53 protein-coding genes and 4 tRNA genes (2 of these 57 cut by a window edge) are annotated in these 56,609 nt (G+C 61.9%); 28 read left to right on the forward strand and 29 right to left on the reverse strand.

Annotated elements, in window-relative coordinates; all coding sequences use genetic code 11:
• Positions 1-158, reverse strand: partial view of a phosphomannomutase/phosphoglucomutase gene (locus tag AC097R_RS16645; protein ID WP_479599305.1) — the start only. 1,219 nt of this gene lie to the left of the window's left edge; the window shows 158 of its 1,377 coding nt (coding positions 1-158); the start codon lies at positions 156-158; the stop codon falls past the left edge of the window.
• A 115-nt stretch (positions 159-273) separates the two neighbouring features.
• Between AC097R_RS16645 and AC097R_RS16650 the strand changes: the two genes are divergently transcribed.
• Genes AC097R_RS16650 through AC097R_RS16660 form a run of 3 tightly spaced genes read left to right on the forward strand, consistent with a single transcriptional unit; the run spans position 274 to position 3,300 of the window.
• Positions 274-1,839, forward strand: a complete 1,566-nt coding sequence (locus AC097R_RS16650) for an Ada metal-binding domain-containing protein (protein ID WP_479599306.1) — start codon at positions 274-276, stop codon at positions 1,837-1,839.
• Between the two features lie 49 nt (positions 1,840-1,888).
• Positions 1,889-2,383, forward strand: coding sequence for a methylated-DNA--[protein]-cysteine S-methyltransferase (locus tag AC097R_RS16655; RefSeq protein ID WP_479599307.1), 495 nt, complete (start codon positions 1,889-1,891; stop codon positions 2,381-2,383).
• The gene (locus tag AC097R_RS16660) at positions 2,380-3,300 is read left to right on the forward strand and encodes a DMT family transporter (RefSeq protein WP_479599308.1); all 921 of its coding nucleotides are present in this window, start codon (positions 2,380-2,382) and stop codon (positions 3,298-3,300) included. Before AC097R_RS16655 ends, AC097R_RS16660 begins: the two co-directional genes overlap by 4 nt.
• Here the strand turns inward: AC097R_RS16660 and AC097R_RS16665 are convergent.
• On the reverse strand, positions 3,272-3,931 hold the full coding sequence (locus tag AC097R_RS16665; RefSeq protein ID WP_479599309.1) for a DUF1345 domain-containing protein: 660 nt from the start codon (positions 3,929-3,931) through the stop codon (positions 3,272-3,274). The genes AC097R_RS16660 and AC097R_RS16665 overlap by 29 nt on opposite strands.
• Before the next feature lie 148 nt (positions 3,932-4,079).
• Here AC097R_RS16665 and AC097R_RS16670 point away from each other — a divergent pair, with 148 nt between their 5' ends.
• The 7 genes from AC097R_RS16670 to AC097R_RS16700 all read left to right on the forward strand — a co-directional run bounded on the left by AC097R_RS16670 (position 4,080) and on the right by AC097R_RS16700 (position 15,870).
• A complete protein-coding gene (locus tag AC097R_RS16670) occupies positions 4,080-4,751 on the forward strand; it encodes a glycine zipper 2TM domain-containing protein (RefSeq protein WP_479599310.1) in 672 nt (223 codons plus the stop codon).
• A gap of 207 nt (positions 4,752-4,958) precedes the next feature.
• The gene (locus AC097R_RS16675; RefSeq protein WP_479599311.1) at positions 4,959-5,558 is read left to right on the forward strand and encodes a tyrosine-type recombinase/integrase; all 600 of its coding nucleotides are present in this window, start codon (positions 4,959-4,961) and stop codon (positions 5,556-5,558) included.
• Between the two features lie 574 nt (positions 5,559-6,132).
• Positions 6,133-7,821, forward strand: a complete 1,689-nt coding sequence (locus tag AC097R_RS16680; protein WP_479599312.1) for a ShlB/FhaC/HecB family hemolysin secretion/activation protein — start codon at positions 6,133-6,135, stop codon at positions 7,819-7,821.
• Positions 7,818-8,507 (forward strand): outer membrane beta-barrel protein, encoded by a 690-nt coding sequence (locus AC097R_RS16685; protein ID WP_479599313.1) that lies wholly within the window; start codon positions 7,818-7,820, stop codon positions 8,505-8,507. The genes AC097R_RS16680 and AC097R_RS16685 overlap by 4 nt, the downstream gene beginning before the upstream one ends.
• A gap of 63 nt (positions 8,508-8,570) precedes the next feature.
• A complete protein-coding gene (locus AC097R_RS16690) occupies positions 8,571-14,648 on the forward strand; it encodes a two-partner secretion domain-containing protein (protein WP_479599314.1) in 6,078 nt (2,025 codons plus the stop codon).
• Between the two features lie 4 nt (positions 14,649-14,652).
• Entirely contained in the window at positions 14,653-15,282 is a 630-nt protein-coding gene (locus AC097R_RS16695; RefSeq protein ID WP_479599315.1) for a hypothetical protein, read from the forward strand.
• Between the two features lie 252 nt (positions 15,283-15,534).
• Positions 15,535-15,870: a hypothetical protein gene (locus AC097R_RS16700; protein WP_479599316.1), complete on the forward strand. Its 336-nt coding sequence runs from the start codon at positions 15,535-15,537 to the stop codon at positions 15,868-15,870.
• A 433-nt stretch (positions 15,871-16,303) separates the two neighbouring features.
• Here the strand turns inward: AC097R_RS16700 and AC097R_RS16705 are convergent, their stop codons facing one another.
• From AC097R_RS16705 to folC, 11 genes are all read right to left on the reverse strand, one after another.
• Positions 16,304-17,152: a hypothetical protein gene (locus AC097R_RS16705; protein WP_479599317.1), complete on the reverse strand. Its 849-nt coding sequence runs from the start codon at positions 17,150-17,152 to the stop codon at positions 16,304-16,306.
• Between the two features lie 75 nt (positions 17,153-17,227).
• A complete protein-coding gene (locus AC097R_RS16710) occupies positions 17,228-17,602 on the reverse strand; it encodes a helix-turn-helix transcriptional regulator (RefSeq protein ID WP_479599318.1) in 375 nt (124 codons plus the stop codon).
• 560 nt (positions 17,603-18,162) lie between these two features.
• Positions 18,163-18,239: transfer RNA gene (locus AC097R_RS16715), tRNA-Asp, on the reverse strand.
• Between the two features lie 107 nt (positions 18,240-18,346).
• A tRNA-Glu gene (locus tag AC097R_RS16720) sits at positions 18,347-18,422 on the reverse strand.
• A gap of 32 nt (positions 18,423-18,454) precedes the next feature.
• A tRNA-Ala gene (locus tag AC097R_RS16725) sits at positions 18,455-18,530 on the reverse strand.
• Positions 18,531-18,595: 65 nt separating this feature from the next.
• Positions 18,596-19,996, reverse strand: coding sequence for a glutamate--tRNA ligase (gene gltX / locus AC097R_RS16730; RefSeq protein WP_479599319.1), 1,401 nt, complete (start codon positions 19,994-19,996; stop codon positions 18,596-18,598).
• A 2-nt stretch (positions 19,997-19,998) separates the two neighbouring features.
• On the reverse strand, positions 19,999-21,210 hold the full coding sequence (locus AC097R_RS16735) for an O-succinylhomoserine sulfhydrylase (protein WP_479599320.1): 1,212 nt from the start codon (positions 21,208-21,210) through the stop codon (positions 19,999-20,001).
• Positions 21,211-21,213: 3 nt separating this feature from the next.
• Positions 21,214-22,716, reverse strand: coding sequence for an amidophosphoribosyltransferase (gene purF / locus AC097R_RS16740; protein ID WP_479599321.1), 1,503 nt, complete (start codon positions 22,714-22,716; stop codon positions 21,214-21,216).
• Between the two features lie 14 nt (positions 22,717-22,730).
• Positions 22,731-23,216 carry a CvpA family protein gene (locus tag AC097R_RS16745; protein WP_479599322.1) on the reverse strand — a complete coding sequence of 162 codons (486 nt, stop codon included), beginning with the start codon at positions 23,214-23,216 and terminating at the stop codon, positions 22,731-22,733.
• Positions 23,217-23,229: 13 nt separating this feature from the next.
• Positions 23,230-24,045, reverse strand: a complete 816-nt coding sequence (locus AC097R_RS16750; RefSeq protein WP_479599323.1) for an SPOR domain-containing protein — start codon at positions 24,043-24,045, stop codon at positions 23,230-23,232.
• A gap of 15 nt (positions 24,046-24,060) precedes the next feature.
• Entirely contained in the window at positions 24,061-25,392 is a 1,332-nt protein-coding gene (gene folC / locus AC097R_RS16755) for a bifunctional tetrahydrofolate synthase/dihydrofolate synthase (protein WP_479599324.1), read from the reverse strand.
• Positions 25,393-25,699: 307 nt separating this feature from the next.
• Here folC and AC097R_RS16760 point away from each other — a divergent pair, with 307 nt between their 5' ends.
• The 3 genes from AC097R_RS16760 to argG all read left to right on the forward strand — a co-directional run bounded on the left by AC097R_RS16760 (position 25,700) and on the right by argG (position 27,860).
• Positions 25,700-26,050 carry an ArsC family reductase gene (locus tag AC097R_RS16760; protein ID WP_479599325.1) on the forward strand — a complete coding sequence of 117 codons (351 nt, stop codon included), beginning with the start codon at positions 25,700-25,702 and terminating at the stop codon, positions 26,048-26,050.
• A 64-nt stretch (positions 26,051-26,114) separates the two neighbouring features.
• On the forward strand, positions 26,115-26,441 hold the full coding sequence (gene ppnP / locus AC097R_RS16765; protein ID WP_479599326.1) for a pyrimidine/purine nucleoside phosphorylase: 327 nt from the start codon (positions 26,115-26,117) through the stop codon (positions 26,439-26,441).
• A gap of 87 nt (positions 26,442-26,528) precedes the next feature.
• Positions 26,529-27,860: an argininosuccinate synthase gene (argG, locus tag AC097R_RS16770; protein ID WP_479599327.1), complete on the forward strand. Its 1,332-nt coding sequence runs from the start codon at positions 26,529-26,531 to the stop codon at positions 27,858-27,860.
• Between the two features lie 53 nt (positions 27,861-27,913).
• On the opposite strand, the gene AC097R_RS16775 is transcribed toward argG, so the two are convergent.
• Complete coding sequence (locus AC097R_RS16775) at positions 27,914-28,150, reverse strand: hypothetical protein (protein ID WP_479599328.1); 237 nt, start codon at positions 28,148-28,150, stop codon at positions 27,914-27,916.
• 90 nt (positions 28,151-28,240) lie between these two features.
• Complete coding sequence (gene murB / locus AC097R_RS16780; RefSeq protein WP_479599329.1) at positions 28,241-29,311, reverse strand: UDP-N-acetylmuramate dehydrogenase; 1,071 nt, start codon at positions 29,309-29,311, stop codon at positions 28,241-28,243.
• Positions 29,312-29,345: 34 nt separating this feature from the next.
• Between murB and AC097R_RS16785 the strand changes: the two genes are divergently transcribed.
• The 3 genes from AC097R_RS16785 to AC097R_RS16795 are packed head-to-tail and all read left to right on the forward strand — an operon-like array spanning position 29,346 to position 31,452.
• Complete coding sequence (locus tag AC097R_RS16785; protein WP_479599330.1) at positions 29,346-29,831, forward strand: YajQ family cyclic di-GMP-binding protein; 486 nt, start codon at positions 29,346-29,348, stop codon at positions 29,829-29,831.
• Positions 29,831-30,490 carry a retropepsin-like aspartic protease family protein gene (locus tag AC097R_RS16790; protein WP_479599331.1) on the forward strand — a complete coding sequence of 220 codons (660 nt, stop codon included), beginning with the start codon at positions 29,831-29,833 and terminating at the stop codon, positions 30,488-30,490. The genes AC097R_RS16785 and AC097R_RS16790 overlap by 1 nt, the downstream gene beginning before the upstream one ends.
• Positions 30,491-30,498: 8 nt before the next feature.
• Positions 30,499-31,452, forward strand: coding sequence for an HD-GYP domain-containing protein (locus AC097R_RS16795; RefSeq protein WP_479599332.1), 954 nt, complete (start codon positions 30,499-30,501; stop codon positions 31,450-31,452).
• Between the two features lie 22 nt (positions 31,453-31,474).
• On the opposite strand, the gene plsY is transcribed toward AC097R_RS16795, so the two are convergent.
• The 6 genes from plsY to AC097R_RS16825 form a co-directional block, all read right to left on the reverse strand.
• Positions 31,475-32,116, reverse strand: coding sequence for a glycerol-3-phosphate 1-O-acyltransferase PlsY (gene plsY / locus AC097R_RS16800; RefSeq protein WP_479599333.1), 642 nt, complete (start codon positions 32,114-32,116; stop codon positions 31,475-31,477).
• Positions 32,117-32,147: 31 nt separating this feature from the next.
• Positions 32,148-32,639 carry a Cys-tRNA(Pro) deacylase gene (gene ybaK / locus AC097R_RS16805; RefSeq protein WP_479599334.1) on the reverse strand — a complete coding sequence of 164 codons (492 nt, stop codon included), beginning with the start codon at positions 32,637-32,639 and terminating at the stop codon, positions 32,148-32,150.
• Positions 32,640-32,671: 32 nt separating this feature from the next.
• Positions 32,672-33,712: a serine hydrolase domain-containing protein gene (locus AC097R_RS16810; protein ID WP_479599335.1), complete on the reverse strand. Its 1,041-nt coding sequence runs from the start codon at positions 33,710-33,712 to the stop codon at positions 32,672-32,674.
• A gap of 80 nt (positions 33,713-33,792) precedes the next feature.
• Positions 33,793-34,860, reverse strand: a complete 1,068-nt coding sequence (locus AC097R_RS16815) for an aldo/keto reductase (protein ID WP_479599336.1) — start codon at positions 34,858-34,860, stop codon at positions 33,793-33,795.
• 69 nt (positions 34,861-34,929) lie between these two features.
• Complete coding sequence (locus tag AC097R_RS16820; protein ID WP_479599337.1) at positions 34,930-35,769, reverse strand: glycine-rich domain-containing protein; 840 nt, start codon at positions 35,767-35,769, stop codon at positions 34,930-34,932.
• Complete coding sequence (locus tag AC097R_RS16825) at positions 35,750-37,540, reverse strand: acetate--CoA ligase (RefSeq protein ID WP_479599338.1); 1,791 nt, start codon at positions 37,538-37,540, stop codon at positions 35,750-35,752. The genes AC097R_RS16820 and AC097R_RS16825 overlap by 20 nt, the downstream gene beginning before the upstream one ends.
• 25 nt (positions 37,541-37,565) lie before the next feature.
• Here AC097R_RS16825 and AC097R_RS16830 point away from each other — a divergent pair, with 25 nt between their 5' ends.
• From AC097R_RS16830 to AC097R_RS16865, 8 genes are all read left to right on the forward strand, one after another.
• The gene (locus AC097R_RS16830) at positions 37,566-38,468 is read left to right on the forward strand and encodes an alpha/beta fold hydrolase (protein WP_479599339.1); all 903 of its coding nucleotides are present in this window, start codon (positions 37,566-37,568) and stop codon (positions 38,466-38,468) included.
• 46 nt (positions 38,469-38,514) lie between these two features.
• Positions 38,515-39,801: a hypothetical protein gene (locus AC097R_RS16835; protein WP_479599340.1), complete on the forward strand. Its 1,287-nt coding sequence runs from the start codon at positions 38,515-38,517 to the stop codon at positions 39,799-39,801.
• 74 nt (positions 39,802-39,875) lie between these two features.
• A protein-coding gene (gene prfB / locus AC097R_RS16840) for a peptide chain release factor 2 (protein ID WP_479599566.1) occupies positions 39,876-40,980 on the forward strand; the annotation gives its coding sequence in 2 pieces (ribosomal slippage) (positions 39,876-39,956 and positions 39,958-40,980; 1,104 coding nt in all).
• 3 nt (positions 40,981-40,983) lie between these two features.
• On the forward strand, positions 40,984-41,658 hold the full coding sequence (locus AC097R_RS16845) for an HAD family hydrolase (RefSeq protein WP_479599341.1): 675 nt from the start codon (positions 40,984-40,986) through the stop codon (positions 41,656-41,658).
• Entirely contained in the window at positions 41,642-44,320 is a 2,679-nt protein-coding gene (gene pepN, locus AC097R_RS16850; RefSeq protein ID WP_479599342.1) for an aminopeptidase N, read from the forward strand. Before AC097R_RS16845 ends, pepN begins: the two co-directional genes overlap by 17 nt.
• 16 nt (positions 44,321-44,336) lie before the next feature.
• Positions 44,337-45,185, forward strand: coding sequence for a tetratricopeptide repeat protein (locus AC097R_RS16855; protein WP_479599343.1), 849 nt, complete (start codon positions 44,337-44,339; stop codon positions 45,183-45,185).
• Between the two features lie 21 nt (positions 45,186-45,206).
• Positions 45,207-46,238 (forward strand): class 1 fructose-bisphosphatase, encoded by a 1,032-nt coding sequence (locus AC097R_RS16860; RefSeq protein ID WP_479599344.1) that lies wholly within the window; start codon positions 45,207-45,209, stop codon positions 46,236-46,238.
• A 37-nt stretch (positions 46,239-46,275) separates the two neighbouring features.
• Positions 46,276-46,351 (forward strand) — tRNA-Thr (locus AC097R_RS16865).
• A gap of 168 nt (positions 46,352-46,519) precedes the next feature.
• Here the strand turns inward: AC097R_RS16865 and AC097R_RS16870 are convergent.
• A complete protein-coding gene (locus tag AC097R_RS16870; RefSeq protein WP_479599345.1) occupies positions 46,520-47,203 on the reverse strand; it encodes a hypothetical protein in 684 nt (227 codons plus the stop codon).
• A 128-nt stretch (positions 47,204-47,331) separates the two neighbouring features.
• Between AC097R_RS16870 and AC097R_RS16875 the strand changes: the two genes are divergently transcribed.
• Complete coding sequence (locus AC097R_RS16875) at positions 47,332-47,649, forward strand: YodC family protein (protein ID WP_479599346.1); 318 nt, start codon at positions 47,332-47,334, stop codon at positions 47,647-47,649.
• A 55-nt stretch (positions 47,650-47,704) separates the two neighbouring features.
• On the opposite strand, the gene AC097R_RS16880 is transcribed toward AC097R_RS16875, so the two are convergent.
• Together AC097R_RS16880 and AC097R_RS16885 are read right to left on the reverse strand one after the other, a co-directional pair.
• Positions 47,705-48,157, reverse strand: a complete 453-nt coding sequence (locus AC097R_RS16880; protein WP_479599347.1) for a globin family protein — start codon at positions 48,155-48,157, stop codon at positions 47,705-47,707.
• 216 nt (positions 48,158-48,373) lie between these two features.
• A complete protein-coding gene (locus tag AC097R_RS16885; RefSeq protein ID WP_479599348.1) occupies positions 48,374-49,720 on the reverse strand; it encodes a sigma 54-interacting transcriptional regulator in 1,347 nt (448 codons plus the stop codon).
• Between the two features lie 91 nt (positions 49,721-49,811).
• On the opposite strand from AC097R_RS16885, the gene AC097R_RS16890 reads away from it, so the two are divergent.
• Together AC097R_RS16890 and AC097R_RS16895 are read left to right on the forward strand one after the other, a co-directional pair.
• Positions 49,812-50,027, forward strand: a complete 216-nt coding sequence (locus tag AC097R_RS16890) for a hypothetical protein (protein ID WP_479599349.1) — start codon at positions 49,812-49,814, stop codon at positions 50,025-50,027.
• A 52-nt stretch (positions 50,028-50,079) separates the two neighbouring features.
• Positions 50,080-50,820 carry a YdcF family protein gene (locus tag AC097R_RS16895; protein ID WP_479599350.1) on the forward strand — a complete coding sequence of 247 codons (741 nt, stop codon included), beginning with the start codon at positions 50,080-50,082 and terminating at the stop codon, positions 50,818-50,820.
• A gap of 1 nt (position 50,821) precedes the next feature.
• On the opposite strand, the gene AC097R_RS16900 is transcribed toward AC097R_RS16895, so the two are convergent.
• Positions 50,822-52,126 (reverse strand): hemolysin family protein, encoded by a 1,305-nt coding sequence (locus AC097R_RS16900; protein ID WP_479599351.1) that lies wholly within the window; start codon positions 52,124-52,126, stop codon positions 50,822-50,824.
• Positions 52,127-52,150: 24 nt separating this feature from the next.
• Here AC097R_RS16900 and AC097R_RS16905 point away from each other — a divergent pair, with 24 nt between their 5' ends.
• Positions 52,151-53,011: a symmetrical bis(5'-nucleosyl)-tetraphosphatase gene (locus AC097R_RS16905; protein ID WP_479599352.1), complete on the forward strand. Its 861-nt coding sequence runs from the start codon at positions 52,151-52,153 to the stop codon at positions 53,009-53,011.
• A gap of 62 nt (positions 53,012-53,073) precedes the next feature.
• On the opposite strand, the gene AC097R_RS16910 is transcribed toward AC097R_RS16905, so the two are convergent.
• From AC097R_RS16910 to AC097R_RS16925, 4 genes are all read right to left on the reverse strand, one after another.
• On the reverse strand, positions 53,074-54,558 hold the full coding sequence (locus tag AC097R_RS16910; RefSeq protein ID WP_479599567.1) for a DEAD/DEAH box helicase: 1,485 nt from the start codon (positions 54,556-54,558) through the stop codon (positions 53,074-53,076).
• A 184-nt stretch (positions 54,559-54,742) separates the two neighbouring features.
• Positions 54,743-55,642 carry a KPN_02809 family neutral zinc metallopeptidase gene (ypfJ, locus tag AC097R_RS16915; RefSeq protein WP_479599353.1) on the reverse strand — a complete coding sequence of 300 codons (900 nt, stop codon included), beginning with the start codon at positions 55,640-55,642 and terminating at the stop codon, positions 54,743-54,745.
• The gene (locus tag AC097R_RS16920; RefSeq protein ID WP_479599354.1) at positions 55,639-56,175 is read right to left on the reverse strand and encodes a deoxycytidylate deaminase; all 537 of its coding nucleotides are present in this window, start codon (positions 56,173-56,175) and stop codon (positions 55,639-55,641) included. Before AC097R_RS16920 ends, ypfJ begins: the two co-directional genes overlap by 4 nt.
• 35 nt (positions 56,176-56,210) lie before the next feature.
• Positions 56,211-56,609: the 3' portion of a dihydrofolate reductase family protein gene (locus AC097R_RS16925; RefSeq protein ID WP_479599355.1), read on the reverse strand. 273 nt of this gene lie beyond the right edge of the window; 399 of the gene's 672 nt are visible here — the last part of the coding sequence; its start codon lies beyond the right edge, outside the window — the gene reads right to left on this strand; it ends in the stop codon at positions 56,211-56,213.

Raw genomic sequence — 56,609 nt, forward strand, 5'->3', positions numbered from 1 at the left:
AGGCGGCCATCGCGGCCCACGGCTACCGTGGTCTCGCCCTGCGCCATGGCCAGCGTGCCAAAGGCGCGGCCCAGGCCCAGCGCCACCTCGGGCGTGAGGGTGGCGGGGACGATGCCGCGAAGGTCATAGGCCTTGAACAGGCTGGCAGCAACTTGCATGGAGAGAACGTACTTTCAGGTTGGCGGTGGATTGTAGGGTGCCCCCTGCACCACAGCGGCAGGCACATGTCCGAAAACGGCGCATTTGTCGCCAACGGCTGCGTATCATGACCCCATGCCCACCCCCACAGCGCCCATCCAAACCGACACCGCCAGCAGCAGTGACCAGGCGAACTACCTGGCGCTCAAAGCTCGCGATGCCCGCTTTGACGGGCGCTTCTTCACGGGCGTGACCAGCACGGGCATCTACTGCCGCCCAGTCTGCAAGGTGCGTACGCCGCGGGCGGAGAACTGCCGCTTCTTCACGCTGGCCTCGCAGGCCGAGGCCGCGGGCTTCAGGCCCTGCATGCGTTGCCGGCCCGAGTTGGCCCCCTCTGCTTTGCATGTGCTGGGCGCACGGGCCTGGTCCACGCAAGACGCCTCCGCCATCCTGGCACGCCAGGCCGCGGGCCTGCTGGACGCACCGCAGCTGTGGAGCGACGGCAGCCCCAGCATGGCGCAAACGGCCCAGCGCCTGGGCGTGAGCGAACGCCACCTGCGCCGCATCTTTGAGACGCACTGGGGCGTGTCGCCCATGCAGTATTTGCAGACACGCCGCCTGCTGACTGCCAAGCAGTTGTTGACCGACACGCATCTGCCCATCGCCCAGGTGGCGGCGCTCAGCGGCTTTGCGAGCGTGCGGCGCTTCAACACCGTGTTTGCCGAGCAATACCGTTTTCAGCCCCGTGCGTTGCGCAAGGCCGGCAGCGATGCCGAGGGCGCCGCACCGGCCGACCACAGCGGCGTGCGCTGCAAGCTGGCCTACCGCCCGCCGCTGGACGCCACGGCGCTGCTGCAGTTCTTTGCCACGCGTGCGCTGGACGGCGTGGAACACGTGGACCTGCCCACCCACACGCTGGCCCGCACCTTGGCGCTGGATTGGGCGGGCCAGCACTTGCAGGGCTGGGTGCAACTGCGCATCGATGCCACACGCAGCGAGGTGCACGCCTTGGTCAGCGAATCGCTGATTGCCGCCCTGCCCTTGGTGCTGGTGCGCCTGCGCGCGCTTTTGGACCTGGACGCCGACCCCAACGCCATCCACGCGGTGCTGGGCAGCAGTTTCCCCCACAGCGCGGGCCTGCGCGTGCCCGGCACGCTGGACGGGTTCGAGCTGGCCGTGCGCGCCGTGCTCGGCCAGCAGATCACCGTGCAGGCTGCGCGCACACTGGGTGCACGGTTGGTGCAGCGCTTCGGCGCGCCACTGGCCACACCGCTGGCCGCCCTCACCCACTTGTTCCCCACACCGCAGGCGTTGCGCCACGCCAGTGACGACGACCTGGGCCAGTTGGGCATCGTGCGCCAGCGCCAAAACGCCATCCGCGCGCTGGCCGCTGCCGTGGCCGACGGTGCGCTAGTGTTAAACCCCAGCGCCGAGGTACCCAGCACCGTGGCGGCCCTGCAGGCGTTGCCAGGCTTTGGCCCGTGGACCGCGCAGTACATCGCCATGCGCGCGCTGCGCTGGCCCGATGCGTTTCCGGCCGGCGATGTGGCGCTGCAAAAGGCGCTGGGCGTGCGCGATGCCAAGCGCCCTGCGCTGGGGGCCGAACAGGCTTCTGTGGCCTGGCAACCCTGGCGCAGCTATGCCACGGTGCGCGCCTGGTCGGGCGACCACGCAGATCCATCCACCACAGAGTCGCTATGAAAATCATAGCTGCTCGCGCAATTTCCACGAGGGCTACCAGCCAATTTTTATGAAATATCCATCTACGACTACCCGCAGCAGCCTGCGCAGCCCACTGGGCACCATCGTCCTCGCCGCCACCGACACCGCGTTGGTCGGCGTGTGGTTCGACGGGCAGAGCCACCAGCCCGATACCAGCATCTGGCCGGTAGCGAAGAAGCACCCCGTGATGCAGGCCGCCAGCGAGCAGCTGGAACAGTACTTCGCCCAAGAACGTACGGCGTTTGGCCTGCCGCTGGACCTGTCAGGCGGCACTACTTTTCAGCAGCGCGTGTGGGCCCAACTGCAGGCCATTGCCAGCGGTGCCACGGTGAGCTACGGCAGCATCAGCCAACAGCTGGACAACCCGCAGGCCGTGCGGGCAGTGGGTGCGGCTGTGGGGCGCAACCCCATCAGTATCATCGTGCCCTGCCACCGCGTGCTGGGAGCCAATGGCGCACTCACCGGCTACGCTGGCGGCCTGGACCGCAAGGTGGCCCTGTTGAAACTTGAAAGCCCTCAGTGACCGAACCCACCGCTTCGTCTCCTTCGCACGCCCCCGTTTGGGTGCGAGATTTTTTGTTGTTGGCCGCCATCTGGGGCTCGTCCTTTTTGTTCATGCGCCTGGGCGCGGTGGAGTTTGGCGCGCTCCCCACGGCCGGTGTGCGCGTGGGCATTGCCGCGCTGTTTTTGTTGCCGCTGCTCGCCTTCAAAGGCCAGGTGGCCACGCTGCGCCAACACTGGAAACTGCTGTTCGCCGTGGGCGTGATGAACTCTGCCATCCCGTTCACCTGCTTGGCATTCGCGCTGCTGTCCATCTCCACCGGGCTGTCGTCCATCCTCAACGCCACGGTGCCGCTGTTTGGTGCGCTCATTGCCTGGCTGTGGCTCAAGGACCGGCCGCACGGCATGCGCATTCTGGGTCTGCTGATTGGCTTTTTGGGCGTGGCGCTGCTGGCCTGGAACAAGGCCAGCTTTAAGCCCAATGCCGAAGGTGTGTCCACCGGCTGGGCCGTGTTGGCCTGTTTGGCGGCCTGCTTCTTCTATGGCTTTTCGGCCAGCTTTGCGCAGCGGTATCTGGCCGGTGTGCCCTCGTTGGTGCTGGCCACCGGCAGCCAGCTGGGTGCCACGCTGGGCCTGGCGCCACTGGCCTGGTACTTCTGGCCGGACCACACGGTAAGTGCCAAGGCCTGGCTGGCCGTGCTGGCACTGGGCGTGGTGTGCACCGGCATTGCCTACATCATCTACTTCCGCCTGATTGAACGCGCTGGTCCGGCCAAGGCGCTGGCGGTGACCTTTGCGGCGCCGGTGTTTGCCGTGTTCTACGGCGTGGTGCTGTTGGGCGAGGTCGTCACACCCTGGATGGTCGGTTGCGGCCTGGTGATCTTGCTGGGCACCTCGCTGTCCACCGGCATCATTGGATCGCGCCCGCCATCACGTTGATAGACAACGCCAACACCAGCATGTTGAAACCAAAAGCGCTCACGCTGTGCAAGAGCGTGAGCCGGCGCATCTGGCGCGAGGTGACCACCACGTCCGACACCTGCGAGGTCATGCCCACCACGTGGGCGTAGTACAAAAAGTCAAAGTAGTCGGGCGGCAACTTGCCCGGAAAATCCAGCCCCGCGCCCTGCGCGTGCCCCCGCAGCTCTTCCTGGTAGTACACATGGGCGTAGCGGAACGCAAAGATGGTTTGCATCAGCAACCAGGTGGACGCCAGCGCCAGCATGCTCAGGCCCAGATGCGCCGCACGCTGCGCGCCCGACAAGTCCTTCACGTGCTGCAGCATCAGCGCGATGGCCGCAAAGCTGGCGAATACCGAGAGCAATATCAGCGCAAACAACATCATGCCCGGCTGGTCCTGCGCCTGCGCTCGGGCCCGCGTGCGCTGCGCGTCAAACTCCACCGCCAGCCACCACGACAACACCAGATAAGCGCTGGCGCCCACGGTCCAGGCCAGCAGGGCCCGGGAGGGTGCGCCAATCGGCAGCGGCAGCACCGCCATCAAGCCGCCCGCGATGGCGCCGTAGACCAGGCGCTGGTGACCGGTGGTTTCAGAGAAATGTTTGTGCATACAGCCATTGTGGCCGTGTTGCACCGCAGTATGAAATGGGGTGGCCGCAGCTTTACAAGAACCCTGTCAACGGGCGGCAGAAGGGAGCGCGTTAAAGAGTGAGTTTGCCTATTCCAACTACACGCACCAAGCCGTTGAAATCCACACCATGAACCTCCTTGCCAAAACCCTTGTGTCCTCCGCCGTCCTGGCGTTGGGCGGTACGTGCCTTGCGCAAGCCCAGCCTCAGGATGTGGGCCGCGTGCTCTCGTCCATGCCGGTGCAGCAGCAGGTGGCCGTGCCACGCCAGGTGTGCTCGAACCAACAAGTGGCGGTGCAACCACAAAAATCAGGCGCCGGCGCGGCCATGGGCGCCATTGCGGGCGGTGCCATGGGTAATGCCATCGGCCGCGGCTCTGGCCAGGCCGCTGCCACGGTGATAGGGCTGATTGGTGGCGCCATCGTGGGCAACCGCATCGAGGGCAATCCCGAGCCACAGGTGCAGACCGTGCAAACTTGCAGCACGCAAAACATTTACGAAAGCCGCACCGTGGCCTACAACGTGGTCTACGAATTTGCGGGCAGACAGTACTCGGTGCAAATGCCCAACGACCCGGGCCCCACCATCCAACTGTCGGTCGCCCCCGTGGGCGCCAGCCCGCAGCAAGAGGTAGCTCCGGCGTATGCCGTGGCACCACCGCAGCCCGTCTACACCCAGGCCCCGGTGGTCGTGATGTCGCCACCGGTGTACCCCATCTACTACACGCGCCCCTATTACCCGCCCGTCAACCTGCATTTTGGCTACGGCTGGGGCGGTGGCTGGCACCACCACTGGCGTTGAATGGCCAAAGAAAAAGCCCTTGCATTTGCATGCAAGGGCTTCTCAATTTGGCGGAGTGGACGACCAAAAATGGCACTTCCCAAGCGTCCTCAACAATTCTCATAGGTTCTAGAAAACCTATACAAATCAACGGTTTACGTGATCTATCTCTGCGTAAGTCGTTGTCCACAAATACATTTCTTCTCTTCGAGATTTGTGGGATCAATTGTGGGATCACGTACTTCAACACGCATTTCGGCAGCCAGTCTGCCGCGCCTCTACAAAACGCCGGGTATGCACGCCGATGGCCATGGGCTCTATCTGCATGTCATATCGCCTACGTCCAAGTCTTGGACCTTCAGGTACATGAAGAACAAGAAGGCCCGAACCATGGGTTTGGGACCTGCGGATATGGTGGACCTGACTACCGCACGCAACAGAGCCGCCGATCTTCGCCGCCTGCTCCATCAAAACATTGACCCGCTGGAGCATCGGGACGCCGAAATTCGCCGCCTTGAAGCTGCCGCCTTAGCTGCGGCCGAGGCAGAAGCCCTACGCATTCGCAATGAGAAATCGTTCGACCAGTGCATCGAGGAATATCTGGCGATTCACAATGCCACCTGGAGAAATGAAAAGCACCGCGACCAATGGAGGAACACGCTCCACGACTACGCCTCTCCAGCGTTCGGGTCAATGGAGGTCAAGAAGATCACAACTAAACATGTCCAAGATGCACTGGAGTCACTGTGGTCCTCAAGGCACGAAACCGCCGTACGCACACTCCAACGGATCACTCGGGTACTGATTTGGGCTGGAGCGAAGGGCTAACCGTGTCATGTAAGTGGAGCGTAAAAGTGCCCACGCCATCATGACCCCACGCCAATTCGAGGCCATAGCCAACTTGCTTGGTTCTCGTGAGCCGACACGGACAGCCGCATCCATAGTACTTGTCGACGGATGGCGAATCATCAATGCGGCCTTGGCCGTGAATTCACGCGGTCAGGTTATCGGAGGGGTGGTGAGGCGCATGCAAGCGGCCCATATTCTGTTGGTCAAAACTGATAAAGATGCGTAGCCAGATCCCCGACTCGATCTTGGGGAAGCCGAATCCACCGGTCAATTGAAGGGGGCCAACCACCCCGAAATTGCACGCAACCACAAATCGAGTTGCAGGCTTTGGCAATCTGGTTAATTTGTTAGCACGAATTTGAGTTACGAACCTAATACGAGGTGCAAATTCACTCTTTCGGGTGATAGTCGAATGGACTATGCCCGGCTACAGTTACGCCCAGTTAGCGCAGTCCCCCGGTCGTTGGTGGGTGCCTTATGAGAAAAACAAGCCCCACCCATGTCGGACCCGTCACCCGCTATTCATTGCCCGTACCCGCTTCGCTCAATCCTTGTGGCACTCCTGCTGGGAGTCTTCGCAAACGTTATCGGAGCCCAGACCCAAACAGATGCCCAACGTGACGCCGCCGAGCAGCGTCGTGCCCAGGAGCGAGATGCCCAGCTGCGCGATCAGCAAGACAAGGCCAACGACGTACGCCTGAGCGCCCCGGCTGCGCCGGAGCAACGTCTGCCCGAATCTGAAGCCCCTTGTTTCCCTATCCGGCAGCTGGAGCTGCGCGGCGAAGCTGCAGGTCAGTTTGGTTGGGTGCTAGACAGCTTGTCTGGCCCGCAGAAGACCGACAGCCCCTTGCGCAAGTGCATCGGCACCCAAGGCATTGGCATCCTGATAAAGCGGGCCCAAGATGCGATCGTCGCCAAAGGCTTTGTCACCACCCGCATATTGACGCAGCCACAAGACTTGAGTGGCGGCAGTCTGGTGCTGACCGTGGTGCCCGGCCGCATCCGCAACATCCGGTTTCAGGCAGCTCCGGGGGCAGAAGCCTCCTCTACCTCTCTGACAACCGCAGTCCCCGCCAAGTCCGGCGACATCCTGAACCTGCGCGACATCGAACAGGCCCTGGAGAACTTCAAGCGTGTGCCCACTGCTGATGCAGATATCCAGATCACGCCGGCCGACCAGCCCGACCAAAGCGACCTGGTGATTGCTTACCAACGCACCACCCCAGTTCGCGTATCGCTTTCTTTGGACGACAGCGGCGGCAAGAGCACCGGGCGCTACCAAGCCAGTGCCACTTTCTCCTGGGACAACCCCTTGGGACTGAACGACCTGTTTTACGTCTCTCAGAACCACGACGCCGGTGGAGGAGACCCAGGCCCACGCGGGACCCAAGGCACCACCGTGCATTACTCGCTTCCTTATGGCTATTGGACTTTGGGCGCTACCTTGGGGGAAAGCCGCTACCACCAGACGGTGACCGGCGTGACCTCCAATTACGTCTACAGCGGCACCAGCGGGAACGCGGAGCTCAAGCTCTCGCGCATGGTCTACCGCGATGCCACCCGCAAGACTTCGCTCTCCCTCAAGGCGTTTGAGCGCCATTCCAACAACTACGTGGATGACACCGAAGTTCAGATCCAGCGCCGGGTGGTAGGTGGATGGGAACTGGGCCTGGGACACAAGGAGTTCGTAGGCACCGGCACAGTCGAAGCCAATCTCGCCTACAAGCGTGGTACGCGGGACTTTGGTGCCATGGATGCACCCGAAGAAGCCAGTGGTGAAGGGACTGCTCGCTTTGGGCTTTGGACTGCTGACATCTCGCGGTCCCAGCCTTTCAAACTGGCAGACCAGGCCATGCGCTACCAGGCTTCTCTGCGTGTGCAGGCCAATGAAACCCCGCTAACCCCCCAAGACCGCTTCAGCATTGGTGGGCGCTACACCGTGCGCGGCCTTGATGGTGAAAGCAGCCTCACAGGCGACAACGGCTGGTTGATCCGCCAGGACTTGAGTCTGTCCTTGGGCAACAGCGGGCACGAGCTGTACCTGGGAATTGATGTAGGCGGCGTAGATGGTCAAAGCAGCACGCTGCAAGCGGCAAAGACGCTCAGTGGCGGTGTCGTGGGCCTGCGCGGCAGCTTCAAGAAGATGCAGTACGACCTATTTGTGGGCGCACCGCTGTACCAGCCGTCTGGCTTGAAAACTGCAGAGACCACGGCGGGCTTTAGCTTGAATTTGGCATTTTGATTTTTGTAACCGTGGGAGATCCCACTTTTGAAGAAGGTAGTTTTGTGAAAAAAGTTTCTCGTACCGCAGCTCTGATTGCTCTGACAACTGCTTTGGCTTCCACCACCGCTTTGGCACAAGGCCCTGCACAGCCCAACTTTGTGGGACCTGCCATCGGCTTGACGGTGACCGCGATGCAGAACAAGGTGGACTTTGAGAGCAGTATTGCGTCCATCAACGGCCAGTCCACCCAAACCAATGACTCGGAGGCTGCCTTGATTGCTTCCTACGGTTTTGCACTATCGCAAGATTGGGTGGGCACCGTGGGCTTGTCTTATGGTCTGAAATCCACCGACGCAGGATCCGTCAGCTACACCGCGGGTGGCGCCCAAACCTTCTCCAGCAAAGTCAAAGACCATCTGATTCTGTCTTTTGCACCCGGCTACCGCTTGGGACCCAATGCACTGGTATACGGCAAGCTGGCATACCACCAAATCAAGGGTGAATACACCGACACAGCCTCTGCTGGAGGCACGACCAATCACACCGGAACCGGAATTGGCTTGGGCGTTGCTTTTGCCATTAGTCCTAGGCTGGAACTGCGTACCGAATATGAATCGGTAGCGTACTCCGGTGAAAAAGCACAACTCACTACCGGCAAGCCCAAGCAAAACGGTCTGACGCTGGGTCTGCTCTACAAGTTCTAAGTAGACAGCCCCCAAGTCGGTCACTTCGCCTCATCTCCATCACCCTCTCTTGACTCGTTTTCTATGAATCAGAATCTATTCCGCCTCGTTTTCAACGCAGCACGAGGCCAGGTGATGGCGGTGAGTGAAGTGGCCGTGGGCAAAGGCAAGGCCGCCAGCGGTGAACGCAGAGGGCGCAATGTTGCACTGGCGCTGTTCGCATTTGCTTTGTCACCCCTGGCATGGCCCCAAATCGTGGCGGATCCCAACGCGGCTGGCAATCAGAAGCCACAGATTGTCAATACCGCCAATGGGCTGCAACAGATCAATATTCAGACGCCTAGCGCCGGTGGCGTGAGTCGCAACGTCTACAGCCAATTCGATGTACAAAGCCAAGGCGTCATTCTCAATAACAGCACCGCGAATGTGCAAACCCAATTGGGCGGCTGGGTCCAGAGCAACGGCAACCTGGCCGGTGGCAGTGCCCGCGTCATCCTGAATGAAGTCAATTCCAGCAACCCTAGCCGGCTCAACGGTTTTGTGGAAGTGGCAGGTCAGCGCGCCGAAGTCATCATTGCCAACCCCTCCGGCATCAATGTCAACGGTGGTGGATTCATCAACGCCAGCGGTGTAACCCTGACAACGGGCACACCACGCTTGAGCGGCGGTAATCTGGATGGCTACCGTGTCCAGAGTGGCACCGTCACTATCAATGGTGCAGGGCTGGACACCAGCACTGCGGACTACACCAACATCATCGCCCGCGCTGTTCAAGTGAACGCTGGCATCTGGGCCAAAGACCTCAAGGTCACCACCGGTGCCAACGACGTCAACGCAGCCAATACCACCGCCACTGCCATTGCGGGCACTGGCCCTGCTCCTACGGTTGCTCTGGATGTCGCCGCCTTGGGCGGAATGTACGCAGGCAAGATCACCTTGGTAGGTACCGAGACCGGAGTGGGTGTCAACAACACGGGCACGATTGCCGCCAATGGTGGGGCCTTGGTGGTGCAGGCCAACGGCATGTTGACCAATCGTGGGGTTCTGGATGGCAACTCAACCACGGTCAATGCCGACACCATCAACAACACCGGGACTGGACGCATCTATGGGGGCCAGGTCTCCTTGCAAGCCCAGACACTGAACAATGCGCCGGAGACCGTTAACGGTACGACCACGGCCCCCGTGATTGCCGCCCGCACCCGACTGGACATTGGCGCCCAAACACTCAATAACAGTGACAAAGCCTTGATTCTCAGCGCCGGTGACATGGCCATTGGAGGGCAACTGGATTCGAATGGTCGAGCGACGGGAACAGCCAACACTGTTCGCAACGGCAGCGCCACGATTGAATCGATGGGCAATATGACCATCAGCGCCAATACGTTGACCAATGCCAATGACCACTTCGCGTACAGCGGGGACCAATTGGTAAGCATCCAGACAGGCATTACAGAGGTGCTGTCCTCCACGTATTACCGAACCTATGACCGCTCTACCTATGTGCCGATAGTCACCCAAGACCAGCCTGGAAAAATACTCAGTGGTGGCAGCATGACGCTCAACGCCACCCAAATCACCAACCAGCAAAGCAAGATCGTGGCCGGTGGAACCTTGACCACCAATGGAGCCACCATTGACAACCAGGCAGTAAGTGACCAAGAGCGCGTGCGCGATATGGGCACGCAATGGAGTTGGGGTGTGACCGGCGGGCATTCCGAGGGACCTTGGTACGACCGCCACTGGGTCTATGACTGGGGCATGGTGGCCAGCACCTACGACAGCACCGCGTACACGCCAACCACCGTCTCTGCCGGTGCCTCAGCTTCCAACAGCAGCGCCGCCGCAGTAGTCACCACCCAGGCACGCTCTACTGCCAGCACATCCGGTGGCACCAGCACAAGCAGCGCGCTGAGCAATGCCTTGTTTCAAAACACCACCAACCCTGCGGCAAACTACCTGATAGAGACGGACCCGCGGTTCGCCAACATGCGCACCTGGTTGGGCAGCGACTACATGCTGCGCAACTTAGGGATGGACCCGAGCGCCACGCAAAAGCGTCTGGGTGATGGTTTCTATGAACAGCGCCTCATTAATGAACAGGTCAATAGCCTCACGGGGCGACGCTTTCTAGCCAACTACACCAGTGATGAGCAGCAGTACCAATCTCTGATGGATGCCGGAGTTACCTACGCCAAGGCCTACAACCTGCGCCCAGGTATTGCGCTCAGTGCCGCCCAAGTGGCCAACCTCACCAGTGACATCGTCTGGTTGGTAGAAAAAGAAGTCACCCTCAAAGACGGCAGCAAGCAAAAAGTGCTGGTTCCGCAGGTCTACGCCATGGTCCGGGAAGGTGACCTCAGCAATACCGGAGCTCTGCTCAGTGGGAACAGCGTCAACATCAACGCCAGCGCAGACGCCAAGAACAGTGGCACCATCCTGGGCCGCCAGTTGGTGCAAATCAGCGCCAACAACATTCAGAACACCGATGGCACGGTGCAAGGCAATTCAGTCAACCTGAGCGCGACGCAAAACATCACCAACACGCGCGGTACGTTTGCTGCCCGAAGCAATCTGCAGGCAGTGGCCGGGGGCGACATCAACCTGCAGACGACCACCAGTCAAACCGGCGACGGCGCTAACGGTCGCACCATTCTGGACCGTCAAGCCCGCGTCTACGTGGGCAGTAACACCAGCGGTAGCAAGCCGGGTGACATGTTGTTGGCAGCCGCGGGCAACATCAACTTGGGCGCTGCACGGATCGAGACCACCGGCAATGCCACCCTGCAGGCTGGTGGCAGTGTCAACATGAACGCCGTGACCACCGGAGAAAACGTCCTCTTCCAAGGCACGGGCGATGCTCAGTACCGCCAACGCATCCGCAACACGGATCAAACGGGCAGCAGCATCAGTAGCCAAGGCAACCTGGCTGTGAACGCTGGCGCCAACATCGTAGGCACGGCAGCCCAGGTGTCCGCACAGGGCGACGTGGCCATGACAGCGGGCCAGTCCATTGCGCTGCTGGCGGGGCAAAAGACCCGAGAGAGCGACCTGAGCTGGACCTCCAAGAGCTTTGGGGACTTCACCGCCACCGTCACCAACACCCGCATCCAGGACAGCAGTGCCACCGCCCAGGTGAGCAAGGTAGAGGGCAAGAATGTTGGAATCGTTGCAGACAAGGACCTCATCAGCGTGGGCACCCAGTTTAAAGGTGCGGACAGCCTTCGCGTGGAAGGCAAGGACACCAGCACCTTCTATGCAGCCACGGATGTACAGCAAAGCACCACGACCATTCGTAGCAAAACCACTGTAGGTCCCCTCCTCAGTAGCTTCTTTGACCCTCTGGGCCTTGGCATGCCCATTGAGGACAAAACCACCACGGACGCCCGCGCCAGCAGCGTAGCCATAGGCACCAAGCTCACCTCCACCCAAAAGATCGAGATCGGCGTAGGCAACAAAACGGAGCTGCAAGGCACCGAGGTAGAAGCCCCGCAAATCGCCTTTGTCAAAACAGACCCCAGTAAGACCGGTGACTTGATCCTGGGCGGCAGCACCAACACCACCCAGGTCAGCCATACCGAGAAAACCGAAACCCTGGGCCTCTACCAAGAAAACAAGGGCCAAGGCAGCACCACCGAAACCCTGAAGCAGACCCAGCTCAAAGGCAATGTCAACTTCGACAATGCTTTGAAGATCACCGCCCAGATCCCCAACACCAAGGGGGGCCAGGAGCTGAAGACCCAGATCAACGCTCTAGTGGCACAAGGCAGCGGAGTCGGGCTGGACTACCTGAACGCCTTGGCCAGCAACCCGAATGTGAAGTGGGACCAAGTAGCCCTGGCCCATGAGAAATGGAGCTACGACCAGGCGGGGCTGACCGGGGCGGGGGCAGCCTTGCTGACTGTGGTGGTGGCGTACTTCACGGCGGGTGCGGGTTCGGCGTTGGTGGGAACCACCGCAGCAGGCACCACGACCGCCGCAGGTATGACCCTGGCCACCACCACGGCCACGGGCGCATTGGCGTACACCGCCACAGGCATTGCTATCAACGCCGGCTTTACCGCCCTGGCCAGCCAGGCGGCGGTGGCCATGGTGAACAACAAGGGTGACATTGGCAAGACCCTGGACCAGTTGGGCAAGGAAGAAAGCATCAAGGGGCTGCTGCTGACCATGGTGACGGCGGGGGCGTTGGACAAGCTCAATGCCAGTTACTTCAAGGGTGTGGATGCCACCAGCACCTTTGGCACCCAGCTGCTCAAGAACGTGACGAACAATCTGGCCAGCAGTGCCATGGATGCGGCGCTGAATGGCAAAGCGTTTGATGAGAAAACATTCTCCAATGCGCTATCCAGTGGCTTGATCACCACCGGCATGGCCCAGGGGGCATTTGCGATTGGGGATGGGCTAGACAACAAAACACTCAATGCCTTCACCCACAAGGTGGCGCACGCGGTGCTGGGCTGTGCGGCAGGTGCGGCAACAGCGGGTAATGGCAGTGGTTGCGCACCGGGAGCGGTGGGGGCTGTGGTGGGCGAACTTACGGCCGAGTACGCCAAGAACAACAAGATGAGCAATGCCGATGCGCTGGGCTTGGCCAAGGTGCTGTCTGCAGTCTCTGGGGTTGTCGTTGGCGGGGGTGGCGACAATGCCGCTGCAGTGAATATTGCGGCAACTGCCGGCGCGAATGCGGCGGAGAATAATTACATGATGCATGCAGGCAAATTCAAAGCAGATTTGGATGCCTGCAGCAAGAACCCTAACGCCGTGGGTTGTGCAGATTTGCAGGCCATGGCCAATGGTTCTACCAAGTCACTCGGCAACACCCGCTCAGGCTACAGCGTGCAAGCGACAGTAGGCGCTGATGGGAAGGCAACCAGCTACACGGTAGGCACGGGAGACAATGCGCTGGTGATGCAACCTGCCGACTATGAAGCATTCAACAAACTGTCGGTCGCTGAGCAAAAAACGTGGGTAACGCAGTACTCACAAACACAGCTTAACGCCCAATCCATCAAAAACGCAGGCCTGAGTTACAGCGATCAAGCTTCCAACATGCGCTTGATGGCGAGTTGTCCGTCGGGTGATTGCAATACCGTCCAGAGAGTCGGACAGTCCGTGGCAGGATCAACCACCGCCATAGTGGATGTAGTCAAAGAAGGCGTCTTGACGGTAGTGGACGTGGCTGGAAAAAGTGCGGCCATTCAAGCGGATGCGGAATTGAGAACCAACACCGCCAAAGACTACAGTCCTCTTAGCTCCGTAGGCAAGAGTGTCCAGGCAGTCGGTATTGCAAAAACAGCTTCCAACACCGTAGATGCCATTGTGGGCATTCCCGATAGGGTGCTCAACTCCGCTGCAAACGGGGACGCGTACAACGCATCGCGTGAATTAATGAATGGCGTCCTGCTGGGAGATGCTGTCGTTGGTGCAGCCAAAACAGGTATTGGCGCGGTACAGGACGCACAGGCAGCAGCGAAGACTGCTAGTTCTGATGCTGCGGCCACTGCGAAAGTGAAGACCGAAAACAATATGCGCGCAGACGATGCGCAGCAGTACGTCAACAACAAGGCCCCCATTGAAGTGCCAGAAGTGGTGATTCGTCAGGACAACAACTTCTCGTCTACCGTGAATGACAAAGGGGCACCGAAGGCCTATATCGACGACAAGGGTGATCTGGTGTCTTCCAATCCGCAAGGTACGGGCGACATCAAGAGCCAGGTGCGCGGTGGTAATGCACAAAACAGCCCGCTGATCTCGACCAGCGACCCGGTGGTGGCCGTTGAACCCAAGGTCTATGGCAGCACCGAAGTGGTAGTCGAAACCCGGCAGATTCAGCGTGACCTGAATGCGGGCAACTTGTCGAAGACGACTACGGAGGTGATTCCGCCGACAGAGGTGCAGACCAGCTTGCAGAGTGCGCTTGATAAGGCTCAGACGCGGTTTGACAACAATCCTTCGAAGAACAACACAAAAAGCTTGGAAAAAGCCAAAGCAGACATCGCAAACGCGATTCGCGATGGCGAGTGCTTGATTCAAGGTTGTGCGCCTGCTGCGTATGTGTCACCGCCACGGCCTGTCAATCCGACTCCGCTCGCAGCACAGCCCAGTGTGCCACTGGTACCTGTCATCATTCCTGCGCAAGCAGAACCAAAGCAGGAGTAGTGAAATGGATCAACAGACCAATGACTTGCTCTACAAAGTGCCTTCTCATGTGGATTACACACAGTTCCCCTACGAGTTGGACGATGAAGACATACCTCGGGAACGTATACCCGTTCTGAAACAGTTAATGCAGGGTAGCGATGTATACGTGGCCAGAGAGGCAGCCAGGCTTTTGTGCAGTTGGGGGGACGACGAAGGCTTTGAATATCTACGACATTTGGTGTGTGATCAACCGCCGATTACGAGCCACGGGATGGCGCATCACTTGCGAGGGTATGACGACACCTACAAGCATGTGTTGGATTCAATAGTCGGCTATTGGGCCAGGCAGGCTGATGCTGGCGACGGTGAAAAAGCCCGAAAAAAAGTATTTAGTCCCATTGCCAAAATCATTTATCTATCCACCCAGATGCAGTTCGAGATTTCAGGAATGTTCTGGCTCGTCAAAGATGACGGCTTCACCGAATACATCCCCACCCTCAAAGCCCATCTGGAAGCCATCATCAAAAACCCCAAGTTCCATCACTGGAAAGTAGCCGACTGCGTCCACCTGTTGATGCACCTTGACTCTGAATTCGTCACCAAAACCTTGGCTGCGCACGGATACGCATTGGCGGACTTCCCGAACAAGTGATTGCATGAACAGTGGCGCCTACCGCCTCATTCTCAACCTCTCACGAGGTTATCAATCCCAAGTGGCCTAAATTTAAGAATGAGGTGTTAGCACTTGCGCCGGATAACGCGCAATGGTTATCGTCTTATTTGAATGCTGACCACTCGCCGCGCGCTTTCATGTGGCTAACATAGGTAGTTGCTGCAAAGACGTGCCTCGTCAGAACTGCCCGATGCGACGACAATAGCAAAGGTACAACCTGAGGAGAATCACTTGCCGAATCTGTTCACCGCTGATATTGAGCTGAAAGAAAACTCTGATGAGGGTATGCGCATTGAGTGCCTTGCGCCGCACGCTAAACCACTCAGGCGGACGCTAGAAGCCGCGGGTTTCACCCTTGATCAGCCGAAGGTGATCATTGCTAGCACGTCTAACATCCCGGCTACCATTGAACTCCCAGTTCACGGTGGCTCTTTTGATGAAATGAAAACCACGGTCCACAAGAGCTTGCTCGAAGCAGGTGTGAACGTCACTGAAGAGAGTTTCTCCTCCCTCGGCGAGGAGCATGTTCGCTTCACACTTGAAAACATCTTGCTCTTTGGTCAGTAGTCACCGCTAGCGATACTTTCTCGGACCAAGTGTCCAAGCGACCGGTTGAATTCAAGCTGCATTTTGGCTGTCTATCGTACCTGCAGAGTTCTGCTTTGGGTCGACTGCGCTGCTTGGTAAACAGAAGGACTCCTGTTAAAAGTTTGCGGAATGGCGTTCAACGACAGCTGCAAACCGCGGTAATGATGCGGCGCACATCGCCGTTTTTCATGTAGCTAGTTCACAAGCCTTAGAGCCCGTTGCATCGACCTCTCAAAGACAAACGGACTACGTCCTGCCAATTTGTTGTCGGGATGTTCAAACTCCGCCTCCACCAGCACCAATTGCTTCTTGGCACGGGTGATTGCCACGTAAAACACGCTGCGCTCACCCAGCACCATGACGCTATCTATATCAGTGCGCTCGATCCCAACGGAAATTCGCTCCTTGGTGGTTAGCGTGCTCTGCCGAATATTTCCCGGTGTGAAATCATCTGCAGAGCCTTCCGAACCCGTCGATTCGTGACCACCGCGTTGTGCAGCGAAGTGCGTCCTTCAACGTCGCACTCGACTATGTACTTATCAGCAGCGCGCAGTGCTGTGTCGTCTGCCACATCCTCCCCATCACGCAGCAAATGCCCCAGGGCGGTCTTGGACGGAACAAACGCAAACGAGGTGACCAATTCCCACGTGCTTCGGTGTTTAAAGAGCTGCAGATCACTCATTCCATAAATGCCGAATCGGTTGAGGCCTTCGGTGCCGCGGATGCGAAGTTCCATGTGTGCGCATGAACGCCCCGCCCATGGACTGTGAATCTTGCTGGGCTTGTCTGCGTAGGCGGCAAGGTTGGTGGTCGCTTTACGACCTGCCCAGTAGTAGACACTACGGTCCTTGACGATTTGGCTACGTGATTGGCGGAGTAGAAGATGCTTGATCAAATTACCAAGGAGGCTTTCGGCCATTTCAGGCGTCTTCGTGATCAAGTCGCAGGCCGCTTCGACGTACTGAACTTGAAGGTTGTAACGAGACCCGACCTCTTCCATTAGTACCCAAGGAAAATCATAGTCGGGTTGATAGACACGTAGTTCTTTCATCCAGAGGGGATGGAAGCTATCTTTGTGGTCAAGCAGCTCTAAGTCCCTGCAGTGCTGCTTAAGCCGTGTCCAGTCCAAGTCTGGCGACGACGCGTCCATAAGAAAGTCCAGACGATCAAAGCCATAGGCCAAGTGCCGTATTTTTTTTGCAAATTGAGCTCTCAGTTGGTTCTGAATTCGGGTGCTCTGCCCGTTACGTGATTTAGTCATGATTTAGGGTGTTTTGTGAAGGCGTGCTTGTGCCTTGAAATTAGTCTTCCTGATCCCAAGTAGAGGGACGCGCTTTTAGCTTCGTGTGACGCGGTTGCGTGGCTTGCGGGTCTTGCACCACTCCGCTATGTCACGCTCGCTCCATCCCACGCTGTTTGGACCCAATTGCACCGGTCGAGGGAATAGGCCGTGCTTGATTAATCGATAAGTGGTGGAGGTTGCAAGGCCCGTGATGGCCCGAACTTGAGCTAGTCGCAAGTAACGAACAGGCGCGTGGAGTGACCTAACAACTGGTGTGACCGTCTGAAGAAAGCCCAAGCGTGGCGTGCGCTTGAGACCGGTGCCCTTCAGCCACTGATCGAACACATACTGGCGAAGAACCGCCGCGTCGATGCCGTTGGAGGATCCTGCCTTGTCACCACTTGGTGGTTGCGAAGAGGTATTTTTCATTTCGAGTCCTTTCGGCCGAAGCCAATCAAATACAAACAACAAAATGTCCCGAAGAATTCGGAGCAAACTTTTTGTCGTTCTTTGATTGGGGGCCCAGAGAACTCGCGGGTGATCTGCCTTGTACGGTTGACCACAAACACGGCTGCTTAGCGCAGCGGCCTTGTATGCATGTTTATGCTCTCGCATCCCAGAGAGCCTTGTCGAATCACCAATCCCTCAGCGAATCTTCAAGCAGCCGAGTCGAAACCCAGCTGTTGAATTATGAAAGTTTTCGAGATTGAAATCAACATGTGAGCCACTGGCTGGCGGCCAAGACAGCCACGAAGCGCGATATTTCACCGTTGGACACTAGATCGACCAGCGGTCGTTCTAGCGCCACGCTCGCTAACGGAAATGCGTCAGACGGCAACTTGGCTGCGGAAACTGTCTGCCTGGATTTCGGCGTGACTCTTCTCACAAATTCTCGTAAGCTCTCATCGCTTCTCTTAATTCGAGATTTGTGGGATAGAAATGAAAAAAGCAGCCGAAGCTGCTTTTTCACTGGAGAAATTCTCCAAATTTGGCGGAGTGGACGGGACTCGAACCCGCGACCCCCGGCGTGACAGGCCGGTATTCTAACCAACTGAACTACCACTCCTGGTAGTAGTAACGTTTGCTCTCTGTTTTTCAACTTTCGAGCCAAGTCGCTCGCCCTTGCGGGCTTGCGGTTACCAACTTGTGCCGTCTTGCATTGCTGCAAAAACTTGGCGACCCTACGGGGATTCGAACCCCGGTACTCACCGTGAAAGGGTGATGTCCTAGGCCTCTAGACGATAGGGTCAAAACCTTGGAACTTGTCCGTTTCAGAAGATGTGGTGGAGGTAAGCGGGATCGAACCGCTGACCTCTTGCATGCCATGCAAGCGCTCTCCCAGCTGAGCTATACCCCCTAATCCTAAGAAAGCTACTTATGTAGTGTTCTTATCTTCCGAGCCTCAAATTATATACAAGTTTTTCAGCCCTTGGCAAGTCTGGCAATAACTTTTTCTCTTCCGCTCAATTCCAGCACTGCATCCAACGAAGGCGTCTGCGCTGTGCCCATGACCAACACACGTACCGGCATGGCCAGTTGCGGCATCTTCAGGCCCGTGGCTGACAGCACTTCCTTGATGACGGCGGCAATGCTGGCCTTGTCCCAGGTGCAGGCTTGCAGCTTGTCTTTCAACAAGGCAATGGCGGGCTGCACCGCATCGGTCACGTGCTGCGCCTTCTCGGCCGCATCAACCACAACGTCGGTATAAAACTTCGCAGCCCAGGTCGCCAAGGCCACGGTGGTGTCGCAGCGGTCTTTGAGCAAACCGCAGACCAGTGGCAAGTGGGAGGCGATCACTTCTTCCGACAAGGTTACGCCCTGCTTGAGCAACTGCGCAGCGACCAATGCGGCCAAGCGTGTGTTGTCAGCCTGTTTGATGTAGTGGGCATTGACCCACAGCAACTTGGCGGGGTCCCACTGCGCGGGGCTCTTGTTCAGGTGCGTGCCGTCAAACCAGCTCACCAGTTGCTCACGCGTGAACAGCTCTTCGTCGCCATGGCTCCAGCCCAGGCGTGCCAGGTAGTTCAGCATGGCTTCGGGCAGGTAGCCGCCCTCTTCGTACGCGGTGACGCTCACCGCGCCACGGCGCTTGGACAGCTTCTGCCCGTCGTCACCCAGAATGACTGGGCAATGGCCGAAGTGGGGCAATGCTGCGCCCAGTGCGTTGAAGATGTTGATCTGCCAGGGCGTGTTGTTGATGTGCTCGTCGCCGCGGAACACATGGCTGATCTGCATGTCCCAGTCGTCCACCACCACCGCAAAGTTGTAGGTGGGGATGCCATCGGTGCGCACGATGATCAGGTCATCGATCTCGCGGTTGCTGATGGTGATGGGGCCTTTGACCAGATCGTTCCATGTGACATCGCCATCGGGTGGGTTGCAGAAGCGCACCACAGGCTTCACACCTTCGGGCACGGGCGGCAAGGTCTTGCCGGGTGCGGGGCGCCATGTTCCGTCGTACAGCGCCTTTTCGCCACGCGCCTTCTTGGCTTCGCGTACCGCGTCGAGTTCTTCGGGCGTGCTGTAGCAGTAGTACGCCTTGCCCTCGGAAATCAATTGATCGACCACGGCCTTGTAACGGTCCAGGCGTTGCATCTGGTAGACCGGGCCTTCGTTGTATTCCAGCCCCAGCCATTGCATGGAAGCGAGGATCTGGTCGACCGAATCCTGCGTGGAGCGGGCCACGTCGGTGTCTTCAATGCGCAGCACAAACTCGCCACCAAAGTGGCGGGCATAGGCCCACGAATACAACGCGGTGCGCGCGGTACCCAGGTGCAGAAAACCGGTGGGAGAAGGCGCAATGCGCGTGCGAATTTTGCTCATGTTCAAAGGGTGTTCAGACCACGCGCCAGATCGGCGGTGATGTCATCAATATGTTCCAGGCCTACGGCCACGCGGATCAGGCCCTGACCGATGCCGGCCAGTTGGCGCTGCGCCTCGCTCAGGCGGCCATGCGAGGTGCTGGCGGGGTGGGCGGCAAGCGTTTTGGTGTCGCCCAGGTTGGTACACAGCGAGAGCACTTGCATGCTGTCCAGCACATGGAAAGCGTTCTTGCGCGCGGTGTCGGCATCGGGCGCCTTCACTTCAAACGACAGCACGGCGCCACCCTGGCCCGACTGCTGGCGCATGGCCAGTTCGTGTTGGGCATGGCTGGGCAGGCCGGGGTAGAAGACGCGGGCCACCTGCGGCTGGGCTTCCAGCCACTGGGCCACGGCCAGCGTGCTGGCGGACTGGGCTTTGACGCGGATCGCCAGGGTTTCCATGCCCTTGAGCAGCACCCAGGCATTGAAGGGCGCGAGCACCATGCCGGCCGTGCGGATGACAGGCAGGAAAAGTTCGTCACGCTGCTTCTGTGTGCAGCAGATAGCACCGGCCATGACACGGCCTTGGCCGTCCAGAAACTTGGTGCCGGAGTGGATGATGAAGTCCGCGCCCATGCGCGTGGGGCGCTGCAGCACGGGCGTGGCAAAGCAGTTGTCCACGGCCAGGAAGGCGCCCGCGTTGTGCGCGATATCGGCGAGGGCCTGGATGTCGCACACCTCGGTCAGCGGGTTGGTGGGCGTCTCGGCAAACAGCAGGCGGGTCGTGGGGCGCACGGCGGCCCTCCACGCGGCCACATCGGTTTGCGACACAAAGGTGGTTTCGATACCGAACTTTGCAAACTCGCGGCTGAACATGGGAATGACCGAGCCGAACACCGACTGCGAGCAGATCACATGGTCGCCGGCCTTGAGCAGAGCCATGCCCAGCAGCAGGATCGCAGACATGCCGGAGGACGTGGCCACGGCGGCCTCGGTGCCTTCCAGCGCGGCCAGGCGCATTTCCATGCTGCTGACGGTGGGGTTGCCCACGCGCGAGTAGGTAAAACCCTCTTCTTCCATGGCAAAGCGCGCAGCGCTGGACGCGGCGCTGGACTGCACGTAGCCACTGGTGAGGTACAGGGCCTCGGAGTTTTCGCCGTACTGGCTGCGCTCCAGGGCCGTGCGCACAGCCAGGGTGTCCAGGTGCAGGTCGTCGGGTAACGGGTGTGCTGCCATGGTTCAGTCCTCGTGGTTCGGCAGGGCCAGGCGCGAGGTGTCTTCCTGGTTTTCTTCACCGCCCACGCGCTTTTCGTTCAGGCGGTTGATGTCGTCAGAGGTGATGTCGCCGGTGACGTAAATGCCATCAAAACACGAGGCATCAAAGCCAGCCAGCTTGGTGCTCAGCGAGCCGATGGCCTTCTTCATGCCGTCCACGTCCTGGTAGATCAGGGCATCGCAGCCAATGATTTCGCGGATCTGCTCCACGGTGCGGTCGTGCGCCACCAGCTCGCTGCTGGTGGGCATGTCGATGCCATACACGTTGGGGAAGCGCACCGGTGGCGCGGCGCTGGCCAGGTAGACCTTGCGCGCACCGGCGTCACGCGCCATCTGCACGATCTCGCGGCTGGTGGTGCCGCGCACGATGGAGTCGTCCACCAGCAGCACGTTGCGGCCCTTGAATTCACTGGCGATCACGTTGAGCTTCTGGCGCACCGATTTCTTGCGCACGCCCTGGCCGGGCATGATGAAGGTGCGGCCTACGTAGCGGTTCTTCACAAAGCCTTCGCGGTAGGGCAGGCCCAATAGTTGCGCCAGCTGCGCGGCGCTGGGGCGGCTGGATTCGGGGATGGGGATCACCACATCGATCTCGTTAGGCGGCACGGTGGAGATGACGCGCTTGGCCAGCGTCTCGCCCAGGTTCAAACGCGCCTGGTAGACCGAGATGCCATCCATCACCGAGTCCGGGCGGGCCAGGTAGACGAATTCAAAAATGCAGGGTTTGAGTGTGGGGGACTCGGCGCACTGCTCAGCATGCACCTTGCCGTCCAGGTCGATGAACACGGCCTCGCCAGGCTCCACGTTGCGGTCGAGCTGGAAGCCCGTGCCTTCCAGTGTCACGGACTCGCTGGCCACCATCACATTGCCGTCGCCGTTTTTGCCCAGGCACAGGGGGCGAATGCCGTAGGGGTCGCGGAAGGCCAGCACGCCGTGGCCGGCGATCAGCGCAATGACGGCGTACGAACCCTTCAAACGCTTGTGCACATTGCGCACGGCGGCAAAGATGTCCAGAGGCTGCAGCGGCAGGCCGCGCGTGGTTTTTTCGATCTCGTGCGCGAGCACGTTGAGCAGCACTTCGGAGTCGCTCTCGGTGTTGATGTGGCGGTGGTCGGTGATGAACAGCTCGCTCTTGAGCGCGTGGGCGTTGGTCAGGTTGCCGTTGTGCACCAGCACGATGCCGAAGGGCGCGTTCACGTAGAAAGGCTGTGCTTCTTCTTCGCTATACGCATTGCCGGCCGTGGGGTAGCGCACTTGGCCCAGGCCGCAGTTGCCCGGCAGCGAGCGCATATTGCGCGTGCGGAACACATCGCGCACCATGCCCTTGGCCTTGTGCATGAAGAACTTGCGCTCTTGCTGGGTCACGATGCCGGCTGCGTCCTGGCCGCGGTGCTGCAGCAGCAGCAAGGCGTCATAGATGAGCTGGTTCACAGGTGCATTGCTAACAACGCCAACGATTCCACACATAGGGTTTCACTCACTCAAGGTAAATATTTGCCGAACTCTTCAGGCAGCAGGGGTTTGAGGCCGCCCAGCACCACGCTGGTGACCTTGGGGCCGGTGGCTTCCTGCCACCAGGTGGCGGTGTGCAGGGGCGTCATGCCCACCACCACCGTCACGGCCAACAACAGCACCACGCCGCGCACCAGGCCAAAGCCCGCACCCAACAGCCGGTCAGCGGGCCGCAGCCCCACCGCCGCCACCAATTTCTTGATCAGGAACGCCACCAGGCTGCCCGCAAAAATAGCCAGTACCAACACCAGCACAAAGCCCGCGGCATAACGCACGGGCTCTGCCGCATTGCCCATGGGCAGCCAGCCGGCGGCATCGGGTGCAAACCACTGGGCCAGCACAAAGGCCACGGCCCAGGTCAGCACCGACAGCACTTCAAACACCAAACCACGCCACGCCCCCACCACCATGGACAGAAGCAGCACCGCCAGAAATATCCAGTCCAAGGTGGGCATGTGGGGCCGCTACTTACAGTTCCAAGATGGCCGCAGGCAGGCTGAGTTTTTTGATTTTGTCGGCCGCTTTTTGTGCCTCGGCCTTGTTGGCGAAGGGGCCGATACGCACGCGGGTGCGCTGTGCGTCCTTGGTGCCCACCACCTGGGTGTAGGTCTTGAAGCCCAGCGACTCCACCTTTTGGCGCGCTTCACGCAGCTTGGCGGATTCCACATAGGCACCCACCTGCACTACGTAGCGGCCGTCCGACGCATCGGGCTTTTTCTCGGCGGGCTTGGCAGCTACCGCGGGTTTGCCGTCCAACAGGGCCTGGGCCTTGGCGGCCTCGGTCACCTTGGCGGCGGGCTTTTCAGCGGGCGCGGCAGGTTTGGGCTCGGGTTTCGCTTCCGCCTTGGCAACAGGCTTGGCCTCTGCCTTGGGCACCGGTTTGGACTCGGTGATGATGGTTTCGGCCTTGGGCTCTGGCTTCGCGGCAGGCTTTGCTTCGGGCTTGGGCTCAGGCTTGGTGGGTGCGGATGCCACGGGAGCCGGCGTTTCGCCCTCAATGGCGCCACCGCTGACCTGCGACGGGGCACCTGTGGCCACATTCACCTGCGGCGTGCCCAGGGGGCGCACCTTGGCCTTGTCGGGAATCTCGATGGGGATGTCCACCGCGATCGGGCGCGGCTGGCTGTCAAACAGCAGGGGGAAGCCGATGACGCCCAGCAACACCAGCACGGCTGCGCCAATCAACCGGTGCCTGGCGCGCTTGCGCATGGCCTCCACGCTCTCGGCGGCGGTGGGCGGGGTGGGCTGCTCGTCGCCGCCTTTGCGAAACTTGAAAAAGGCCATGGATGGGGTGACGGTTCAGGTGGCTTGGGGCGGGAAGTGTTTGGCGTGCAACCTGGGCGTGCCCTGCTGCAAGACACCACCCACGGTGTAGAACGATCCGAAGACCACGATTCTATCAGCGGGGTCTGCCGCAGCGATGGCCGCCTGCAGGGCCTGCATGGGGTCGGCAAAGGCCTGGGCAGAGGCATCTTTGCGCGTGTTCTGGGCGCTCCACTGGGCCTGCAGGTCGGCACCCGACGCGGCCCGTGGGGAGGGCAAATCGGTGAAGTACCAGCGGTCCATCACCGGCGACACCTTGGCGAACATGGGCGCTAGCTCCTTGTCGGCCATGGCGCCAAAGATGGCGTGGGTGGTGGGGTAAAAACCCATGGCATCCAAGTTGGCAGCCAGCGCGGCCACCGAATGCGGGTTGTGTGCCACGTCCAGCACCAGCGTGGGCTGGCCGGGGATGATCTGGAAGCGCCCCGGCAGCTCCACCAGCGCCAGGCCCACGCGCACAGCCTGGGCGGTGACGGGCAGCTTCTCACGCAGCGCAGTCAGCGCGGCCAGCACGCCCGACGCGTTGACCAGTTGGTTGGCGCCGCGCAGCGCCGGGTAGGCCAGGCCGCTGTAGCGCCGGCCGCGGCCGGCCCAGCCCCATTGCTGCTTGTCGCCCGACACATTGAAGTCGGCCCCCACGCGCCACAGGTCAGCGCCCACTTCCAGCGCGCGGTCCAGCACGCTTTGCGGCGGTACGGGGTCGCTGACGATGACTGGGCGGCCGGTGCGCATGATGCCGGCCTTCTCGAACCCAATGGCTTCGCGGGTGTTGCCCAGCAGTTCCATGTGGTCCAGGTCGATGCTGGTGATGACGGCGCAGTCGCTGTCGATGATGTTGACCGCGTCCAGCCGGCCACCCAGGCCGACTTCCAGAATCACGGCGTCCAGCCCTTCTTGCGACAACGCCAGCAGGATGGCCAGGGTGGTGAATTCGAAGTAGGTGAGTGCAATTTCATCGCCATTTTCGTGCCTAGCCCTCTCCACCTGTGCGAGAGCCGCTACAAATTTGCTAGCAGGCGCCGCTTCGCCATTCAGGCGCATGCGTTCTTCAAAGTGCACCAGGTGGGGGGATGTGTACACCCCGGTCTTGTAGCCGGACTGGCGCAGGATGGATTCCAGCATGGCGCAGGTGGAGCCTTTGCCGTTGGTGCCGGCCACGGTGATGACGGGGCAGTCAAACTTGAGATCCAGGCGCTGGGCGACTGCGCGGACGCGGTCCAGGCCCAGTTCGATGCCGTTGATGCCCTTGGGGTGCAGGCGCTCGCAGTGGGCTAGCCAGTCTTGTAGCGTTGTGGGTGTTGTTTCCATTGGGTTGGATTGTCGCAGGGCTGTGTTTTTGTTGGATCGGGTGGTGTGCTTCGGATCAGGCGAGTTGGGCGTTCTGCTTCGTGTCCCCCGCGCTGCGCGCTCCTCCTTGACCTACGCAGAACGCCCAACCCACCTGATCTGCCGCCGTGCTGGCGCACCAAGAACGAATACCGGCGGGCGTCACGCTGCTCCAGCAGCGGAGCGGGGGTGGGCACCAAAGTGAGGTCAAGGAGGAGCGCGCAGCGCGGGGGACACGAACGGCGGTGCCTACCCCCGCTCCGCTGCGGGCGAGTGCAAAATAGCACCCATGACCACCCTCTACGGCATTCCCAACTGCGACACCGTCAAAAAAGCCCGCGACTGGCTGACCGAACACGGTGTGGACTACCAGTTCCACGACTTCAAAAAGCAGGGCGTCCCCACCGCGCTGCTGCCCGGCTGGATTGAAACTGCGGGCCTGGACACCCTGATCAACCGCCGCGGCCCCACCTGGCGCAAGCTGGACGAGGCCATCCAAGCCAGCGTGGTGGACACGCCCTCCGCCATCGCCGTGATGCAGGAGCACAGCAGCGTCATCAAGCGGCCCGTGGTCGTCTGGGGCGATGGAACTGTCACCGTCGGCTTTAGCGACGCGGCCTTTGCGGCCCGCCTCCCGTAAAATCGCGGGTTGCCCGGTGCCTGGCGCGCCGGGCCCCTATTTCCATTACTTTTTGCCCAGCACCATGACCACCACCCACTTCGACAACGTCTCCGTCACCACCAAGGCCAATGTCTACTTTGACGGCAAGTGCGTGAGCCACGGCTTTACCCTGGCCGATGGCACCAAGAAATCGGTGGGCGTGATTCTGCCGGCCACCCTGACCTTCAACACCGGCGCGCCCGAGATCATGGAATGCGTGGGCGGCAGCTGCGAATACAAGCTGGCCGGCACCGATGTGTGGGTCAAGTCGTCCGAAGGCGAAAAGTTCAGCGTGCCCGGCAACGCCAAGTTCGACATCCGCGTGACCGCCGGCTTTGAGGCGTACCACTACATCTGCCACTTCGGTTAATCGTCGGTTCATCCGCGGCGCGTCCGCTTTTTGCTACTTTATTCATAGCTGCTCGCGCATATTCGACGGGGGCTAGAGGCCAAATTCATGTCAAACACCATTCTGCAAAACATCCCCGTCGGCCAAAAGGTCGGCATCGCCTTCTCCGGCGGCCTGGACACCAGCGCCGCCCTGCTGTGGATGAAGCAAAAGGGCGCCCTGCCCTACGCCTACACCGCCAACCTGGGCCAGCCCGACGAATCGGATTACGACGAGATTCCCCGCAAGGCGATGGAATACGGCGCCATCAAAGCCCGTTTGATCGACTGCCGCCCGCAGTTGGCGGCTGAAGGCATTGCCGCCCTGCAATCCGGCGCCTTCCACATCACCACCGCCGGCAACACCTACTTCAACACTACGCCTCTGGGCCGCGCCGTCACCGGCACCATGCTGGTGTCTGCGATGAAGCAGGACGACGTGAACATCTGGGGCGATGGCTCCACGTTCAAGGGCAACGACATCGAGCGCTTCTACCGCTATGGCCTGCTGACCAACCCCGCGCTGAAGATCTACAAGCCCTGGCTGGACCAACAGTTCATCGACGAACTGGGCGGCCGCTCTGAAATGTCGGCCTTCATCACCGCCAACGGCTTTGGCTACAAGATGAGCGCCGAGAAGGCCTACAGCACCGACAGCAACATGCTGGGCGCGACGCACGAAGCCAAGGACCTGGAGTTCCTGAACAGCGGCATGAAGATCGTCAACCCCATCATGGGCGTACCGTTCTGGAAAGACGACTGCGTCGTCAAGGCCGAAGAAGTGAGCGTGACCTTTGAAGAAGGCCGCCCTGTCGCGCTGAACGGCGTGCAGTACCCCGACCTCGTGAGCCTGATCCTCAAGGCCAACGAAATCGGCGGCCGCCACGGCCTGGGCATGAGCGACCAGATCGAGAACCGCATCATCGAAGCCAAGAGCCGCGGCATCTACGAAGCCCCCGGCCTGGCGCTGCTGTTCATCGCCTACGAGCGCTTGGTCACCGGCATCCACAACGAAGACACCATCGAGCAATACCGCGACAACGGACGCAAGCTGGGCCGCTTGTTGTACCAAGGCCGCTGGTTCGACAGCCAAGCCATCATGCTGCGCGAAACCGCCCAACGCTGGATCGCCAGCGCCATCACCGGCACCGTGACTCTGGAGCTTCGCCGTGGCAATGACTATTCGTTGCTCAACACCGAATCGCCGAACCTGACCTACGCGCCCGAGCGTTTGAGCATGGAAAAGGTGGAAGACGCGCCGTTCTCGCCGCTGGACCGTATTGGGCAGTTGACTATGCGCAATCTGGACATCACCGACACCCGCGCCAAGCTGCAGGTGTATTCCAACGCCGGGCTGCTGGAGTTGGGCAAGGGGGATGACTTCTTGAAGCTGGGCAAGTAAGGCCCGCGCCAATCACAGCCAAAGGCCCGCATCTGCGGGCTTTTTTATGGCCGCTACACCCGCCCCTCATCAATCAAAGCCCGTGCATAGTCATACGCCGCCAACACGGCCTGCTCCTCACTCGGAAAGTCATTGGGCACCGGCCGGCGTGGGGCGGTTTCGGCTTTCAGGCGGGTGAATTCAGCGCCGCGCTCTATGCACACCGCCGCGCGCCAGCGGTGCGTGGTTTTGCGTTCGGTGCTGACGCGGGCGCAGTAGCCTGCGTGTTCGATGGATGCAAAGGCAGACATGACGATCTCCATTTCCGCAAAGACATGGAGGCAACGTTAGTCCGATTACGGGCGGGAAGCAAGCCCGCCCGGCGGGGCTTTGCCCGGGCTTTACACCACCACCGGCTCGGGCTCCAGCAGGATGCCAAAGCGCTCGTACACGCTGGTCTGGATGGCCTTGGCCAGGGTCATCACCTCGCCACCCGTGGCGCCATTGCCGTCCACGCCGGCGCCGCGGTTCACCAGCACCAGGGCTTGCTTCTCAAACACGCCGGCCTGGCCGACGCTCTTGCCCTTCCAGCCGCAGGAGTCGATCAGCCAGCCGGCCGCCAACTTCACCGAGCCGTCATCCATGCGGTAGTGCACCACCTTGGGGTCGCGGGCAATGATGTCGGCGCACTGCTCGGTGCTGACCGTGGGGTTTTTGAAGAAGCTGCCGGCGTTGCCGATGACGGCGGGGTCGGGCAGCTTGGCGCGGCGCACCTCGCATACCCAGTCATAAATCTGGCGGGCCGTGGGCTGGGTCTCGTTGTACTGCGCCATCTTCTTTTCCAGGTCCGCATAGCCCAGCACGGGCTTCCAGACCTTGGGCAGCGCAAAGCGCACGCGCAAAATCAGCGCCCGGTCTTTCAGGCCGAGGGACTGGCCGCCCGCCGTGGGCAGCACGCCGCCATGCTTGAACACCGAATCGCGGTAGCCAAAGGCGCACTGGGCGGCGTTCAGCGTGAAGGTCTGGCCGGTTTGCAGGTCCACCGCGTCCAGCGAGTCAAACCGGTCCTGCAGCTCCACGCCGTAAGCGCCCACGTTTTGCACCGGGGCGGCGCCCACGGTGCCGGGAATCAGCGCCATGTTTTCCAGCCCCGGGTAGCCCTGGTCCAGGGTCCAGGTGACAAAGTCGTGCCAGGCCTCGCCGGCACCGGCTTCCACCACGTAGTGCTTGTCTGTCTCGGCCACCAGGCGGCGGCCCGGCACCTCCACCTTCAGCACCAGGGGCTTCACATCGCCGGTCAGCACGATGTTGCTGCCCCCGCCCAGCACAAACTTCGGGGCGGGGCCCCACTCGGGGTCGGCCAGCAGGGTGTGCAGGTCGGCTTCGCTGGCAATGCGCGCCAGCGCATGCGCCTTGGCCACGATGCGAAAGGTGTTGAAGGCCTGCAGGGGAACGTTTTTCTCGACTAACATGAGAGGATTGTCTCACTGCCATTTCGAGTCCCGTATGCCCTCTTTTGATACCGTCTGCGAAGCCAACCTGGTCAAGGTGAAAAACGGCGTGGAAAACACCGCCAAGGAAATCACCACCCGCTTCGACTTCAAGGGCACGTCCGCCAAGATCGAGATCAAGGACAAGGAAATCACCCTGATCGGCGATGCCGAATTCCAGCTCGACCAGATCGAAGACGTGCTGCGCAACAAACTGACCAAGCAGGAAGTGGATGTGCGTTTTCTGGACCGCGGCGATGTGCAAAAAATGGGTGGCGACAAGGTCAAGGTGGTCATCAAGGTGCGCAACGGCATTGAGAGCGAACTAGCCAAAAAAATCCAGCGCCTGATGAAGGACAGCAAACTCAAGGTGCAGGCCGCCATCCAGGAAGAAAAAGTGCGCATCACCGGTGCCAAGCGCGACGACCTGCAGGCCGCCATGGCCCTGATCCGCAAAGACGTGACCGATATCCCCCTGAGCTTCGACAACTTCCGCGACTGATGTCCCCCTTCCGCACTCTCGGCCCCCTCCTCGCAGCAGCCTGCCTGCTCCTCGCGCACAGCGCCTGGGGCCAGACGGTGGCCATCAACGGCCTGCTGGGCAGCAAGGCGCTGCTGATTGTGGACGGTGGCTTCCCCAAGGCTGTGGCCGTGGGGGACACCTACAAGGGTGTGAAAGTGCTGGCCATCCAGGGCGAGCAGGTCACACTGGACCTGGGCGGCAAGCGCCAGACCATGCGCGTGGGCGATGCACCGGCTAGTGTGGGCCAAAGCGCAGGCCAACAGCTCAGCGGCGCCCGCGTGGTGCTGACGGCTGGCCCCGGCGGCCATTTCATGAGCGAAGGCCAGATCAATGGCCGCGTGGTGCAGTTCATGGTGGACACGGGCGCCACCACCGTGGCCATGAGCGTGAGCGATGCCAAGCGCATCGGCCTGAACTACCAAAACGGCCAGACCGTGCAGATGAACACCGCCAACGGCGTGAGCCAGGGCTGGCGCATCACGCTGGACTCGGTGCGCCTGGGCGATGTGCTGGTCACTGGGGTGGACGCCATCGTATCCCCCTCGCCCATGCCCTATGTGCTGCTGGGCAATAGTTTCCTGAGCCGTTTCCAGATGAACCGCAACAACGACCAGATGGTGCTGGAGCGTCGCTTCTAGGGCCGGCCATGAAAGTCCGCGACGAAAACGAATACGAGGACCTGCTGGGCCAATGGTCGGACCTGGAGAGCGGTCTGGGCATCATCCTCAGCAACCCGGCCAACACCCAACAGTTTGCGCACCGCGTGGTGCAGTACGACCGCTGGATGCAGGGCCTGCTGCAACGCGACCCCGATGTGGGCCTGTACCTGCTGTTCCAGCTGGCCAGCAACTCGCCGGTGGGCTACAGCGCCTCCCACGCGCTGGTGTGCGGCGTACTGTGCCACCTGGTGGCCACCGAGCAAAACCTGCCCGTCAAAGAACGCAACAGCCTGGTGCACGCCGCGCTGACCATGAACATCGCCATGACGGCCCTGCAGGACGAGCTGGCCAGCCAGGTGGAGAAGCCCAGCCCGCAGCAGCAGGACGCCATCCGCGCCCACACCATCAAGGGCGCCATGATGCTGGCCAACCTGGGCGTGGGCGATGACGATTGGCTGGACATCGTCTCCAGCCACCACGAAGACAGCCTGGACAAGGAAGACCTGAAAACCGCCGCAACGTCGGTCCGGCTCACGCGCATCCTCATGGTGGTGGACCGCTATGCGGCCATGATCAGCCCGCGCAAATCGCGTTCGGGCCGCAGTGCCATTGAATCGGCCCGCTCCATCATGACCCGGGCCACCTCTTCCATTGATGAAATTGGCCATGCCCTGGTGCGCGCCGTGGGCCTGTGCCCGCCTGGCACCTATGTGCGGCTGGACAACGAAGAGCTGGCTGTGGTGGTGCGGCGCAGCCACAAGAACAACCAGCCCTTTGTGGTGGTGGTGGGCAAGCCCAGCGGTGAGCTGGAGCCCAGCCCGCGGCTGCACAGCACGGCTGAGGCCTATCCGCGTATCCGCTCGGCCCTGCCATCGGCGGCGGTGCGCTCACCGCTCAACCACTTCCACATCCTGCAGCTGGGCAGCCACGCGCTGGCCTGAGCCTGCGCGGCCACCTGCTGCATCAGGCCTTCTTTTTGCTGCCGAGCTTGGACTCGGTGCCCTTGATGAGGCGCGAGATATTTTCCGAGTGGCGCCAGATCAGCAGCAGCGACATGGCCGCGGTGGACAGCAGCAGGCTCTTGTCCATGGCCCAGGCCACACCGTCGCCAAACGCGTAGTACACCGGCGCCAACACCGCCGCCACCAGCGAGGCCAGCGACGAGTAGCGGAAGGCATACGCAACAACCAACCAGGTCAGCCCCACGGCCAGCCCCAGCCAGCCGCTGGTCGCCACCAGCACGCCCATGGCTGTGGCCACGCCCTTGCCGCCCACAAAGCGGAAAAACACCGGGTACAGGTGGCCCAGAAACGCCGCCAGCCCCACCAGCGCCATGGTGCCCTCTTCCAAGCCATAGGGCTTGCCCCACCAGGCCACGGCGGCCACGGGCAGCCAGCCTTTGAAGGCGTCCAGCAGCAGCGTCACGATGGCTGCGGCCTTGGAGCCCGAGCGCAGCACATTGGTGGCGCCGGGGTTTTTGCTACCGTAGGTGCGCGGGTCGTTCAGGCCCATCACGCGGCTCACGATCACGGCAAACGAGAGCGAGCCCACCAGGTAGCCCGCCAGCGCCGCCAGGGCGGGGTAAAAAGCTGCAACAGAATTCAAACCAGTCTCCAGTCCATGCGCGGTGCGCGGGTCAATCGTCAAGTGCGCACTGTACCTGCTTGGCAGCCAAAAGCTGCACGCAAACGCTAGGGTCTATCCCCACCAGGTAGCCGCGCCGCCCGCCGTTGATGCAGATGCGGGGCAGCTCCAAAATGGTCGATTCGATGTAGACCGGCATGGTCTTGCGTGTGCCAAACGGCGAGGTACCGCCCACCAGGTAGCCGCTGTGCCGGTTGGCCACTTCGGGCGCGCAGGGCTCCACCGACTTGGCGCCAATCTGCCGTGCCAGGTTTTTCGTCGACACCTTGCGGTTGCCGTGCATCAGCACCACCAGCGGCTTAGCGTCCTGGTCCTGCATGATCAGTGTCTTCACCACGGTGAACGGATCAAACCCCAGCACCTCGGCGCTGTGCTGCGCGCCACCGTGCTCCAGGTACTCATACGGGTGCTCGGTGAAGGCGATCTTGTTCGCCTTCAGCAGCTGAGTGGCAGGGGTTTCAGAGACGTGGTCTTTTTTGGCCATAGGGGCGTATTTTCATACCGGGGCTCGCATTCTCAGTGCAGCATCGAAAATTCAAAAAGTTGGTGCTTGCCGGGAAGTACTACCTGCGCAATAGGCTTGGCGAGGGCCAAGCCGTTGTCGCTGCCCGTGAACATGACGAAGCCGTCCCCAGTTTTGACAGAGGCCATGACGAATGACCGATAGCCCGGATTGTTTCCCCAGTGCCATATGAACGGCCCATCGTCCGCACGTTCGATCGCCCAGCCCAATCCCCATTGCAGGTTCAGCGGCCGGGACACCGTCACTGGCGAAGCCGTTATTTGTTCCAGTGCGCCGCTGTCATTGAGCAGAGCGACCACAAACCGGCCGTAGTCGAGCGCGCTCGTATAGAGCGAGGCCGGTGCTACGGAAACAGTGAACGGCTTCAGCTTTCTCTGTGTTCCATTGGCAGCGATCGCCGGAACGAGCACTTCACCGGAAATCGCGCTCCAGGTGTAGGCACTGTTCCGCATGGCCAGAGGATCGAAGACTTGCGAACGCATGAAGGCGTCCAATGGCTGACCTGTGATCGCTTCGACCGCGCGCTGCAGCAGCATGAAACCTTCGCCTGAGTATTGCCACGTCGCTCCGGGGTCGGTGTCGAAGCGCAACGCTGCTCTAGACCAATTGGGCAGGCCCGTCGTGTGTGTCAAGACCATACGCGCCGTTACTTGGGCGATTCGAGGGTCGCTCACCAAGTCTGTTTTTTCTATAGACCGATCGTCGAACGGGTTCTGCCGATGAACATAGCCTTGTGGAAGGTACGTTAGGAGCGGCACATCGAGTCCGATTTTTTCCTGCGCGGCGAGCTGAAGCACCGCATACGAGAACAGCGGCTTGCCGAGCGATGCCGCTTCAAAGATGCTCTCGGCTTTCGGTGCGAGTGTGGGGTCACAGCCGCTCGCCACGTGGACGCTTTGAAGCTGTCGATTCCTGATTACGGCCACAGACACGGTACACACCCGATGCCTTGTCGCGAGTTCACGAATCCATGCATCCGCGTCGTCGTCATGGATCGACTGCGCTGGACACGTGCCTGACGTAGCAATCGCCATCGACCCCGCGATCCACTTGATCCACGTTGCGCGTTTCCTCAAGATGCACGAAAGTAAATCCACAGTGGCCCCGCCAACCCTCACACCGCCGGGTCGCGAATCTCCCAGCGCAGGGCGTCGATCTGGGTCAGCAGTTCGGGCGACAGCGTGGTGCCCCAGGCGTTGATGTTTTCGTCCAGCTGCTCCAGCGTGCGCACGCCGATGATGGTGCTGGCGACTTGCCATTTGGTGTAGCAGAAGGCCAGGGCCAACTGCGTAGGGGTGAGGCCGTGTTCTTTGGCCAGCGCGTTGTAGCGGCGTGCGGCTTTGAGCGCATCGGGGCGGCCCCAGCGCTGCTTGCGGGTGGACTCGAACTTGCCCAGGCGGGCGTCTTTCGGTGCACCTTCACCGGTCAAGCCGGATTCGTCATACTTGCCGGTCAGCAGGCCAAAGGCCAGCGGCGAGTACGGCAACAGCGACACGCCCAGGCGGTGCATGGTTTCGTCCAGGCCGTTCTCTACCGTGCGGGCCAGCAGGCCGTAGTTGTTTTGCACAGAAGCAATGCGGGGTAGGCCATGCTGCTCGGCCAGGCGCACAAACTCGTGCACACCGTACGACGTTTCGTTGGACAGGCCAATGGCGCGCACCTTGCCGGCCTTCACCAGCGTGTCCATGGCGCGCAGTTGCACTTCAATGCTGCTGCCACCCACGTTTTCATTCTTGGGGTCGTAGTACATGCCGCCGAACATGGGCACGTGGCGCACCGGCCAGTGGATCTGGTACAGATCAATGGTCTCGATGTTCAGGCGCTTGAGGCTGCCTTCGCACGCCGCAATGATGTCTTGGGCCGTTAGGTTGCTGCTGCCATTGCGCACCCAGGGCATGCCGCGCGAGGGGCCGGCCACTTTGGTGGCGATGACCAGCTTTTCGCGGGCCGTGGGGTTCTGTTTGATCCAGTTTCCGATGATTTTTTCGGTCAGGTTGAAGGTCTCGGCGCGTGGCGGCACCGCGTACATCTCGGCTGTGTCGATGAAGTTCACGCCGCGTTCCAGCGAATGGCTCAGGATGGCGTGCGAAGTGGGTTCGTCCACCTGCTCGCCGAACACCATGGTGCCCAAGCAGATGGGGGTGACGTGCAGGTCGCTGGAGCCAAGTTGTACAGTTTTCATGGAAAGGCAGCTCACAAATGAAGGTGGGTTGAAGAGAGGGTCGGGCGATGGTAGCGCGGAGTGAAAGACCTAGTCGCCACCACAGCCTCCCCCGCAACCACTGTCGCCGCCACAGCCACTGTCCGAGCTGCTGTCAGAGCTGAAACTAAAGCCGTCGGACGATCCATCGCCCCCGCTGCCGCCGCAACCTCCACCACCGCCGTCGCTGAAGCTGGTGCCGCAGTAGGCGTCGGAGCCGGCCTTGTTATCAATGTCGCGGCAGTTGGGCACATACGTAAAACCGCCTGCAATCGCGAACTTCTTGTCCAGCGCAAACAGCAGCGGCAGGCGCGTGGGCTTGCGCGGGTCAATGCTTTCTTCCTTGCAGGCCCAGAACCAGGCGCGGCGCAGGCCGCTGTTGCGCTTGGCATCGCGGCCCAGCACCTCGGCCGGGCTGTGGTGCAGCAGGCTGCCAAAAGCGGCCTGGCACCACTGCTCGTAGCCGCGCGTGTGCAGGATGAACTCATGCCAGGCCGCGTCCACCACCTTGGACGGCATGGCCACAAACTGGCGCTTGCTGCGCAGGTAGGCGATGAAAAACTGGCGCAGGCCGTGCAGCACCAGCTCGGTGTCGCGCGCGCTGAGCTGCGGGTACTGCGCGATGAGCTTGGCGCCCAGAAAACGCGGCAGCGGCGCCTCGCGCACAAACTGGCGACGCAGGCTTAGCTCCCAGGCCTGCAGCGCCAGGTACAGCACCACACACACCATGATGCCCAGCACCACTGGCACGGCAGACCAGCTGCGCCCGGGGCGCAGCGTGAACAGCGCCAGCAGCAACAGCGGCCAGGGCAACCACTTGCCCCAGCTCAGCCAGCTGATACGCCGAAGCAGCGTGGGCCGAAACGTGGTGTTAAGGGCGGCCAGCTGCATAGCGCGCCTCCTCTTGCAGGCGCAGCACGCGGCGCTGCACCTTGCCGGTGGTGGTCATGGGCAGGGCATCCACAAATTCGATCTCCTTGGGGTACTCGTAGGGCGCCAGCTGGCCCTTCACATGGGCCTGCAGCTCCACCGTCAGTTTGGCATGCAATTGGGCTATAGCCCCCGTATTTCCTGCGCAAGCAGCTATGAAATCAGGAGCAATGACGACGTAGGCCTTGACCAGCGCGCCGCGCTCGGCGTCGGGCTTGGGCACCACGGCGGCGTTGATGACGGCCGGGTGCTTGACCAGGCAGTTCTCGATCTCGCCGGGGCCAATGCGGTAGCCCGCGGCCTTGAACACATCGTCGCTGCGGCCCTGGTACCAGAGGTAGCCCTCGGCATCGCGCACCGCCAGGTCGCCGGTGCGGCACCAGTCGCCGGTGAACTTGGCGGCCGTGGCGGCGGGGTTCTTCCAGTAGCCCAGAAAGAAGATGGGGTCCGGGTGGCCATGCACGTCCAACCGGTGCAGCGCCACATCGCCGGGCACGCCCTCTGCGCATTCATTGCCGTCGTCGTCAATCACCGCCACGCGGTGGCCGGGGTAGCCCATGCCCATGCTGCCGCCTTTGGCGGGCCAGTGGCGGCTGGAGTTGCCCACGATGTAGTTCATCTCGGTCTGGCCAAACATCTCGTTGGGCGTCACGCCCAGCTGCCGCTCGCAGTAGCCAAACACCGCGTCGCCCACGGCCTCGCCCGCGCTCATGATGGCATCGAGCTTGAGCTTGAACTGCTGGCGCACGGTTTTGCCCTGTGCCCCACCCTCGCCGGGGTAGGCCTTCATCATGGCTTTGAGCGCGGTGGGGAAGAGGAAGGTATGCGTCACACCGCAGTCGCGCATCAGCTCCAGCGCCGTCTGCGGGCTGAAGCGCCCGTTGTAGGCCACGATGGGCCGGCCAAAGTACAGGCTGGGCAGCAGCGCGTCCATGAGCCCGCCGGTCCACGCCCAGTCGGCCGGCGACCAAAACACGGCATTGGAGCGCTTGTTGTTTTTGCCGTTGAAGCCAAACCAGTTGTGGCTGGCCACAAAACCCGGCAGGTTGCCGATCAGCGCGCGGTGCGGAATCAGCGCGCCCTTGGGGTTGCCGGTGGTGCCGCTGGTGTAAATCAGCACGGCGGCCTCGTCGGCACGCGTGTCCACGGGCTCAAACCGCGTGGGTTGCTGCGCCAGCGCCGTGGCGTAGTGCAAATCCGCCAGGCCACGCGTGGCGGCATGCGCCCCCACACCGATGGTGGTGCGCAGCAGCGGGCAGTCGTCGCGCACGCTGTTCAGCGCTTCCAGCGACGTGGCATCGCAAATGGCGACCACGGCCTCGCTGTCGTGCAGGCGGTATTGCAGCGCCTCGGGCCCAAACAGCATGCTGAGCGGCATGGCCACCGCGCCCAGCTGCAGCACCGCCATGTAGGCCACCGCGGTCTCAAACCGCTGCGGCAGCACGATGCCCACGCGGTCCCCGCGCTGCACGCCCAGCTGGTGCAGCGCGTTGGACAGGCGGTTGGCCTGCGCTTGCAGCTCTGCAAAGGTATAAAAAGTGCTGCTAGCCCCCGTGGAATATGCGCAAACAGCTATTCTTTTCGTAGCATCTGGCAACTGCGCCCAGCGGCCACAGCAGGCCTGCGCCATGTTGAAGAACTCTGGCACCTGCCAGCCAAACCCTGTGTGCAGCGCGGCGTAGCCGGGCGGCAAGCCGTGGGGGCTCTTGTCTCTGCGTTGACTGACTGGCATGCCGTGTCTCCTTATGATTCTGGGAATGTACCAAGTCAAACGCCGCTGCAAGAGCGAATTCATCCCCATCCGTAATCTCACCTACCACGTGCAGGTCTGGGGCCAGCCCGCGCCCGGCAAGGTGCCGCTGGTCATGGTGCATGGCTGGATGGACGTGGCCGCCAGCTACCAGTTTGTGGTGGACGCGCTGGCACAAGACCACTACATCATCGCCCCCGACTGGCGCGGCTATGGCAAAACCAAAGTCCCGCACACCGACAACTACTGGTACCCCGACTACCTGGCCGACCTGGACTTTCTGCTGGACCACTACGCACCTAACCAAGAGGTGAACCTGGTGGGCCACAGCATGGGTGGCAATGTGGTGATGATGTACGCCGGCGTACGCCCCGAGCGCATCCGCCGCCTGGTGAACCTGGAAGGCTTTGGCATGCCCGCCACCATTCCCGCCCAAGCGCCCGGCCGCTTCGCCAGCTGGATGGACGAGCTGAAGAAACTGCACGCGGGCGACATGGACCTGAAGGCCTACGACAGCGCCGACGGCGTAGCCCGCCGCCTCATGAAGACCAACCCCCGCCTGGGCCAGGACAAAGCCGACTGGCTGGCCCGTCACTGGGCGGCAGAAACGGCAGACGGCAAATGGGCCATCCAGGGCGATGCGGCGCACAAGGTGACGAATGCGCAGCTGTACCGGGTGGACGAGGTGATGGAGATTTACAAGCGCCTGACCATGCCCGTGCTGGCGGTGGAAGCGTCGGACAACAGCCTGGACCAGTGGTGGAAAGGCCAGTACACGCTGGCCCAGTACCACGAGCGGCTGAAGGTGGTGCCCCACGTGGAAATCGCCCATATTGACGATGCCGGCCACATGATGCACCACGACCAACCCGAGGTGCTGGCCACCCTGATTGAGCGCTTTATCGCCTAGGCGCTTCATAATGGTTGGCTGAGAGCCCCCTTCTTCAGGAGACCCCATGCCAGCCAGCCACCGCACCAGCCTTCTTGCCACTGCCGCCCTGATGGCCTTGGGCAGCAACGCCAGCCATGCGCAAACCCAGGTGGTGAAGCCGCCTGTGGCCCAGTACTGGATGGACGTGGCCACGGTGCGCATGGCCGATATGGACGAGCTGCCCAACCTGGGCGCCATGGGCGGCCTGGCCGCCAGCATGGCCGGGGTGAAGGGCATGGGCGACAACAGCTTTGGCGCCACCAAGGGCATGATGCCCGGCCGCTGGCTGGACATTGCGGTCACCACCCAGCGCAAACCCGCGGGCACCACCGCCACCCAAACCATTCCCCCCGGCCTGAACCTGGGCGCCAGCCTGACGCTGCTGCCGCCCGAACCCGTGGCCAGCAAGCCCGCCACCCCCCAGGGCCAGGGCACCGACGACAGCATGCCCGAGCAGCCCAAGGGCCGTATCCTCATGTACTGGGGCTGCAGCGACACCGTGCGCACCGGCCAGCCCAAGGTCATCGACTTTGCCACCGCCAAGCCCGAGGACTACGCCCAGTTCATGCGCGGGCGCGCCACGCGGGAGCGCGGCGCCACCGCTGCGCCGGGCAACGCCATCTGGCCCAACCCGCAGAACAAGCAACTCGTGCCCAAGGGCGCATCTCTGGTGGGCGACCACAAGGTAGCGGGCGATGGCATTCCCGCCAGCCTGCAATTCACCATGGGCCAGGTGCAAGACTTCATGCCACCACTGGCCCTGGCCGCCACGGGCGGCGGCGCCGGCGCCACCAGTCTGGCCTGGCCGGCCCAGCCGCAGGCGCGCGCCTACTTTTTGAACGCCATGGGTGGCAGCGATGGTGAGATGGTGCTGTGGAGCTCGGCCGAGACGCCCGAACCCGGCTGGGGCCTGATGGACTACCTGAGCACTGCCAACCTGGACCTTTGGCTGGCCGACAAAACCCTGCTACCCACCAGCCAGACCCAGTGCGCCATTCCGGCCGGCATTTTTGCCAAGGCCAACGGCGCCATGGTGCGTGGCATTGCCTATGGGCAAGAGCTGAACCTGGCCTACCCACCCCGCCCCACCGACAAAAAAGTGCCCTGGGCGCCCGACTGGGCGGCCCGCGTGCGCGTGAAAAGCGTGGCCACCCTGCCGCTGGATGGCTCGGCCAACGGCCGCGCTGCCGCACCGGCAGCCCCCGCCAAGCCCGAGGCGGCGGACGATTCCCAGTCCAACAAATCACTGCTGCCCGCGGTGCCTGGCGTACCCGGCTTGGGCAATGTGTTCAAGGGCCTGTTCGGCCGCTAGGGTGTGCGCGGGGCGCAGGGCCCCAAGCATGAGAAAATCGAGGTTTTCCCTTTCCGCAGAACGAGAACACCATGATCGAAGCAGAGCGCGTCAACCTTATCGGCACCACCCTGGCAGACCTGACCGCCAGGACCCAAGAACTTCGGGGGTATCTTTGACTACGATGCCAAAGCCGAGCGCCTGCGCACCGTCAATGCATCGCTAGAAGACCCCACCGTTTGGAACGACCCCAAGCGCGCCCAGGAGCTGGGCAAAGAGAAGAAGATGCTGGACGGCGTGGTCGTCACCCTGAATGACCTGACCAGCAATCTGGCCGACAACATCGAGTTGTTCGAGATGAGCAAGGAAGACGGCGACGAAGCCGGCCTGCTCACCATCGAGGCCGAAACCGCCAAACAGGCCACCATCATTGAGGGCCTTGAATTCCGCCGCATGTTCAACAACCCGGCCGACCCCCTGCCCTGCTTTCTGGACATCCAGGCCGGCGCCGGTGGCACCGAGGCGTGCGACTGGGCCAGCATGCTGCTGCGCCAGTACCTGAAATACGCCGAACGCAAAGGCTTCACCGCCACGGTGGAAGACATCACCGACGGCGATACCGCCGGCATCAAGGGCGCCACCATCAAGGTAGACGGCGAATACGCCTTTGGCCTGCTGCGCACCGAGACCGGTGTGCACCGCCTGGTGCGCAAGTCGCCGTTCGATTCATCGGGTGGCCGCCACACCTCGTTCGCGTCCGTCTTTGTGTACCCCGAGATTGACGACACCATCGAAATCGACATCAACCCCAGCGATGTGCGCACCGACACCTTCCGCGCGTCCGGCGCCGGCGGCCAGCACATCAACAAGACCGACTCGGCCGTGCGCCTGACGCACATCCCGACCGGCATCGTGGTGCAGTGCCAGGACGGCCGCAGCCAACACAGCAACCGCGACGTGGCGTGGAAGCGCCTGCGCAGCCGCCTGTATGACTTCGAGCTGCGCAAGCAGCAAGAGGCGCAGCAAAAGCTGGAAGACACCAAGACCGATGTGGGCTGGGGCCACCAGATCCGCAGCTACGTGCTGGACAACAGCCGCATCAAGGACCTGCGCACCAACGTCGAAGTCTCGGCCACCCAAAAGGTGCTGGACGGCGATCTGGATGTGTTCATCCAGGCGTCGTTGAAGCAGGGCATCTAAGGCATGCTGGACGCTTTGATCTTTGACATGGACGGCACCATGATCGATTCCATGCCCTCGCACCAGGAGAGCTGGGCGGTGTTCGCCCAGCGTCAGGGCCTGGACGTGGATATTGCCGACCTGATGCGCCGCACCACCGGCCGCACCGGGCTGGAGTGCATGCGCGATCTGTTTGGCCGCCCTGACATGGATGCGGCTGAGGCCATGGCCCATGTGCACGAGAAAGAAGCCGTGTACCGCGAGATCTTTGCGCCCATCTTTGCCGAGGTGGCGGGCTTCAAGGCCTTCTTCCAGCAGGCCCACGCGCGTGGGCTGAAGCTGGGCGTGGGCACGGCGGGCGACCGCCACAACCAAGCCTTTGCCTACGCCCACCTGCAAATGCCCATCGCCCCGCTCACCACCGTGGGCGGCGACGAGGGCCTGCCCGGCAAGCCCGAGCCGGCCATTTTTCTGGAAGCCGCGCGCCGCATGGGCGTGGAGCCTGCGCGCTGCATCGTGTTTGAAGACGCGCCGCTGGGCATCGAAGCCGCGCGGCGCGCCGGCATGCGCGCTGTCGGCATTGCCAGCAGCCACCACCCCGACGAACTGCGCGGCCCCCACGTGCTGGCCGTGGTGCCCGACTACCACGCCCTGATCACATCCCAATTTTTGGAGACACACCATGTTGCAACTTCGTGAGGCCTCGGGCCCAGCTGCGGTGATCCACCGCGGCGACTACACCGCCCCCGCCTACTGGATCGACACCGTCGATCTGAGTTTTGACCTGGACCCCGCCAAGACCCGCGTGCTCAACAAGATGACGCTGCGCCGCAACCCCGATGTGGCGGCCCAGCCCCTGCGCCTGGACGGTGAAGAGCTGAACCTGGCCCGCGTGCTGGTGAACGGCCAGGGCACCAGCTTCAAGATGGAAAACAACCAGCTGGTGCTGGAGAACCTGCCCGAAGGCCACGAGCCCTTTGCGCTGGAAATCTTCACCACCTGTGCGCCCGTGAAGAACACCAAGCTGATGGGCTTGTATGTCAGCAACGAATCGTTCTTCACGCAGTGCGAGGCCGAGGGCTTTCGCCGCATCACCTACTTCCTGGACCGCCCCGATGTGATGGCCATGTACACGGTGACCCTGCGCGCCGACAAGGCCAAGTACCCCGTGCTGCTGAGCAACGGCAACCTGGTGGAGCATGGCGCGCTGGAAGACGGCCCCAACGGTTCACGACATTTCGCCAAGTGGGTAGACCCGCACAAGAAGCCGTCGTACCTGTTTGCCCTGGTGGCCGGCCAGTTGGTGGCGCGCGAGCAGCGCATCACCAGCCGCGCAGGCAAAGAGCATTTGCTGCAGGTGTATGTGCGCCCGGGTGATCTGGACAAGACCGAACACGCGATGAACAGCCTGATGGCCAGCGTGGCTTGGGACGAAGCCCGCTTCGGCCTGCCGCTGGATCTAGAGCGCTTCATGATCGTCGCCACCAGCGACTTCAACATGGGCGCCATGGAAAACAAGGGCCTGAACATCTTCAACACCAAATACGTGTTGGCGAACCAGGCCACCGCCACCGATGTGGACTACGCCAACATCGAGAGCGTGGTGGGCCATGAGTACTTCCACAACTGGACTGGCAACCGCATCACCTGCCGCGACTGGTTCCAGCTGAGCCTGAAGGAAGGCCTGACCGTCTTCCGCGACCAGGAATTCAGCCAGGACCTGTGCGCCGAACCCAGCGCCCGCGCCGTCAAGCGCATTGAAGACGTGCGCGTGCTGCGCACCGCCCAGTTCCCCGAAGACGCGGGGCCCATGGCCCACCCGGTGCGGCCCGACAGCTACATCGAGATCAACAACTTCTACACCGTCACCATTTACGAGAAGGGTGCCGAGGTTGTGCGCATGATGCAAACCCTGACCAGCCGCGCTGGCTTTGCCAAGGGCATGACGCTGTACTTCGAGCGCTTTGACGGCCAGGCGGTGACGTGCGACGACTTCGCGCAAAGCATTGCCGACGCCAACCCAGATTCGGCACTGGCCCGCCTGCTGCCCCAGTTCAAGCGCTGGTACAGCCAGGCCGGCACACCGCGTCTGGCCGCCCGTGGCGAGTACGACGCCGCGGCACAGACCTACACCCTGCACTTCACCCAAAGCTGCGCGCCCACGCCGGGCCAGGCGGCCAAAGAGCCATTTGTCATCCCCGTCAGCCTGGGCCTGGTGGGCGCCACCAGCCACACCGACACCCAGCTGTTTGTGATGACCGAGGCCGCGCAAAGCCTGACCTTCAACAACGTGACCGAAGAGCCCGTTCCCTCCATCCTGCGCGGCTTCTCGGCACCCGTGGTGCTGGACTTTGACTACACCGATGCCCAGCTGCTCACCCTGCTGGCCAACGACCCCGACCCGTTCAACCGCTGGGAAGCCGGCCAGCGCCTGGCGCTGCGCAGCGCTATCAATTGCATAGCTGCTGGCGCAGATTCCACGGGGGCTACACCGCTAAACGATGCCTATATCGACGCCATGCGCGCCGTACTGCGTCACCCCACGCTGGACGCCGCGTTCAAGGAACTGGTGCTGACCCTGCCCAGCGAGACCTACATCGCCGAGCAGCTGGACGTGGTGGACCCGCAGCGCATCCACGCTGTGCGCGAAGCCATGCGCCTGCAGCTGGCCACCGCCCTGCAGGCCGACTGGGAATGGGCGTTTGAGGCCCACCAGCACAACGGCGCCTATGAGCCCGACCCCGTGTCCAGCGGCCGCCGCGCCCTGGCCGGCCTGGCGCTCACCTTCCTGAACCTGGCCGCCGTGCAAAGCGGTGACACCGTGTGGCCCGGCAAAACGCTGCAGCGCTTCAAAGACGCCAGCAACATGACCGACCGGTTCAACGCCCTGTCTGCCCTGGTGGGCAGTGGCCACGCGCTGGCCACCCAAGCCTTGGCCCGTTTCCACGCGCTGTTCAAAGACGAAGCGCTGGTGCTGGACAAATGGTTTGCCCTGCAAGCAGGCACCAGCGACCGTGGCGGCCAGGTGCTGCCCGCCGTGCGCCAGCTCATGGCCCACCCAGACTTCAACCTGCGCAACCCCAACCGCGCGCGCAGCGTCATCTTCAGCTACTGCAGCGCCAACCCCGGTGGCTTCCACCGTGCGGACGCCGCGGGCTATGTGTTCTGGGCCGACCGCGTGATGGAGCTCGACGGCATCAACCCCCAGGTGGCCGCCCGCCTGGCCCGCGCGCTGGACCGCTGGAAGAAGCTGGCCGAGCCCTACCGCAGTGCCGCGCGCGAAGCGCTGGTGCGCGTGGCCGCCAAGGCCGACCTCAGCAACGACGTGCGCGAGGTGGTAGACCGCGCGCTGGCCGACTAACGCACGGCAATCCGCCATGGCCCTCTTCGGTTTCGCATCACCTGCAGAGAAGTTTGCGCGGCGCTTTACCCCGCTGCGCGACACGGTGTACGACGCCGAGGCCATGTTCAGCGGCTCTGCCATGTCGGAAGATCTGGAAGCCCTGCTGCCGCTGGCAGAGAAGGTGGGCACGGAGTCTGCCGAGTTGGCCGACCTGCTGTGGCTGCAATTTGTGGTGTTTGCCAAGCGCCAGTGGGATTCCGAGGGCCTGCCCCTGGGCCTGCGCGCGCTGGCCATCCGCGAGTCGCGTGGTGGCCTAACGCCCACCGACCGCTTTGAGCAGCACTACGCCATCGGCAAATCGGCCGTGCAGGCCGAGGACTACGATACGGCAGTAGCCCACTTGCAGCAGGCTGCTGAATGGTCTGCGCACGCCAGTGCCACGCTCAGCCTGGACCAGAAGCTGGGCATCCGCGAAGAAATTGGCTACGCCCTGCACGAGGCCGGCCGCCACGCCGAAGCACTGGCGCACAACCAACAGCTGCTGGCCGATGCGCAGAGCGCCTTTGGCACGGCCACCGACCAACGCCTGTCGGGCGTCATCAACAACCTGGCGCAAAACGCCTACGAGCTGTGCGACCACGCCCAGGCCAACACCTACCTGCAGCAGCGCCTGGTGCTGGGCCAGGCCTTGCAAGACAACGACATCATTCTGGACACGCTGTTTCAACAAGGCGTGCTGGCCTATGAGGCTGGCGATGCGGCACGGGCGCGCGACTTGCTTGGGCAGCGCGTAGCTATCGCCCGCGCCAGTGGCGACGACGACCTGCTGGAAGACGCACAAGCCCGGCTGGACGAACTGACCGAACGCGAACAAGCCGACTGATTTTTAACTTAGGGACTGACCATGACACAACGTATATCGCTCACGCGCTACCTGATCGAGAAGCAGCGCGGCCACGAAGGCCAATCGGCCGGCCAGGGTGCCATTCCGCCCCAGCTACGCCTGCTGCTGGAAGTGGTGGCCCGCGCCTGCAAGAGCATCAGCCTGGCCGTGACCAAGGGCGCCCTGGGTGGCGTGCTGGGCACGGCCGAGAGCGAAAACGTGCAGGGCGAAATCCAGAAGAAGCTGGACATCATTGCCAACGAAGTGCTGATCGAAGCCAACGAATGGGGCGGCCACCTGGCCGCCATGGCCAGTGAGGAAATGGAAGGCATCTACGTGGTGCCCAACCGCTACCCGCAAGGCGAATACCTGCTGATGTTTGACCCACTGGACGGCTCCAGCAACATCGACGTGAACGTCAGCATCGGCACCATCTTCAGCGTGCTGCTCAAGTCGCCCGAAGGCCCCGCTGTGAGCGAGCAAGACTTCTTGCAACCCGGCAACCAGCAAGTGGCCGCGGGCTACTGCCTGTATGGCCCACAGACCACGCTGGTGCTGACACTGGGCGAAGGCGTGGCCATGTTCACGCTGGACCGCGAGCAAGGCTCGTTTGTGCTGACGCAAGAAAACGTGCGCGTGCCCGAAGACACGCAAGAGTTCGCCGTCAACATGAGCAATATGCGCCACTGGGACGAACCCGTGAAGCGCTATATCGACGAATGCCTGCAGGGCAAAGACGGCCCGCGCGGCAAGGACTTCAACATGCGCTGGATTGCCAGCATGGTGGCCGATGTGCACCGCATCCTGACCCGCGGCGGCGTCTTCATGTACCCCTGGGACAAGCGCGAACCCGAGAAGCCAGGCAAGCTGCGCCTGCTGTACGAAGCCAACCCCATGGGCTGGCTCATCGAGCAAGCTGGCGGCGCCGCTACCGATGGCAAGCAACGCATTCTGGACATCCAACCCACCAAGCTGCACCAACGCGTGAGCGTGTTCCTGGGATCGAAAAACGAGGTGGAACGCGCCACGCGCTACCACTCGGAAGCGGCCTGATTCTGAGAGGCGGCCCGCTATAATCGCGGGCTTAGTTGCCGGTGTAGCTCAGTCGGTAGAGCAGCTCATTCGTAATGAGAAGGTCGGGTGTTCGATTCATCTCTCCGGCACCAAAATTTGAAAGCCCCTGATTCGTAAGAGTCAGGGGCTTTTTGTTGGAATTTAATTTCGAGAAACATTGGCCTGTTAGTCCAGTATGCGAGTGATCGCCACTGCGCGATCTGGGCGACAGCTCCAACAAAAAATTTACGCTCACACCGCCGAACGCTGAAGAGTAAACACTAAATCAGCGCGTCGTGAATGTGTGATGACCAAGCAACTAGGACATCCCAAGCTGGAGCAACATTTGGCAGGGTTTGTACAAAAGATGAGAGCCCTCCCAGAAGTGCGCCAAGCTTCAGTGAATTAGGTTTTTCCAAACTAGCTTGAGCCTTAACATCATTTACCACTTCAATAGCTTCTCTTTTTTCAGCGTCAGTTAATGTCTGAGCCACCTGAAGAGCCTGTGACAGTGCTTCTAAAGCTGCGAGCACTTCAATTTTTCCAGGATTAGAAATGGTTTGCGTAACCGTTGCCGTCGAGTTGTTTCCAGTCTGAACTGAACCTACAGGCCCATTAATGTTGAAGGTATTTTCCACTGGGGTCACTCCTCTTCGTCCAAGAGACATTTCAGAAATCAAAAGTTGAATCTTTGCACCATATTGGGCGTGCAACCGTACCAGCGTCTTAGAAAAATCCAATAGTTCCAATGGGCGTTGTAGGCTTCCCGACAAAGGAGCTACCCGTCCATCTCGTGCGGCCATCAACTTGGTCGCCAATAAATCGAGTCGTTTCGCAAAAAGCTGCTGCAACTGAACTGTTCGCATGGCAACATTTATAGCGGGCTCCGAGTTGTGAGCCTCTAATAGCGCGGAATACATCAACTTGGCGGAAGCCGCCAATTCTTCGGTAGCTTTTTTTTCCAAGCTTAGGATGTGGATGGAAGAGTAATACAGACCACGCGAATTGAGTTGAGCTGCCTCCCCGCTCGCTGCCACTTGAAAGCGCCCTTCAGCGTCCTCCTCGACAACGCTACTCAGGATCTCAAAGCTATTTGCGGATTGCGGACTTAACATTTTTCAAGCATATCGCATCAGGGAAAATCTTCACCTACACTGAAAGTCTCTTTGGAGAAAAAATGGAGTCACTAAAAATCGGCGATGTCGTTCAATTGAAAAGCGGTGGGCCAAAAATGACCGTTCAGAGCTTAGGCACATTCCCTGCGTTAGGTATAGATAGAGCAGCAGAATGCGTTTGGTTTGATGGCGCCATTATGAATAAGCAAGTTTTCGGGCTGGACATCCTAGAGCCATTGAAGCCCGATGCAAGAGCATACAAATTAAGACGAAATTCAAATTGGAAAACAATTTGAATTTCGGTGACACAGGTCCGATATCAGTGTCGTCTGCGCACAAATAGATACTTTCTCACACAGTAGCCGCATCCTGCTCCTGATGCCGTTTGATGCGTTCCGCCTCCAGCGCGCCAAACTGCATCACGTCGGCCAGCAGGCCATAGGCGGCGGTCCAGGCTTCGCGCACTTCGGGGGTGAACTTCTCGCCCAGGCCGGCGCTCAGCGTCCACAGCAGGGCGGTGCCCACGGTCACATAGTGTTCCTCTCGCACGCCGTAGCCCACGTGGCGGGCGCCCAGGCTGCGCAGCACGGGGGCCAGGTTGTCCAGGTCCTTCAGGCCATGCACGGCCGAGCCGATCATGGACATGAGCATGCGACCCTGGTTGGGCATGTCGCCCTTGAACAGGTGCTTGAGCGAGGGGTCCAGCGTGAAGAGGCGGTCGTAAAACAGCTCGGCCGCGGTGGCGGCGATGGGGCGCACGTCTTCAAAGGATGCCTGGACGAGGTTGATTTGTTCGGAGTTCATGGTGTTTACCTTGGGGTACTTGTTGAATAAGACCCGCACTACTACCCACGAAGCGTGCCAAAACTTTTCTTCAATGAAATCAACCACTTAGCGCAAAACAGGGGTAGCGGTTTGTCGGCAAATGCCGACACGGCCCTACGCCGCAAAACAAAACCCCAATGAAATCAACAACTTAGGGTGTCGGCGTTTGCCGACAGTTTGGGCCGACCCGCAGGCTCAGTTTTTGAACTGCGCGGGCTCCAGCTGGTGCCGGGCCATGAGCGCATAAAAGTCGGTGCGGTTGCGCTGGGCCAGCTTGGCGGCCTGGGCGACGTTGCCGTTGGTGATCTTGAGCAGGCTGGTGAGGTAGTCGCGCTCAAACTCTTTTCGCGCCTCGTCCAGCGAGAGCAGCTCGGGCCCCTGGGTGCTGATGGCGCTTTGCACCAGCGTAGCGGGGATGACGGCGCCGGTGCTCATCACCACGCACTTTTCCACCACGTTTTGCAGCTGCCGCACATTGCCGGGCCAGGGCGCCACGCTGAGCTGCTCCAGCCCGCCGGGCGCAAAGGTGCTGACGGGCTTGGCGTAGCGCAGAGCCAGGCTTTGCAAAAAGTAGTTGGCCAACAGCGGGATGTCTTCACGCCGATCGGCCAGCGGCGGCAGCGTGAGGCCGACGACGTTGAGGCGGTAGTACAGGTCTTCGCGGAAGGTGCCGGCGGCCACCTCGGCCTCCAGCGTGCGATGCGATGCGGAGATGACGCGCACGTCCACCTTGTGCGGCTTGCTGGCGCCCACGGGGCGCACCTCGCGCTCTTGCAGCACGCGCAGCAGCTTGACCTGCATCGCCAGCGGCAGATCGGCAATTTCGTCCAGAAAAATGGTGCCCTTGTGGGCGCTGGTGAACATGCCGGGGTTGTCGCGCACGGCGCCGGTGAAGGCGCCTTTGACATGGCCAAACAGCTCGGCCTCCACCAGGTTCTCGGGGATAGCGCCGCAGTTCACGGCCACAAAGGCTTCGTCCGCCCGCGTGCTGGAGGCGTGGACGGCGCGGGCCAGCAGCTCTTTGCCGGTACCGCTCTCGCCATGGATGAGCACCGAGGCATCGCTCTGCGCCATGCGGCGGGCTTCGGCCAGCAGCTTCTCCATGCGCGGGCTGCGGGTGATGATGGCTTCGCGCCAGCTCTCGCCCGGGCCATCTCCCGGCATGTCGGCGCCCAACGCGCTGGAGATGGCCAGCGCGCGATCTACCTCGCGCATCAGCGCGGCGCCTTCAAACGGTTTGGTGATGTAGCCGAACACGCCCTTTTGCATGGCGCGCACGGCGTCAGGAATGGTGCCGTTGGCCGTGAGGATGACCACGGGCATAAGGGGGAAGCGGCGGTGGATGGCTTCGAACAGCTGCAGGCCGTCCATCTCGGGCATGCGCAGGTCGGTGATGACCATGTGGGGCACTTCGAGGTCGAGCTTGGCGAGCGCCATGGGGCCACCGTCAGCCGAGGTCACGTCGTGGCCCTCGTAGCGCAGGCGCATGGACAGGGACTTCAGCAGGTCTGCGTCGTCGTCAACGACAAGAATGCGCGCCATGGTTCTCCACCAATTTCAAAATAGCGCCCATCTTGCCACGGTGCGGCTGGCCATCGGTCAAAATGCGGCTCCGCCCTCGATTGGAGACCCTATGCGCGCACTCTTTGGAATCGTCAGTTTGCTGGTCGTTCTGGCCATTGTGGGCGTGCTGGCCAAGAAGCAGCTGGGCACCACCACCGCCGTGGTGCCCGGGGCCACGCCAGGCGCCACCCCGCAGCAGCAAAGCCAGCAAATTCAGCAGCAGGTCAAACAATCGGTAGAAGGCGCTATGCAGCAAGCGCGCCCCATGCCCGACGACACCAAATAACCATCCCCCCTCTCCTTTCTTCATGTTCATTGCTTCCAAACTTCTTGGTCTGTTGTCCCAGCCGTTACTGTGGGTGTTCGTATTGATGGTGCTGAGCCTGCTGGTGCTGAAGCGCCGCCCGCGCACGGGCAAACGCCTGCTGGGTCTGGCGCTGGTGCTGATGGTGCTGACCGCCTGGCAGCCGCTGCCCGAGCTGATCATTCGCCAGTTAGAGGCCCAATACCCCGAGCTTGCGCCCCAGGCCGATCTGAGCGGCTACGCCGGTATGGTGGTGCTGGGCGGGGCCACCGAATCGGGCCGCACGCAGATGGCGCATGTACAGCCGATGTTCAACGACGCGGCCGAGCGCATGACAGCGCCCGTGGCCGCGCTGCGCAGCAACCCCAAGCTGCGCATGCTGTACACCGGTGGCGAAGGATCGTTGATGGGCGTTGGCCAGAGTGAAGCCGAGCGCGCCAAGATGTTTTTTGACAGCATGGGCGTGAGCGGACCGCAGGTGCAGTACGAATCGGCCTCCCGCAACACCTATGAAAACGCGGTGCTGACTGCGCAGCTGCCGGGCGTGGACCCCACGCAGCGCTGGCTGCTGGTCACCTCGGCCTGGCACATGCCGCGCTCTATGGCCACGTTTACCAAGGCAGGCTGGAACGTGACGGCCTACCCGGTGGACTTTCGCACTGGCGACAGCAGCGACTGGTTGGAGTTCTCGATGGCAGGTGGCGCGGTGAATTGGCAGCTGGCGCTGCACGAGCTGCTAGGCCTGGTGGCCTACAAGCTCACCGGGCGCATGTAGCTCAGGGCTGGCCTAGGGTGCGGCGTGCCTGCACCTTGTCGATGCGGCGGCCTTCCAGCAGCAACACTTCAAACGCCCACTGCGCACAGATGATCTGCTCGCCCTGCGCGGGCAGGTTGCCCGAAACAGCCATGAGCAAACCGGCCAGCGTGTTGTAGCGGCCACGCTCTTCGTCGGGCAGCTCGTCGCTGATCTCCAGCCGAGCTTTCAATTCACCCACGGGCATCAGGCCGTCCAGCACCCAGGTGCCGTCGTCTTGCAACGTGGCCCAGGCTTCGGTTTGTGCGTCGGGCTGCAGCTCGCCGGTAATGGCTTCCAGCAGGTCGTGCGGGGTGATGAGGCCCTGCACCACACCGTATTCGTCCACCACAAACACCATGCGCGCAGACTTGACGCGGAACTGCTCGATCAGCTCCATGCCGCTCAGCGTCTCAGGCACAAACACAGCGGGCTCGACCACAGATTCAATCGAACCCTCGTGGGTCGCACTCAATGACAGCAGGCGCGCCACGCTGATGATGCCGACGACGTTGTCCAGCGATTCGCGGCACACGGGGTACCACGAGTGGCCACCGTGCGTGCCATTGGCACCGGCCTGCGCCAGGCACTGGGCCACCGTATGGTTGGCCTCCAGCCAGGCCATGTCGGTGCGCGGCAGCATCATCGACGCCAGCAGCCGGTCGTCCAGGTGAAACACGTTGCGCACCATCTGGTGCTCGTGTTCCTCGATGATGCCGGCGTCTACGCCCTCCTCCAGGCTGGCGGAGATTTCAGCCTCGGTTACGGCGCGGGTGTCGGTGGTGTCAATGCGCAGCAGCTTGAGCATGCCGTGGGTGCACATGGAGAGCAGGCGCACAAAGGGCTTGGCCCCGGTGGCCACCCAGGTCATGGGGCGCGACATGATGCGCGCCACGGTCTCGGGGTAGAGCTGACCAATGCGCTTGGGCACCAGCTCGCCAAACAAAATGGTCACAAAGGTGATGATGGTGACCACCAGCGCGGTGGCCGAGATCTCGGCCGCGCGGTGCGAAATGGGCAGTGTGGCGTCCAGCCAGCGTGCCACGCCATCGCTGAAAGCGGCCTCGCCCACGATGCCGTTGAGCATGCCGATGGAGGTGATGCCCACCTGCACAGACGAGAGGAACTGCGTGGGGTTGTCCATCAGCGTCAGGGCAGCCTTGGCGCCCTTGTCACCGGCATCGGCCATGGTGTGCAGCCGCACTTTGCGGCTGGCGGTGAGTGCCAGCTCTGACATGGCGAAAGCGCCGTTCAACAAGGTCAGAACAATGATCAGCAAAAAATCCATGGAACCCAAGCGAGAATCGAGACCATGGCAATGTACCTTATCGGTGATGTGCAGGGCTGCGACGCCGCCCTGGACCAGCTCACCCGACTGATCGACTTCTCCCCCAGCCGCGACACGCTGTACCTGTTGGGCGACCTGGTGAACCGCGGGCCCGACTCGGCCGCGGTGCTGCGCCGGCTGGTGGGCTACGGTGCATCGGCCCGGTGCCTGCTGGGCAACCACGACCTGCACCTGCTGGCCGTGGCCCACGGCGTGCGCAAGCCCGGCCGCCACGACACGCTGGCCGACCTGCTGGCCGCCCCCGACCGCCCCGCCCTGCTGGACTGGCTGCGCCAACAGCGCATGGCGATGCTGGAGCGCGTGGGTGGTTCAGACCTTTTAATGGTGCACGCCGGCGTATTACCTGCGTGGACAGCTACCAAAACCATAGCATTGGCAGCGGAGGTGGAGGCCGTGCTGCGCTCGAACGAGGTGGGCGCCTTCTTCCAATCCATGTATGGCAATGCGCCCGAACAGTGGAGCGACGACCTGGCAGGCATCGAGCGGCTGCGGGTGATCGTGAACGCGCTGACGCGCATGCGCTTTTGCACGCCCCAGGGCGCCATGGAGTTCGGCACCTCCGGCGCGGCAGACCAGGCGCCCGCTGGCTACCTGCCCTGGTACGAGGCGCCGGGACGCCAGACGGCCCACGTGACGGTGGCGTTTGGCCACTGGTCTACGCTGGGCTGGCTGGGCCGCCCCGATGTACTGGCGCTGGACACGGGCTGTGTGTGGGGCGGCTGCCTGAGCGCGCTGCGCGTGGAGCCCAGCGCTACGGGCGGCGCGCCGTGGCGCACCGAGCTGCTGCAGGTGCACTGCGAACAATCGCAAAAGCCAGGAGAGTGAAAACTGCAGGCAAACAAAAAACGGCGCACCAGGCGCCGTTTTTTTGTTGGGAGCTAAAAAGCTCAGCTCGCTTTGAACAGCGCGGCCACTTTGCGTTTGGGCTTGATGTTGGCAGAGATGCTGCGCGTAGTGGTGCGTGCCGTGGCTTCCCACGACGGCGCCGCTTCGGGCGCAGCCGCAGTGGGCTCGTAGGGCTTGTCGAAGAACGGGTCGCGCGAGACTTGCACCGGGCGGTTGTAGTCATTGCGCGGTGCGCGGGGCACGCGCACACGGTCGCTATCGTCACGGGGGGCACGCCCCTCGCCGCGACCAGCGCTGCGGCCGTTGTCGGTCACCGCACTGCCGTCTTCGTGGTACATGCGACGGCCATCGTTGATACGGCCTTGCTTGCGAATGTCGGGCTGGTCTTCTTCAAACTCCACCGCTTCGAGCTCAATCTTGGTCTTGATCAGCTTCTCGATGTCGGCCAGCAGGCGGGCGTCATTGCCGCCACCCACAAACGTCACGGCCAGGCCAGAGGCGCCCGCGCGGCCGGTGCGGCCAATGCGGTGCACATAGTCTTCGGCGTTGAAGGGAATGTCGAAGTTGAACACCGCGGGCACGTCCTTGATGTCCAGGCCGCGGGCGGCCACATCGGTACACACCAACAGGTCCACTTCGCCCTTTTTGAACGACTCCAGCGCTTTCAGGCGCTCGTCCTGGCTCTTGTCGCCGTGCAAGGCGGCGGTTTTGAGGCCTTCGCGCTCCAGCGAACGGGCCAGGCGGGCGCAGCCCAGCTTGCTGTTCACAAACACAAAGGCCTGCTTCATGCCGCGGGTCTTCAGGATCTGGTGCAGGGCGTGGCGCTTGTTGTCTTCACCCACGCTGTAGAAGTGCTGCTCGACCGTAGACGCCGTGGCGTTGGAGCGGGCCACTTCGATGGTGACGGGGTTTTGCAGGTAGCTGTTGGCCAGGCGCTTGATCTCGGGCGAGAAGGTGGCGCTGAACAAGAGCGTGGTGCGCTGCTTGGGCAGGTAGCTCAGGATGCGCTGCAGGTCTGGCAAAAAGCCGATGTCCAGCATGCGGTCGGCTTCGTCCAGCACCACGTACTCGACCTGGTTGAGCACCGCGTTTTTGGCTTCGATGTGGTCCAACAGGCGGCCGGGGGTGGCGACCAGCACTTCCACACCTTTTTTCAGCTCCAGGGTCTGGGGCTTCATGTCCATGCCGCCGAACACCACGGCGCTGCGCAGGTTGGTGTACTTGGCGTACAGCTTGACCTGTTGGGCCACCTGGTCGGCCAGCTCACGCGTGGGCAGCAGCACCAGCGCACGCACGGGGTGGCGGGCGGGGGATGTGGAGGGGTTTTCGTGTTTCATCATGCGCTGCAGCAGGGGCAGCGCGAAAGCGGCGGTTTTGCCGGTGCCAGTCTGGGCAGCGCCCATCACGTCCTGGCCGGTCAGCACCACGGGAATGGCCTGCGCCTGGATGGGCGTCATGGTTTCGTAGCCCATTTCGGCCACGGCACGGGCAAGCGGCGCGGCCAGCTGCAGCTGGGCAAACGCCATGATGGGGGTGTCCGCCGTCAGCTCGTTGGACGGCAGGGGAGTGGGAGTCAGTTCAGTAGTCAAGTCGGTCAGGCATAGCCATAAAGGGTGCTATCCATCCGATAGCTGATTGCGCCCCGACGCCGGGGGCAACCCCGTATTATCGCCCACTCCCGTGAAACGGCAATTTCCCAGAGCGTGGGGCCTACAGCGATCGGCTGGAGAAGGTGTCGCAGCCCTTGACGCTGCCGGTTTTCAGGCCCTTGTCAAACCAGCGCTGGCGCTGGGCGCTGCTGCCGTGGGTGAAGCTCTCGGGCACCACGGCGTGGCCGCTGCCGCGCTGCAGGGCGTCGTCGCCAATCTTGGCGGCGGCGTTCATGGCCTCTTCCACATCGCCTTTTTCCAGCAGCTGGCGGGCGTTGTCGGCGTGGTGGGCCCAGACGCCGGCCAGGCAGTCGGCCTGCAGCTCCAGGCGCACGCTCAGGGCGTTGGACTCGGCCGCGCTGGCACGGCTGCGCGCCTGCTGCACCTTTTCACTGATGCCCAGCAGGTTTTGCACATGGTGACCCACCTCATGGGCGATCACATAGGCCTGGGCAAAGTCGCCAGGGGCACCCAGTTGCTTTTGCAGGGTTTCGTAAAAACCCAGGTCGATATAGACCTTCTGGTCGGCCGGGCAGTAAAACGGGCCCATGGCGCTCTGGCCCTGGCCGCAGGCGGTGGAGGTGGCGCCGCGGAACAGCACCAGCTTGGGCTTTTGGTAGTCGGCCCCGCCCTTTTTGAACACATCGGTCCATACGTCTTCGGTATCGGCCAGCACGGTAGAGACGAACTTGGCCATGCGGTCGTCCGCCGGTGGGCGCTGGGCCGGGGCCTGTTGCACCATGGGTGCGGGGCCACCCTCGCCGCTGAGCAGGCCCAGGATGGTGAGCGGGTTGATACCCAGCGCCCAGCCCCCCAAGAGGGCCACAACGATGGCGCCCACGCCCAACCGGCTGCCCAGCAGCCCGCCGAGCAAACCGCCCAGGCCGCCGCCGCTAAAACCGCCACCACCGCTGCGGCGGTCTTCGACGTTGTCGGATTCGCGGTTGCCTTCCCATTTCATGGTGTGGGCTTTCCTTGGGTGGAGCTTTCGATGAACTGGGCCAGCTCGGTCGACCAGTCGGCGGACTCGGGATGCAGTTCCTGCAGGGATTCGATCGCCACACCGGCGTCTGCCAGCATTTTTTCGGAGGCTCCGTTCACGCGCTCCTGGTGCTCCTTCTTGTCCAGGTACACCACGCGCTTGATGCCAACCTGGATGATGGACTGCACGCACTTGGGACAGGGGTATTGGGTCGCGTAAATGGTAGAGCCATGCAACGGCAGCGTGGTGCAGTTGAGGATGGCGTTTTGCTCAGCATGGACGATGTAGCTGTGGCGCGAGTTCAGCGGGTCGCTGTCATCGTCCTGCCAATACTGCTCGTCGTCGTCGTTACAGCCGCGCGGCAGGCCGTTGTAGCCGACGCCGGAAATCTTGTTGTCCGGGCTGACGATGCAGGCACCGTTGCGCTTGCGTGCGTCTTTGGAGCGACCGGAGGCCAGCAGCGCCACCCCCATGAACATCGAATGCCAGTGGAGCAAGGGAAGGTTTTTCATGGATGGGCGGGTTCAGGCTATGGACGTGGGCTCTATCAATCGGTCGGCCCCTCATTGTGCCCTTGGCGCCGGAGTACCACGTGTGTTGCTTTCTCCGATGCAACGCACTGCACGCATTCGTAGCCCAGGGCACGCGCATCCACCCCCTCGAACAGCCGCTCTCCAGAGCCCAACAAGACCGGCGAGATGGCGAAGTGCAGCTCATCGATGAGCCCCGCACGAAGGTATTGCTGGATGGTGTTGGCTCCGCCACCAATGCGTACGTCCATGCCGTTGGCAGCTTCGCGCGCCCGGTCCAGTGCTTCGTGAATGCCGCCGGTGACGAAGTGGAAGGTCGTTCCGCCTTCCATGTGGATGGGCTCGCGCGCGTGGTGCGTCAGGATGAACGTAGGCACGTGGTACGGCGGGTTGTCCCCCCACCAGCCTTTCCAGCT

Source organism: Rhodoferax sp. ZS1R25, from assembly GCF_056521335.1.

Excerpts from the sequence above, each read along its gene's own strand:
- AC097R_RS16810 (WP_479599335.1), bottom strand. The coding sequence starts at position 33,712 with ATGGCGATTGCTACGTCAGGCACGTGTCCAGCGCAGTCGATCCATGAC.
- AC097R_RS16890 (WP_479599349.1), top strand. The coding sequence starts at position 49,812 with ATGCGCGCACTCTTTGGAATCGTCAGTTTGCTGGTCGTTCTGGCCATT.
- AC097R_RS16880 (WP_479599347.1), bottom strand. The coding sequence starts at position 48,157 with ATGAACTCCGAACAAATCAACCTCGTCCAGGCATCCTTTGAAGACGTG.
- AC097R_RS16705 (WP_479599317.1), bottom strand. The coding sequence starts at position 17,152 with ATGACTAAATCACGTAACGGGCAGAGCACCCGAATTCAGAACCAACTG.
- AC097R_RS16815 (WP_479599336.1), bottom strand. The coding sequence starts at position 34,860 with ATGAAAACTGTACAACTTGGCTCCAGCGACCTGCACGTCACCCCCATC.
- AC097R_RS16900 (WP_479599351.1), bottom strand. The coding sequence starts at position 52,126 with ATGGATTTTTTGCTGATCATTGTTCTGACCTTGTTGAACGGCGCTTTC.
- AC097R_RS16905 (WP_479599352.1), top strand. The coding sequence starts at position 52,151 with ATGGCAATGTACCTTATCGGTGATGTGCAGGGCTGCGACGCCGCCCTG.
- AC097R_RS16860 (WP_479599344.1), top strand. The coding sequence starts at position 45,207 with ATGACACAACGTATATCGCTCACGCGCTACCTGATCGAGAAGCAGCGC.
- AC097R_RS16750 (WP_479599323.1), bottom strand. The coding sequence starts at position 24,045 with ATGGCCTTTTTCAAGTTTCGCAAAGGCGGCGACGAGCAGCCCACCCCG.
- AC097R_RS16785 (WP_479599330.1), top strand. The coding sequence starts at position 29,346 with ATGCCCTCTTTTGATACCGTCTGCGAAGCCAACCTGGTCAAGGTGAAA.
- AC097R_RS16745 (WP_479599322.1), bottom strand. The coding sequence starts at position 23,216 with ATGCCCACCTTGGACTGGATATTTCTGGCGGTGCTGCTTCTGTCCATG.
- AC097R_RS16695 (WP_479599315.1), top strand. The coding sequence starts at position 14,653 with ATGGATCAACAGACCAATGACTTGCTCTACAAAGTGCCTTCTCATGTG.
- argG (WP_479599327.1), top strand. The coding sequence starts at position 26,529 with ATGTCAAACACCATTCTGCAAAACATCCCCGTCGGCCAAAAGGTCGGC.
- AC097R_RS16820 (WP_479599337.1), bottom strand. The coding sequence starts at position 35,769 with ATGCAGCTGGCCGCCCTTAACACCACGTTTCGGCCCACGCTGCTTCGG.
- AC097R_RS16790 (WP_479599331.1), top strand. The coding sequence starts at position 29,831 with ATGTCCCCCTTCCGCACTCTCGGCCCCCTCCTCGCAGCAGCCTGCCTG.
- AC097R_RS16855 (WP_479599343.1), top strand. The coding sequence starts at position 44,337 with ATGGCCCTCTTCGGTTTCGCATCACCTGCAGAGAAGTTTGCGCGGCGC.
- murB (WP_479599329.1), bottom strand. The coding sequence starts at position 29,311 with ATGTTAGTCGAGAAAAACGTTCCCCTGCAGGCCTTCAACACCTTTCGC.
- AC097R_RS16735 (WP_479599320.1), bottom strand. The coding sequence starts at position 21,210 with ATGGCAGCACACCCGTTACCCGACGACCTGCACCTGGACACCCTGGCT.
- AC097R_RS16670 (WP_479599310.1), top strand. The coding sequence starts at position 4,080 with ATGAACCTCCTTGCCAAAACCCTTGTGTCCTCCGCCGTCCTGGCGTTG.
- AC097R_RS16885 (WP_479599348.1), bottom strand. The coding sequence starts at position 49,720 with ATGGCGCGCATTCTTGTCGTTGACGACGACGCAGACCTGCTGAAGTCC.
- ppnP (WP_479599326.1), top strand. The coding sequence starts at position 26,115 with ATGACCACCACCCACTTCGACAACGTCTCCGTCACCACCAAGGCCAAT.
- AC097R_RS16690 (WP_479599314.1), top strand. The coding sequence starts at position 8,571 with ATGAATCAGAATCTATTCCGCCTCGTTTTCAACGCAGCACGAGGCCAG.
- AC097R_RS16775 (WP_479599328.1), bottom strand. The coding sequence starts at position 28,150 with ATGTCTGCCTTTGCATCCATCGAACACGCAGGCTACTGCGCCCGCGTC.
- AC097R_RS16710 (WP_479599318.1), bottom strand. The coding sequence starts at position 17,602 with ATGAAAAATACCTCTTCGCAACCACCAAGTGGTGACAAGGCAGGATCC.
- AC097R_RS16845 (WP_479599341.1), top strand. The coding sequence starts at position 40,984 with ATGCTGGACGCTTTGATCTTTGACATGGACGGCACCATGATCGATTCC.
- pepN (WP_479599342.1), top strand. The coding sequence starts at position 41,642 with ATGTTGCAACTTCGTGAGGCCTCGGGCCCAGCTGCGGTGATCCACCGC.
- AC097R_RS16665 (WP_479599309.1), bottom strand. The coding sequence starts at position 3,931 with ATGCACAAACATTTCTCTGAAACCACCGGTCACCAGCGCCTGGTCTAC.
- AC097R_RS16825 (WP_479599338.1), bottom strand. The coding sequence starts at position 37,540 with ATGCCAGTCAGTCAACGCAGAGACAAGAGCCCCCACGGCTTGCCGCCC.
- AC097R_RS16835 (WP_479599340.1), top strand. The coding sequence starts at position 38,515 with ATGCCAGCCAGCCACCGCACCAGCCTTCTTGCCACTGCCGCCCTGATG.
- folC (WP_479599324.1), bottom strand. The coding sequence starts at position 25,392 with ATGGAAACAACACCCACAACGCTACAAGACTGGCTAGCCCACTGCGAG.
- AC097R_RS16920 (WP_479599354.1), bottom strand. The coding sequence starts at position 56,175 with ATGAAAAACCTTCCCTTGCTCCACTGGCATTCGATGTTCATGGGGGTG.
- AC097R_RS16650 (WP_479599306.1), top strand. The coding sequence starts at position 274 with ATGCCCACCCCCACAGCGCCCATCCAAACCGACACCGCCAGCAGCAGT.
- AC097R_RS16830 (WP_479599339.1), top strand. The coding sequence starts at position 37,566 with ATGTACCAAGTCAAACGCCGCTGCAAGAGCGAATTCATCCCCATCCGT.
- AC097R_RS16910 (WP_479599567.1), bottom strand. The coding sequence starts at position 54,558 with ATGGCGTTTGCCCAGCTGCAGCTGGCCGCGCCGCTTGCCCGTGCCGTG.
- purF (WP_479599321.1), bottom strand. The coding sequence starts at position 22,716 with ATGTGTGGAATCGTTGGCGTTGTTAGCAATGCACCTGTGAACCAGCTC.
- gltX (WP_479599319.1), bottom strand. The coding sequence starts at position 19,996 with ATGAGCAAAATTCGCACGCGCATTGCGCCTTCTCCCACCGGTTTTCTG.
- ypfJ (WP_479599353.1), bottom strand. The coding sequence starts at position 55,642 with ATGAAATGGGAAGGCAACCGCGAATCCGACAACGTCGAAGACCGCCGC.
- AC097R_RS16795 (WP_479599332.1), top strand. The coding sequence starts at position 30,499 with ATGAAAGTCCGCGACGAAAACGAATACGAGGACCTGCTGGGCCAATGG.
- ybaK (WP_479599334.1), bottom strand. The coding sequence starts at position 32,639 with ATGGCCAAAAAAGACCACGTCTCTGAAACCCCTGCCACTCAGCTGCTG.
- AC097R_RS16655 (WP_479599307.1), top strand. The coding sequence starts at position 1,889 with ATGAAATATCCATCTACGACTACCCGCAGCAGCCTGCGCAGCCCACTG.
- AC097R_RS16760 (WP_479599325.1), top strand. The coding sequence starts at position 25,700 with ATGACCACCCTCTACGGCATTCCCAACTGCGACACCGTCAAAAAAGCC.